This is a genomic window from Candidatus Uabimicrobium helgolandensis (assembly GCF_041508025.1).
GTDB lineage: Bacteria > Planctomycetota > Uabimicrobiia > Uabimicrobiales > Uabimicrobiaceae > Uabimicrobium > Uabimicrobium helgolandensis.
Genome location: NZ_CP165719.1, coordinates 3,455,119 through 3,512,789 on the forward strand (window position 1 = coordinate 3,455,119; position 57,671 = coordinate 3,512,789).

Genomic DNA, 57,671 nt, shown 5'->3' on the forward strand with positions numbered 1-57,671 from the left:
GCCTTAGAATAGAAATTTCATATTTTTTTGCTGTACAGTTCCATAGAAAGTATAATAGCTCCACATTAAGGTTTATCCATAAAGCCGAAGTGTAATTAATATAATGTTTCTATTTCATTTTAAGTCTAATTTCTAAGGAGATCTGGTGGATATACCTGAGAAAGAATCAACTCTAAAAAAACGTCGCTCTCTATCATTTCGTATAGCAAAATGGTGGATCCCTAAATTTTTCTATTACACTTCATTCTTCATATTTGGCACAGCGCGCAAAAAATATCATGGTAAGGAAAACTTTGATCAACTTGTTGATAATAGTCAATCTATTATCGTTGCTTGTTTTCATCAAGGGATATTGTTTCTACCGTACCTTTTACGACATGATCGCTATGGTAAAAGAATTGCAATGGTAAGTACCAGTCCAGAAGGAGACTATATCGCAGATGCAATGGCCATGTTTGGACAAAGTGCTGCGCGAGGTTCAAGTACACGTGGTGGAAAAAAAGCATTACAAGTAATGAAGGATATGCTCAATGAAGGACACAATCATGAAAAAGCTCATCACGGGCTCATAACTGTAGACGGTCCAAGAGGTCCAGCTCATAAAGTGAAGATGGGTGTTATTAAATTAGCACAAGATACTGGATTACCGATAGTGCCATTCAACTGGTCTGCGAAACCGCAAATAACTTTTGGTAACTGGGACCAAACTATACTACCATTTCCCTTCTCAAAAATTTCTGTTGCTTACGGAAAAGCTATCAAAGTAGAGAAAGATACCTCTGATGAGAAAATGGAAGAAATCCGCCTAGAATTAGAAAAACAACTTAAAAATTGTCTAGACATTGTAAAAGGCAATTCAACTATTAACTAATTTCCCAACTTAAAATCAAAACAATAACTAAGCACTTCTATAGAAGTGTACCTATTAATTACGGAAAACATACGAAAAAAATGGCAGTTTTTATTGCTGTGTTGTAGAATACAAACGAACGCACTTTTCGTTTTAAAAGTTGAAAGGACTGTTTTTACTATGAATAATTTTCATTTGGGAGATGTCGTACAAATTTCTTTTGGAAATACTAACGATATCGACGGAGACATTAATTTTTTTCAAAAACTGGGATTTAAATTACTAGGTAGAGACACAAAGCCATATCCTTGGGCGAACTTGTTTGACGGTGCTATACGTGTTGTTTTTAATCAAGATAAATTAGACTACTGCGGTCTAACTTATTTTGCAGAAGACATGTCTAAACGTGGAGAAACACTTCAACAGTTAAAAATAGAATTTCTCGACATTGACTTTAATATTGGTGATTTTTATCAAAAAGCAATTGCTGGACCAAGTAAAGAAATGCTAAGTATTATTGAAACAAAAATCAACGACGAAACGATGCCCAAAACAAACATCAATCAGGAAGTGGCGATGGGTCATATGGGGGAGTTTGCACTGCCAGTAAAAAATCTCGACGAATCAATAGCATTCTGGGAAAAACTAGGCTACAAAGTACAAGGAAAATATACTTCTCCTTACAATTGGGCTATTCTCAAAGATCGTAATTTTATGGTTGTTGGTTTACATGAAACTTCAGAATTTGACCAGCCTGCCATTACCTATTTTGATAAAGAGATGAGTACGAAGATTAAAAATCTCGAAGCGCTAGGGGTTAAAACTAAATCTTTCGGTGGCGAAGAAAACAAGATCGCTATTTCTCCTAGTGGTTACAGGGTTAATTTATTTACCGGGGATTTGAAGGGAAAGTAAATATATAAGTGCCAAAAGTATTTACCCATTGACATTTTGTTCTTTTAATTTCTAGCTTTGTTGCTCCTTAGTTACGCAGCTACAGCTGCGCGCCCTCGTCGCGCCTCGCTAGAAAATAAAAGCCCTGCACTCAACGGGTAACTACTTTTGTCAGGTCACTTAGGCTCGATACATAGTCGTTTACCCCGAAATATAAACTTTTCATTTAAATACGTTTTTCATATAATAGTTTTGATCGCAAATATAAAAAGCTAAAAACCGAAAAATTAAATTTTGCTATTATGCTTGAAATGTTATTCAATAGGCCAGCCATTAAATCTTTAGTTGAGAGAGTTATGCAACTTTACCTACACATTGGAATTCATAAAACAGGCAGTTCTGCTATTCAAAGATTTCTTTACCAAAATCGCAAACAACTTTTAAAAAACGGTTGGATTTATCCAAACCATGCAACACGTGGTAGTGCTCATCATCCATTAGCTGCTCTCTATTTGGAAAAAGAAAGGCGTCCTAAATTTCTTTCTGAGTATAAACATCAACTTGCAGGGTTAAAAAAATTTATAAAAGCACATCCCCAAGAAATAATGTTATTATCCAGTGAATATTTCGGAGCTATTGAAAACGTTGAAAGATTAAAAAACGATTTGTGTAGTACAGGATTTACATCTATAAAAATCATTGTCTATTTACGTAGGCAAGACGAAATTCTTGTATCGGGTTATAACCAAGTAGTAAAAGCCAAAAATGAGACGCGCAAATTCGATGTGCATTTTAACAAGATGAATTGGTTCACTCTGTTGCAAAAGTGGGAAAAAGCATTTTCTAAGGAAAATCTAATTGTTCGTGCTTATCAAAAAGAGCAATTAACACAAGGACTTACTAGTCACTTTACAGAAATACTTGGATTAAATGATGTAAAATGGGAAAAACCAGAACAACAAGTAAATCAAAGCTTAGATCTCGACTTATTAGAAGTAAAACGCCTAGCAAATATTGTGGAATATCCACTTAGTATCTCTACTTTAAACAAAATAAATAATATGCTCACCTCGTTTCCGCAACAAAAACTCTTATCTAAACAACAGAGCCAAGAAATAATAAATTATTTTTCAGAGTCGAATAAACAAGTAGCGCAAAGATATCTAAAACGCGAAAATTTATTTGACAAAGAATCGCCAAAAGATGAGAAGGAAATATTCCAAGGACTACAATTAGAAAAAGTTGTTACCGTCATGCTCGGCATACTTATAGATTCGAAACGAGCGAATCATCGTCACTTTGGAAAAAAAATACAAAAAAACAACACTCTTTTATTTCTTTGTTTTATTGCTATTTTTATCCAAACAATTGCTATTAGTTACTTGCTCTTTAAAATTTTGTAAATGGGTAAAGATGATAAAAATAAATCTCTCACGATTTTTTCTAATACACTTTAAACCAACATTAAAAATTCATGGTTGCTTTAATCAAAACCATTATGATAAAAATACCGAAATTAAAATAAAAACGGCAAAACAAACTATATTTTGCCATACATCGTCAAATACAAAAAATACATGTAATTTCAATGCTGAAATTCCATTACAACGACGATTTTCTTTCTTAAGAATAAAAGTAAGTCCACCGCACAAAAAATCTTTTTCTTTACGAAAAGTTTTTATCATTCATTTAGGAAAAAAATTATCATCAAGGTCTTTACAACCTCAGACCTCAAACAAAAAAAATATTCTTGTTGTTTGTCATGAAGTTTCTTTAACAGGTGCACCTCTTATAGGTAAAAAATTATCGTATGAACTCAATAAAAGCTTTAATGTTTTTTTGTGGGTTGGAAAAATACTAGACAACAGCATACTACCGCAATTCGAAAAACATTGTTGTCAAATTTTTGAAGGATTCCACAACTCGAAATATATTGCCAAAAAACTACCAAAGCTAGAATTTGCAATATTCAACAGTATTATAACGGCAGCCGTTGTTCGCGATATAAAGCCACATACGAAAACGATAATGCTAATACATGAATTTTCTTACTTTTGCTCGCAAATGATAACAAACACTCAAAATATTGCTGATATTACTGTTTTTCCAAGTGTAAAAGTTCAACAATCGTACACTAATTTTCCACTTAAAAAAATATTTACTCAACCACAAGGTTTTCTTGGCTTTAATAAAGATGGTGATTTCGATAGCACTTACTTAGATAAGTTAAACCAAGAAAACACAAAATTTGTATTATCTTGCGGAACAATATGTAGTAGAAAAGGTTACGATATTTTTTTGCAAACCGCGCAAAAATATCGCCAAAATTACCCACAAGAAAAAGTAATATTTATATGGATGGGAAGTAAAGATCAGCATAATCCCGAATATAATTTATGGCAAGAGGTTTACTCAAACTTAGTTCAATTAAAAAATATTTGCATGATTCCAGCGCAAAAAAACCCAGAAAATTTTTTCCACAAAGCTGATGTTTTTTACATGTGCTCAAGATTAGATCCTTGTCCCAATGTCGTTATTGAAGCAATGCATTGCAAAAAGCCCATTGTATTATTTGATGAAGGTTGTGGTTCTGTTGATTTTTTTCCAACTGATTCACAAGGAGCAAAAATTATACCTTATTTAGATGTGGAAATTGCGGCGAAAACAATACAATTTTTACTAAATAACCCTTCTCTTTGTAAGAGTATGGGAGATCGGAATCACGAATACGTTCGCGAGAATTTAAATTTCTCTGACTACGCTAAAAACTTAAAAGAAATTGCAGAGACTTAAGACAATTTATAGACTATTATGCCAATTTGCCTCTACAGACTCTATAGGAACAGCATCTTTTATATTTCGCAAAGTTTTATAATTTCGAGAAGCTACTATGAGTAAACGCCCAATGCGATGAGATTTATCATCTGGGCGGCGTTTATTAATTACTTGCTTTTTCCATTTTATAATTCGTGCATGTGGAAAACCCAACCATTTCAAAATTCCTTTTAAACAGTTTGGCCCAGAAGGAAACCAATTGAGATTATAAACTCCTGTCATTAAATAATCCTTACCTTCCCATGAACGAAATAACACTCCTTCTTCTGGTTCTGGATCAAGATCATTTTTTGTTGCTGTAGAAACGACCAAAAGCTCTTTTGTTTTATCTGCTGCTATTTTTAATCCTCTAACCGGATCTGGCAAATGATAAAATATTCCTGAAAACCAAGAAATATCAAACTGCTTTTTTTTAGGTAAATTTTTAGGTAAATCATAAAGATCCATTACTTTAAATTTTATATTAGAACTATCCATTTCACGGTGTTTAAGAACATATTTTGCTTGCCTAATCCAGTGCTCGCGAACATCGTAACCATAGCAGTATTTTGCTCCCAAGTCTTTTGCCCAAAAGCATAAGCCTCCAGAGTTACAAGCATGGTCAAGAAATGTTTTCCCGCCAAGACCATTGGGATATATATTATTAACCATTTTTTTAAATGTTTTCTCTCGATTAAGTGATAAAGATGGTGACAAAAATCTTCCACTGTCTTTAGTCTCAGCCATACCTGTATTCACTTCATTATTGAGCGAAATAGCCATATGCCACGGTCCAATTTCATTAATTTCTCGAATAAGTGTTTCTTTATTTTTTCTCTTTTTAAAAAACATACTTTTTTCTCCAGAAAATAATTTTATGTATTTTGCAATTGACAGATTTACTTTTTGCGGTGTAATTTGGGCATATCAAGACTTGGTATTTTGAGTGTCTCCCAAGTAAATCCACTTATTTCACATAGATAAGGAAATAGACGCTCAATAGCATGAGCAAGAGTTCCGTCAATCCCTAATGGTTCTTCAGGAAAATCTTGTGGTTGCAGTTTTAAATCAAACAAAGGCTCTAGCGCCTTTCTTCGCGCCCAAAACATTGCTCCAATAGGAAACTCAATATGTTGAGGTAACGTAAGGTGATGATCAATTTTTTTTAACAATTCTAATGCTAAATTTTTATTTGCTAGCGATGACCACCCAGGTAATCTTGGATCTTCGGGGAATAACAAACCTAGCTTTTCATTATCTGCAAATAACGACAGAGTGAATGCAAAAGCATCTTTACTCAACAAATGTTGAAACAAAAAATTACGCCATGCATCTGATGATTGAGTTGTTAAATCTTGTGATTTTTTGGTATGTACATGACCTATATAGTCATAATTTTTATATCTTTTTTCCATCAACAGGAAAGCAGAAATATTACGCCCTTGGTTAGGAACACACTCAATATCAACACTGCCTTTGCTATATTTTTCAAAAATACTTCCAATAGTAGTTATATTTTTTTCAGTGGTTGTCGATATAAATATATCTAAAGGATAGTCTAAATCATTTAAGTAGTTGCACAGTTCATTTGAGAATTCAGGATAGTACATATGTATATGTATAGCGATGGAATGCTCAGTTCGGCAAATTTTTTTTTTTGAAATATAGTTTACTTTATAAGGCAAAGTTATGTTTTTCATAATTTTATGTAAAGGATTATGATCTATGGAAATTTTTCGACTGCAAGAATCGAGAAGCAAAAAATAGTTTCCTCCATTACAAGGCTTGTAGTGTTGTTTCCACCAAAAATAATGATAACGAAATGCTCGTTTTTTTGAAATTTTAAAGTATTGAGCTATTTTTTTAATGATATTTCGATCTATGGAAATTTTTTGATCTAGGATTGGTTCTATATCAATATTCGTTATATCTGTGCGACACACAAATCTTTTACTTGAAATATCAAGGCTATCTACCCAAGATTTATCATTTACAATTACATAATCACAAAGACCTATGAACTCATACATCATAGATGTTTTCATTTGCGGGGTACGAAAAACGCCAGAAATAATACAGACTTGATAACAACGTTTAGCAAACTTCATTATCGATAAAAAATTATTATGATCAGTTATCATCCCTTTGATACAACCACTCATAAAAAAAATTTTAGCGACTTGCATTTGCCACCAGCACCATTTTTTGTAGTAAAATATAATAACAATATGTTTTTTGCGCACTTTTTCTAAAAGAATATTCATTTCAGAAGAAACTTCTTGCCCAATAAAAACCAGAATTATTTTACGCATAGAAAAACTCATTAAAAATCATGAAAAAAAGTAGTATGCTCAAAATAGCTAATATTATATTTGTATACATATACTTTTTTTCCAATCGCCCTATTTCCTTACGCTGCTGAGTAACATCTTCATGAAGAGAATAAATCATTTTGGCAGCGATTTCATCAAAAGGCGACATATTAGCGTGTTTTTCTACATTATTTCCCAAACTCATATCGCGCGATTCACCAATAACAACACCATATTCCTTAGCAATAAATTTATTTGTTGCGGCAAAAACGCTATCCATTTCGACCTCTAAGTCTTTAGGTAAAGTTAAATTGACTGTTTCATCGCTCTCTGTCTTTAGATATAATAGTCTATCCGAAAAACTACGGTCATTCTTTTGTTCAGCGTTAATATTTCGCAAAAATTCAAGCTCATTTATATTTGGTGTAGGATTAAATTTTTGAGACACTATGCGGAATTTTTTATACTCTTTGTTTATACCAAGGGCTTGTAAAAAATCCTTGACCAAGGAATGCGTTGTGTATTTTAAAATATGTAAATTTTTTTTCTTGAAAACTTTGCTTAATATTTGTAGTTTTTTTTCGTAATTTAATACATGTGTAAAATTGTGATAGTAGTTATCAATATCTACCGTCAATGATTTAGCTTTTATTGCTTGGGCATACGACGAAAGAAGCATTTCTTTCTGACTTCGTAGGTACAACACAATTTGAATTTTACAATTGTGAGAATCGCATAAATTGTATATTTGCTCAAAATGCTTGCGTTTCAAATTCCAAAAAGCTTCGGAAGAATATAAAAGAGTATATCGTTTTTTTGATTTTAGTTGTTTGCAAAATTCACGATAGGCTTCTTGGTATTTCTTATTATTCGGTTCACGAAAATACCGCGCAATAAAAACACCATTACCACTAGAGATTTTTCCTTGTATTGCATCAACAAAAAAATCCTTTTTTTCTCCAGGATAGATTATGCCCATCTTTTTCAAAATGCGATAATTCTGTGCACAAAACACCTGAATCGCAGATGTGCCTGTTTTTGGAGAACCGATATGCAAAAATAAAGTTTTCATGTAGTCACTTATTATTAAGGCAAAAAATATGGTCTATTTCAAACTGCAATCTCTAACTACAAAGTGGAAAATAAATTTTAATTCCGAACTCAACATTGAAGGTCTTTTTGTCGGTCAAAACTGGTCTCCAATACAAGAAGTAAAAATTTCTTGCGGGAAGCAAAGACAATTTTGCAAAAAAGAAAAATACCAAGTAGAAATTGACAATGAAAAAAAAACGGGGCTATACAAATTTTCAAAAAAAATTTTTCCACAAACAGTATTCTCTGTTGTCAAAATAAAAGTCTATGCTGCAAACGAAACTTATCAAAAAAAGCTATTTGTAATTCAACTAAGAAAAAGAAAAAACAATACTATTGAACCTCAAGGTTTAATATATAGCAATTTAGGTTGCTATGATAGTAAAAAGCAAAATCTCCTACTTTGTGTTCACGAAATATCTCTTTCCGGTGCTCCAATTATTGGCCTAAAACTCGCTCAACAATTGTTTGAAACTTACAACATTATTTTGTGGATAGGCAAAATTATCGATAAGGAAGTATTAATAAAGCAGTTTCAACAATGCTGTTTTAAAATATACCTAGGTCTCGAAAATCATCATAGTATAACAGAACTACAGCAGCAAACACCTGTGCAGTTTGCCATACTCAACAGTATCGTTAATGCACCTATTCTTCCAGCACTAAAAAATGAAAATATCAAAACCATTCTTCTTATTCATGAGTATGCATATTTTATACGCCAACATGTGCGTACATTTAGTTTTGAATTAGCTGATGCCATAGTAATGCCCGCCGCCAGTGTAAAAGAGTCCTACGAAGAGACGCAAACTTTTCCACAAGATAAAATATTTGTAAGACCTCAAGGCTTCATCGAAGCCAAAAATCGCGGTAGCTACTGCGTGCAGCAACTACAGTCTTTGCAAAAATTTTCAGGAAAAATAGTTTTATCTTGTGGAACGATTTCGGAGAGGAAAGGTTTTGATTTATTTCTACAAACAGCGCACAGATACCAACAACTATTCCCCAACAAACAGACTTTATTTGTATGGCTAGGACCAGAACCTCTGCCAAATTTTGTAAATTGGTATAATGTATACCAAGATTACATAACAATGAAAAATGTGTGTATTCTTCCACCACAAGAAAACGTAGAACCTTTTTTTCAGGAAGCAGATGTATTTTACATGTCCTCGCGCTTAGATCCTTGCCCTAATGTAGTAATAGAAGCAATGTACTACTCATTACCTGTTGTTCTTTTTGATAAAGGTTGCGGTTGCACTCAGTTTTTTCCTGAAGACACTGGTGCCAAAATAGTGCCATATCTCGATACGCAAACTGCTGCTCAACAGATAAATAACTTACTTATAGATGAAAATTTAAGAGATAAAATGGGAAGTTACAATAGTACTTACGTAGATAAAAAACTTAAATTTGAAGATTACGTTTCCGATATTTTAAAAATAGCGAAAAGTCTATAGAATCACTCTCGCCACTTTTGGTAAAATTTTTTGCGACTAGCACGACGAATTTTTTTTATGTTACGTACTTTATTATAGGAAATACTATGTAAATGAACAACTATCGCATCATAATTGCAAACTACACTATAACCGTGCCGACAGGCTTCTAAACATAAATCATTATCTTCGTAGTAAGCAGGCACATAACGCTTATCAAAGCCACCAATCTCTTTCCATAAGTTCCTTCGAATTACAAATGCTGCGCCCGTTACAAAATCAAGTTCTTTTACTTGATTGCAAAATTCAGTGTCACAAAAAACACTTCCTTCGCCAATACGTTTAAGTTTATTATTTTGTAAAAATCCGCCAATAATTTGAATTTGGCCATTTTCCAAAACTAATTTTGCGCCACAAACTCCGATATTATCATTTTTGTCTAAAACATTAATCATATCGTAAAGAGCCCTAGGCTGGATAAGAGCATCACTGTTTAAAAAAAAGATATATTTGCCACGCGCTTTTTTAGCAGCGTTATTGCAATTTAGTAAAAAACCAAGATTTTTATCATTGCGTATATAAACTATATTTTGCGCATATTTTTTTATTTCTTGTGTTTTGTCAGTTGAACAATCGTCAGCAACGATAACTTCATAAGATATATTTTTGCAATTGTCAAAAATATAACGTAAGCAATTATAGTTATGATGCCAACTATTATAAACAGGTACAATAATACTAACAATAGGCTGATGTTGTTTTTCAAAAACAATAGGTGTATAATCGTAAAACTGTGTTGTGCAAAGTGCTTCTGCTTCAGGCAGCTTAGTTCTATAATTTTTATCGCGTCCAATAAGTGCATAGTGAACAAAAGGATGATACTTATATGCTAGTACTTGCGGGTATTCTTTAATATAATACTCTTTGTCAAAATCTTGATTCGGATTTCGTTTGTGGTTGTCACCTATTTTCAAATAATGCTCAACCAACTTATCTTGCATAATTCCAGGATACATATTTCCATAATAACGATAATCAAATAAACCGCTTCTATCAATAATTTCTATCTCAAAACAACGTTTTTTATTAAATATTTTTTTTAACATAGTACTACAACTTATCTTTAATAACATTAGCAATTTTATAGTTTGTAATCCCAGTTTTTAATCAATACTCACCTAAAAATCAGGAGAATAAATGAAGGTATACCTACACATAGGCACATACAAAACAGGAACATCTGCCATTCAACGTTTTCTGCACTCAAATCGTCAAAAACTACTAGAATACAACATTGTTTATCCAGAGTTTAAGCAGCATAAATATGCGCACCACATGTTAGCTTGGTCGTATATGCCTCACAAAAAAGATTTGCAAAAAAGTACAATATCTTTTAAAGACATTGTTTCATATATGGAAAAATATCCACAGAAAACTCTCCTGCTTTCTTCAGAAATGTTTTACGCCATCGAAGATATACAAAAATTACAAAACGACTTACAAACACTAGAGATATTTCCTAAAATTATTGTTTATTTGCGTAGACAAGACTACTGGCTAGAATCTAGATATAACCAAATAACAAAAAGCCCTCGTAATAATAAAGCTGGCTTTGTTGATACTTTAAAAAACATAGAGTTAAATTGGTTTACAAGATTGCAAAAATGGGAACAAGCATTTGGTAGAGAAAATTTAATTGTCAAAGCTTATGAAAAACAGCAAATGCCACAAGGGTTAATAATAAATTTTTTACATATCTTAAACATAACCCAAATGGATGCCTTTCAAATGCCAACTAAAAAAATAAATACGAGCCTTGATTTAGATCTTTTAGAATTAAAAAGGTTATTAAATACAATGAACTATCCCGTAGAACTATCCACATTAAATGAAATTAATGAAAACCTACAACCTTTTTCACAAAAACTATTTTCTTTTGAAGAACGACAAAAAATCATAAAAAAGTATACTCATAGTAATTGTCAAATAGCAGAGAGATACCTCAATCGTAAAACACTCTTTTACGATGATTTTCCTAATAATAAAAATCAGTACAAACAGTATAATGGTTTACAATTAGAAAAAGCAATAGCTCTCTTTATCTCCATTACAAAAGCACAACAAAAGCAATTACAAATAAAACAGCAACTAACATTACAAAACAAAACAAAAAGATATAAAAAAAAGCTGCGAAGAGCAAAAAGACTCTCTGTTATTTTTGGCATACTACTTTTATTAAAATTTTTTTTAATATTATACTTACTATATTTAATAGCTTATCGTTATTAAACAAATACATTTTATTTACGAATGAATAGCTGTAGGATAAGCCAATGATGAGTAAATTGCGTCAAAAATGTGCGATTTTCTTTGTAGATCAAATAAATCTAGATATCCATCATTTTATTCACAAAGAACCGTTTTACACTGCTGTAATTAGTAAAAAACCATGTAATAGCGCTTTACTACCAAAAAGAACATTTTTTGCAGCTGACAAACCTAAACGCAAACAATATTTAAAAATATTTAAAGCCTTACTTCCTATATTTCACAAGCGAATAGAATATATATTTGTAAGTAGTTCTGCATTTTTTGGCCTAATAAGGTTTATCAAAAAAAAATTCCCACATATTCCAGTTGTTTTTTTAGATAGCTCTGGTGTTAAAAAAATTGAGTTTAGAAATATCATTGGTCTTGCAAATGTTGTAATCACAAACCGTCGCAACATGCTAAGCCAATTAAATATAGAAGGACATAAGTTTATTATTGCTGAAGATTTAGAAATATCTCTACTGCACTCATCTATTCATCAGATATTAAAAATAGCCGAAAAACACAAATTATCCCATATCAAAGACATTGCCAAATCACTCAATATCTCTCAAGAAAAAAGTTTTGATTACTATTATTATTGGTGGAATCAATATCGCAAACCAATAGTTGGATGTAATTATTTCTTGCTATTAGAACAGTACACTGCACCTGAGTCTACAACTATCAATACAAATAAAAACCCATTGATTTCCTTAATAGATAAAAAGCAACCATACAAAGTAAACTACATTCCATTAGCAAAAACCGAGCTCTCTTCATCGAAGATAGCTTTGCACATTCACATGTACCACCTAGATCTTTGTGAAGAAATTTGTAGTTACTTAAAAGAACCAAAACAAAATATAGATATTTTTATTACTGTTACAGATCATAATAACATTGAAAATGTACAGCAATGTTTTCTCAAGTACGGAAAAAAAGTAAATATACGTGTAGTTGAAAATAGAGGGAGAAATATAACAGCTTTCTTTTGCTATAACCAGCAACACTATCAAAAATACGATTTAATAGCACATGTTCACACAAAAAAATCTAGCCATTTCGACAAAGAAGCATCTAATTCTTGGCGTCATTTTTTGTTTGCTCATTTGATTGATGATAACATGATTGAGTCTATCACAACATTATTCGATCAAAATCCGCAACTAGGACTTCTATTTCCAGATGATCCATTTTTAACTGGGTGGTCTTGCGCTGCTAATAAAAAAATAGCTATACAACTAATGAGGAAAATCGATTCGAATTATAAAATTCCAAACTATATTGAATTTCCTGTTGGCACCATGTTCTGGACAAGATATACTGCGATTTATCCTCTCTTCGAATTAAAACTCAAGTGTATAGATTTTCCTAGTGAGCCAATAGGCACAGACGGAACACTAGCCCATACTATTGAACGCATCATTCCATTTGTATGCGAAAGCCAAGGTTTTTATTGGGAAACATTAAAAAGAATTGGTATCGAAAGAAAAGTTTGCCATTTTGTTCAAAACTAGGGAACGTAGATAAAAGCTACACTATTTCCTAACTCTTCGAATTACTTTATTAAAAAGTAATCAAAAATTTCAAATCTCGGCACGTCATATTTTCTCTTTTTTTATTGTTTCTCCAACACTTTCGATGTGTCTTCCCTTATTAAATCGCCAAAAGCCAAAAAAACATTTCGATATCGCGGTTTATGTGATATAAACTAAGGGTTACAATACTTTTGTTACTACGAAGTAAAGAGTCTATTAAACTTGGTCTTTCACTAAACAATAGAAATTTTTTTTAATAAATATAAAATTATGAAAACCTTAATTTTGCATATTGGCACACCAAAAACTGCGACAACAGCACTACAAATTTTTTTTAAACAAAACCGAGCAGCATTAAAAAAACTAGGTATTTTTTATCCACAAGAAAGCGATCAACAACTGCAACGCGCTCGTAAACATGGAATATCTTCAGGTAATGGTTATGAAATCGCAAAGTATTTACGATCAGGTTCCAATGAATATCAAAAATATTTTAGTTGTTTCCAAGAAACACTAAAAAATAATCAATGTCAAAAAGTACTATATTCAGGAGAAGGATTTTGGTCCTTAGACAAATCCTGGCAACAACTAAGTACAGAAGCAAGTTCAAAAGGCTATACATGCAAAGTAGTCGTTTATCTTCGCGATCTCAAAAACTATTTTATTGCAAGCTATATACAAAAAATTAAATCTCCCACTTCTTATGTTGGAAGTATTTTTGATTATTACGAAGCCTTTTATCCAAAGTTAAACTATCTTGATAAGCTAAATAATCTAGAATCGCAATTTGGGTCACAAAATCTTATAGTGAAAAAATACCCACCAGATAACAATAATATATACTGTGATTTTTTGCGTACACTGGAAATAGATAACCAACAACTATTCACTTTTCCAAATCAACATGTAAATGTTACCCCGAATCCGTATGAAATAGAGTTGCTAAAAAATACTAATTACGTAAACAGTTCTGGGCATTTCCAGCATCGTTTATCTCGTTTAAAACAACAATTAAATAAATATGATTTTTTTGATAACAAAAAAGTCGTACTTCCTACTAATTTAGCAAACAAAATAGATGAATCTTGGCAAGAGATGATTAGTGTTATTAATAAAAAATATCAAGTTGATTTGCAAAAAGAGGTTGTATCTAACGCTAACAATGTTTTAGAAATAAATAAAACACCAGAAATGTCACCATACGAAAAAATTCTTTGCCGTATAGTTTATTCCCTTCATCAAGATATAAAAAAGCAAGAAGATAGAGCGCAAAAAACAAGAAAAACAATCATTAATTTACAAAATCAAAATGCAAAATTAAGAAAAAATATTACCATTTCGTCTGTCATTCTTGCTCTAATTATTATTATCACTAATTTAATACTTCTTTACATATTGACAATTAAGTAGCAGTACTATTCTGCTTAAATAACCGTTGCAAAGCCTTACTGTTTTGGAGAACAATATTTTTGTCTCCCCAGGACTCGACTTTTCCCTTGTTAAAAACAATTAATTTATCTACATAGTCAAGAGCAGCTTCTTTATGAGAAATAATAAATATCGTTTTTGATTGGCAATGATCTCTTATATATTCGCGCGTTTGTTTTTCGCTAATTTTATCTAAAGACGTAGCTACTTCATCTAAAATTAAAATATCGCTTTCTTTTAGTAACGCTCTAGCAATAGTCAACCTTTGTTCCTCTCCACCCGAAAACTTTGTTTTTTGTTCATAAACAGTATCGAAATCATTTTCTAACAAAAACTCTAAGATCTGCGTATTGTACACAATATTTTCAATTTTTTCTTTTTCGACAGGCATTCCACAACATATATTATCCCATATAGATAGATTGAATAGATAAGATTTTTGAGTAACAGTACTTATTTTTTTGCGTAAACTATATGTATTATAGTCAGCCAAATTCTTGCCATCAATACGGACTTCTCCACTACAAGGCGTAAAAAACTTCAACAACATTTTTCCCATAGTGCTCTTACCTGAACCGTTATAACCAAAAACCCCGACCTTCTCTCCTTTGTTAACTTCAAAAGACACGTTTTTCAGCGCCAATTTATTTTTCCTATACGCAAAACAAACGTTTTCAAATACAATTTTATCTTTGAATTCAAAAGTAAGAGTACCATCATTTTTTTCAGAGCAAGAAACAGCCTCGTCTTGGAGAAAAAATACTTTTTGAGCAATAGTGGTGCAACGTACAAGTTTATTATATATTCCACTCAGCTTACGTATAGGATCAACCATAACCGCTACAGCGGCATAAAACACAAAAAAATCTCCTGGAGTCATTTGCTTTTCGAGAACCATGCGCGCTGAAATTAACAAGACTGTTAGTCCAGCTATAGATACCAGAATTTCTACCGCAGGTCCTGTACTAAAATCATACTTGGCAAGCTGCATCCGCTTTTTTAGTAAGGAGTTTTGTTTGCTGTACAGCTTCTCTGAAAAAAAACTTTCAAGATGAAAAATTTTTAATGTATGTATGCCGTGAAAGATATCCTGAAAAATACTTAAAAGAGCGCCATCTTCAAAAATATTTTCGCGCAATTTTTCGCGTATTTTGCGGCCAATAAAATATACTGTTAGTATGATAATAGGAATAGCTGCAAATATAATTAAACTCAACGACCAGCTGATAGTAAAACAAATGCATAACGAAGCAATAATTTTTAATGGTTCTCGTTGCAATTTACCAAAAATTAAACGAATGCCTATGGTAAGTGCTGAAGTTTGTCGATAAAGTAAATTAATAATATGTGCACTATTTTTTTTAGTAAAAAATTCCATATTTGCGTAAATAAGTTTATCAAAAGTGTTATTTATTATGTATATTAGTGTCATATTTGCAATATAACTACTCAAATAATCATGAATAAAACGAAGTATATTTTTTATCACAATCACAAACATCATAAAATAAATACTTACATACAATACATTATAACGGTCATTTAAAAAATTTTTTCCAAAAACTAAAATAACCTTTTCACCAACCCAGCCTAAATTCTTTAACTGAGCAACAACGGTACTATTACTCGCAAATAAACAATCACCAATAGGCTTAAAAACAGCAAGAGAAGCAAAATGCATTATAGAAATCGCAAAAGAAAAAAATATAGACATAATAACAAGCATTGTGTAGGGCTTTGTATACTTGAGTAAGCGCCAATACATCGCAACATAATTTTGCTCTTTTTCGTTTTTAGTTACCATTTTAGTAGTACAATTCTAAAAAAATTTAGTTTAGTCATGTTAAAAATAAGCACCTGCAATCTACCTATTCTAGCGAAAATAACACATTGTTGTACTTTTTTACAAAAAAATTAAATTACGAGAAATCTCTTCTACTTATGAAAATTCTAATACTACACATCAAAGACCTCCGTAATGACTTTTGTATATTTCGCGAAACAGCGAAATCTTTTTTAGGATTTGCACAAGTTACAGAAGCATTTTTAAAAGAAAGTGCTGTTTCGACACAAGGAATAAATATTCATGAATTCCATTTTCCTAAAAAAGATTTAAAAAAAACGTATGTTGTCAAAGAAATGCAGAGATTTTTACAGCAAGAAAATTTCGATATTGTTATAGCTCATCGCTATCGTGCAATCCAAATTCTTTCTCGCGCAAGTAAGCATTTAAATTTTATTAAGATAGGGGTCTTTCATGGATTAAATAACTTATCCTTTTCGAAAAAAAGGTTTTTAAACAAAAACACAAGCGATTTTCATTTTACTTGCGTCTCACAAGCAGTAAAAGACTACCTAGTTAAAAATAAAATTTCCGAGCAAAAATGCAGTGTTATTTATAATGCGATAAACATTTGTGGAGTGAAAAAAAAACAATACTCAAGAACCCAAGCACGCCGAGAATTACAACTTGATAGCAATGATTTTATTTACGCGATGGTTGGCCGTATGTCAACCCAAAAAGGCTATGAATACTTACTTCCGGCTTTTAGTAAAGTTTGCAATGACTACCCACAAGTTAAATTGTGTATTATCGGTAGCGGTAGAAAAAAAATTTACAAATACATTAAAAACTTTGCGCAAAAATACAAGTTGGAAAAAAACATAGTGCTCAAAGGATATATTCCAAATGCTTATAAATACATGGGGGCATTTGACACCCTTGTTTTACCTTCGACATCTGAAGGTTTTGGGATCGTTCTTCTAGAGGCAATGTGTGCGCAAATTCCGATCATTGCCTCTAGCGCTGGAGGAATTCCAGAAGTCTTACAATCACAAAATTATATTTTTGAAACAGAAAATGTTACAGAACTACACAAGGCCATGTCGAATATTTTTAGCAACAGTAACCAAAAAACTCGATACGAAAAACTCCAAAAGGATTTTTGTATTGAAAAACACTACGCTGCTTATCGCAATATAATCAAAATGTTAAGAAATGGTACAATAAAATAATTTTACAAAGGCAGGTAAAGATGGAACAAAAATCGACAACAATTAATGGTGTATATGAATTTAAGCTCAAGATGCACTACGACAGCCGTGGATGGTTGTCAGAAGTTTTTCGTCAAGAGTGGGATGTCCCTTGTCCTCCAATACAATGGAACACTGTTTTTTCAAAAAAAAATACCCTTCGAGGTGTCCATACTCATTTAGATCACTACGATTATTTGGTTGTACCATTTGGAAAAATGCTGCTTGGCTTAAAAGATTTACGCATCAACTCTCCTACGTTTGAAGTAAGTAATATAGTCACACTCTCACCACAAAATTTATCCGCATGGCTTATACCTCCGGGAGTGGCTCATGGATTTTTTTTCCCGCAAGACTCTATACACTTTTATGGTCTATCTGGTTACTGGAATTTAGAAATGGATTTTGCGTGTAAATGGAATGATCCAGACCTCGGTTTAGACTGGCCAACTTCTAATCCTACTCTTTCAAAGAGAGACCAACAGGCAAAAACATTACAACAGGTACGTGAACAATTACGACAACTCCAACCAAAGGAATACTAAGATGAACACTATTGGTTTAATTGGGTGTGGTCACTGGGGAAAATTTATTTTACGCGATTTAGTTTCTCTAAATTGCGAAGTTTGGGTTGTTGCCCGTAGCACTTCTTCGCAAAAAATTGCAAAACAACACCAAGCGCACCACATTGTAAATTCTATTGAAGAACTTCCTCCTGATCTTGAGGGATATGTTGTTGCTGTTCCTACTATAAATCACGCGGAAATTATCGAAAAACTTATTAAATTAAATAAACCTATTTTTGTTGAAAAACCAATGACCCCCGATCTTAAAACAGCGCAAAAAATTACAAATGCGGCGGAAAATCGAGTGTTTGTGATGGATAAATGGCGCTATCACCCAGCTATTGAAAAAATAGCACAGTGGATTAATCAAGAAACGCTCGGAAAAGTACAAACAATAAAAAGCGTACGTTGCCAATGGGGAACCTCACATACAGATGTCGATCCTGTATGGACTTTATTACCTCATGAGCTCTCTATTATACTTCATTTACTTGGGAAAATACCAGAGCCAATATGGGCTCATGCAGAAATAATAAACGATAACCATTTTGTGAGTTTACGAGGCTTATTAGGCAAATCACCAGCTTGCTTTGTTGAAGTATCAACACGCGTTCCACGTAAACAAAGAGGTTTAACTGTAAGCTGTGAAAATGGTTCAATGATGATGGAAGACCCTCTTAACGATCATATTTTAGTTTGTCGTAATGGCAGCAAAAACATAGAAAAAATAGCCATTTCAACGGAGTACCCTCTACTCCGAGAACTCAGAGCTTTTATTAATCATATAAATAATGGTTCAAGACTTCATAGTTGCGCCAAAGATGGCTTGCTTGTTGTAAAAGTCGTTACTCAAATGCGTAAAATGGCAAAGGAGAGAGTATGTCTTTAGTTACAGTGATGGTTTGTACTTACGATCACACTGATACAATTATCTATACAATAAAAAGTATACAAGCGCAAACATTCCAAGATTTTGAAATTTTTGTGGTCGGAGATGGTGCGCCACCACGTACTGATTCTATTATGAAAGAGTTATGCGATGCGGATTCGCGTATACGTTACTTTCCCAATCCTAAAGGTGAAGAACACGGCGAACTAAGTCGCGCAAAGGCCCTTGAGTACGCAAGTGGTCAGATTGTTTGTTATTGTGGAGATGATGACCTTTGGCTTGATAATCATTTGCAAACGATAATTCCACTATTAGAAACCAACGACTTTGTAAATACTCATGAAGTAAGCGTTAATCCCAGCGGTAAAATTACAATTTTTTCGGAATCATTTTCTGCCAAAAGCTCGCAGTTACGCATGCTAGAGAAAAATACATGGAATGTCTGTGGACCAACACCAGTCGCGCATACTATGAAAGCCTATAAAAAATTGCCACATGGATGGCGACCTCGTCCAAAAGGAACGCCAAGTGACTTATATATGTGGCAACAATGGCTAGCTCAATCTTGGTGCAAATTCCATACCGAATCAGCAGTGACAACCTTACATTTTCCTTCTCCTTTGCGGAAAGGATGGTCAATTAATGAGCGCGTCACTGAATTAGAAAAGTGGTGGCAACGTATCTCGCAACCAGATTTTAATACGTGGTTAGAACGCGAATGGCGGCATGACTGGCAAAAAAGAACAGAAAGGGCTAATTTTTATGCGACTCTAGGTAATTCACTTTTTAAAAATAAAGAATATAAACTCGCAGAGCAAGTATACCGTAAAGCATACGAAGCAGAAAAAAAAGCTTCATTTTGTTCACATTTAAGCAACGTTTTACGACTACAAGGAGAGTTAGTAGAATCTTTATTTCTAGCAAAAGAAGCCATTGAGCTTGAAAAAGACAATTACCTTTTTCACATGCGTTTGGGACTTGTGTTTATGCAAATGAGAGAACACAGCAAAGCTCTTCAAGTTTTTACAGATGCATTAGAGTTGCAAGAAGTAGCTCCTTTGTATTTTCACATAGGAAGATGTTACGAAAAACTCAATGATCTACCAAAAGCTAAAGAGTTTGTAAAAAAAGCTCTCACTTTAAAGCCACAATCGCAAAATTTTAAACAATACCTTAAAAAAATACAAATTGAAAATAACAAGTGGTTTACCATAAAGAGCTTTTTAAAAAAAATTGGCAACTATCTATCAGATAAACAGAGGGCTTGTATTATCAAAACTACTTATTTTTTTGCACCTACATCTAAAAAATTAAAACTCTTAGCATCGAAGTATAGCACGAATAAATTAGAACATGGTTATCTAAGTCATTACCATCGGCATTTTTGCCCTTTACGAAGAAAAAAGCTAAATATTCTGGAAATAGGTGTTCGTCGAGCGGCTTCTCTTAAAATGTGGCGCGATTATTTTTCTCGTAGTTTTATTTATGGCATTGATAAAGAAGAACAATCTCAGTACAAAGGTACAAGAATTAGAACTTTTCAAGGAAGTCAACAAGATACGGAATTCCTTGAAAAAGTTGTAAAAAAAACAGGGAAATTTGACATCATTATCGATGATGGTAGTCATGTTTCAGAACATATAGTGACTTCTTTTTGCTACCTATTTCCACATCTTTCTGATAATGGAATTTATGTGATAGAAGATTTAATGGCTTCTTATTGGCCCCATAGTGGTGGAAGTTGGAAGGACTTGCAAAATTTCCCATCGGCAATTAATTATTTAAAAAGCTTAGTTGATCGACTAAACCACGCGCACATAGCGCATTACCAAAGTGATTATTTTGATAAAAACATTATCTCTATTCATTTTTATCCAAAAATTGCGTTTATTTTCAAAGGAAAAAATTGCCCAATCCTTAGCCAAAAAGAGCTGGAGTGGCTAGAAGATGCAAAAAATAGCAATTGACCGTTTCAGCAGAGTATCTTCTACTCCAGAAACTGAGAAATTTTATTGGTTGCATAAAACAATGGCTCAATATTCATAGTTGTGCCGAAGATGGTTTGTTTGTTATAAAAACCATTGCTAAAATGCACAAAATAGGAAGGAGGAAATATGCCCTTGGTTACTCAAGAAATATATCTTCATATAGGCATAAAAAAAACAGGAACATCCGCTATACAGTTTTTTTTGTCTACAAATCGCCAAAGATTACTAAACTATCACAATATTGTATACCCAGAATTAGAGAAAGATAGACATGCACATCATGGGTTAGCTTTGCCATATGTGTCTGCTCATAAGAGAAAAGGTTCACCACCTAAAATATTCTTTAGAGATCTGATTTCATATTTTGAGAAATATCCCAAAAAAACTTTTTTGCTTTCTTCAGAAGCATTTGCTTCTAGTGAAGATATACAAAAATTAAAAGATAACTTGGAAGCACTGAACATCTTTCCTAAAATTATTGTGTATTTACGTAGACAAGATTATTGGTTAGAGTCTCGATATAATCAAGATATAAAAAGTGGCGATAAAAAAAACTTCACTGATTTCTGTAGCGAACAACAAGTCGACTGGTTTAGACTATTACAAAAGTGGGAACAAGTATTTGGCAGAGAAAATTTAATCATCAAAGTTTATGAAAATCAACAAATGCCACAAGGATTAATTGCAGATTTTTTGCAGATTTTAGGCATAACAGAAATAGATGGTTTTGAAGTACCATCCGCAAAAAGAAATATTAGCCTAGATTTAGATCTTTTAGAACTAAAGAGACTAGCAAATATGATGAATTACTCAATAGAGCTTTCTGTGTTAAACAAAATCAATGAAAAGTTACAATGTTTTTCACAAAACAGGTATTTATTTTCTTTAGAAGAGCGCCAAAAAATTATAAAAAAATATGCTGATAGTAATTCCCAAGTAGCAAAAAAATACCTTGGTCGTAAGAAGCTTTTTTACGAAGATGCATTAAAAAGTGAGAACCAGTACAAACATTACAGTGGTTTAGTATTAGAAAAAGTAGTGGTTATTTTTTTATTAATTATGCAAAAGCAATCATCACAAAAGCAATCATCACAAAAGCAATCGCAAAAGCAATCATCACAAAAGCAATCATCACAAAAACAGTATCAACAGCAAATACAAGAACAACAGCGAAAAGTCAAAAGATACAAAAAAAAATTACGACGCTCAAGAAGGCTCTCTATGGTTTTTGCTGGGTTATTTTTACTACAATCTTTAATTATTTTATACTTGCTTCTTTAACGGTAAACTCTAAATAACAAGTTCTAGATTCTTACTATAGAAAAATTGAAAATCGAAAAGGAGCAACCAGTGAAAAGAATTTCACACCTTTCCACGCATTCAAATTGCGTAAAATGGTTAAACGATCCTAGCCACGACAATTACCAAGAATGTTGGCAGCTTTTTTACAACAGGTACCACGAGGCGATATTACACTATATTTTGCGTAAGGCAAAATGGTCACTAAACCAAATAAACGAAGCCGAAGATATTGCCTCGAAGGTATATGAAAAGGGTTTTCGTTGGAGTTTTCATAATGCAAAAGGAGTGCGCTTTCGCATCTTGCTCAAGAGTTTAGTTCGCGATGTTTTTCGAGACTACTGGCGGCAAAAACAACTTCCTGTCGTTGAACTACACAGTGATCTTGTCAGTTACAATGAAACAGTTTCTTGTGATTTATCGTGGGATATCTTACAACAAACTATTTCTCTATCTCTGGAAAAATATCCTCTAAAACAGCGTAATGTTCTAAGGTGGATTTGGGAAAATGGAAAATGGCCACTTGCAATTGAGTTGGCAGATATAATTCAAGTAAAAAGCGTGGGAATAGACATGCGTAAAGCAGCAGCTCAACAGTGGAAAAAGCGCAATCGCTATATCTGGGAAGAATTCCAAAAATGTATATGTATGCAAATAGAAAAATTAGCATATGGAGAAGAACTTCAAGAGCAAGAGTTGATTTATTTTCAACATCTAAAATAAATTTCGTATTACAATAAAATTTTTTGTACTATTTCTAAAACCTCCTACGGATAACAAATTAAACGCCTTAGTTGCGTTTAAAAATATCGATTTTTCTGTAAGGAGTTTTATATGTTATTACAAAAAACGGAAACAAGTATGTCATCTAAAAAAAATCCTCTTCAAATAGAATTACATAACAAAGAAGAGAAATATTTTCTGAGCGACCAAGAGTTTATTTCTAAGTATAAGTTACTAGAAAAAATAGGTCAAGGTGGAATGGGTGTCGTATACAAAGCGCTCGATTTAGAATTAAATCGCGTCGTTGCTTTGAAGTTCATTTCAACTTCTCAACAAGATAAATTCCCACGCCACAGGTTCTACCGCGAAGTAAAATCTCTTGCCAAGTTAAACCATCCAAATATTGTGCGCATTTTGTCCGTAGAAGAACACCCGCAATTATATTTCTCCATGGAATATATCGCTGGAAAAACAATAGATCAGTGGCAACATCTTAACGACTACCATAAAATAGCAATGATTTTTTCTCAAATTGCGAAAGCAGTGCATGCTTTTCATCAGCAGCAAATCATTCATCGCGATATCAAGCCAGCAAACATTTTGATTTCTGATGACAAGCCTGTTATTGTCGACTTTGGCTTAGCGAAATGCGGGGACAACTACTCGGTTTCAGATCACATTGTTGGCACTATTGCATTTATGTCTCCTGAGCAAGTCAATAGTAAAAAGTTAGACTATCGTACTGATATCTATTCTCTTGGGAGTACTTTGTACTACATTTTAACTAAACGGTCTTTGTTTCAGGGTGAAAACATTTTAACGCAAATTTGTTTTGAAGAACCACTAGAATTAACAAAACTTGATAGTAACATCCCAAAAGAAATTGCAGCTATTTGTTCTAAGTGCATAGAAAAAAATCCGTCTGCGCGTTATAAAACGGCTCTAGAATTAGCAGAAGATCTAGAAAACTTTTATCATAATCGTCCAATAAAAGCATCCCCACCAACAGCATTTTTGAGAATGAAAAAATTGTTGATGCGCAATAAAGTTCTGTCACTCTTTCTGTGTAGTTTGTGTTTGTTTTTGACGTTTTACATCAATTCTATTCGTCAGCAACAAAAAAACTCTATTGTTGCTAAAGAGAAAATTCAAAATCAACTAGAAAAAGCGAATGTGCATTTAGCTGAAATTGCATTAGCCAAAGCAAAAAAAGCGCGGCAACAAGACGAGGTTGACGATAGTGCAGTGCTCGTTGGCAGTGCCTTAGATTTTGTAAAAGACTTCAATGGTGCAAATGCAAAACGCATATATGCACAAGCACATGCGCAAATAAAACATTCTTTACAAGCACAACGTATTCTTTGGCATAAGTACCAAAATGATTATCCTGATTTAACTTTAATTACTTACCAAAAAAATACAAATAAACTTATTGGTGTTAATGCAAAAAAAAAGACATTAGAGGTTTGGAATCTAACAACAGGAAATTTTTACAAAACTATAGGGAAAAATATCAATGTAGTAAAGATTGAGTTTAATCTAAATCATCTCATTGTTACCGATGATTCAGGAAGCATTCATATTTGGAATGAAAATTACCAATTACAACGTGTTATATCAACAGGTTTAAAAATCAAAGATTTGCTTATTCATCCCGATGGAAATTTGGCTATTCTTGCAGAAAAGAATATTCATTTCCTAAGTTTTTCTGGCCAGAAACTACGCAAAATGAAAGTATCAAATGCTGCCCACTTTGCTATTCATCCTAGCGGAAAATATCTGGTCACAGTAAACAACAAGGAAATAACTATTTGGAACAATGACGGCGAGAGAGTGTTCTTTCACTCGCACAAAGCAGATACACTTTATGGATTAAACTTTAGTCCAGATGGAAATGCAATTTCACTTTCCTCTTTTTTTGAATTACGAGTGTGGAGGTTTTCTCCTTCTAGTTTAGAAAAACAACTTACAGTTCCTGCCAGTACTGAAGAACTAACAAGCAGACTTTCATCTCAAAACCGCGCAATATTTATTTCCAATAAAAAAATCATCTTTTTAGATGGGCCACGTTTAAAAGTTTTGGACGTCACGACAGGCAAAACTACTTACACATTTCCTGAGATATTTCAAAATTTCTCTAACATTATTGCAACAGAAAATAAGATTATAATGTCGGCGAAAGGCATTTATTCTTGGAATAAAACTTCCCAAAAAAAACTTTCGCCAAATATTTTATCAAGCGTAGAATACTGTGTTTATAGCCCAAATGGTCAGACATTAGCAACATTAGATAATTCTGGAAATATCTTTATCTATCATTCGCAATCAGGGGCTCTAATCAAAAGCCTTCATGGGTGTTCTCGTATTTCAAAAGGCATTTCCTTCTTATCTAACACTGAGATTTCGTTCGTCTCAAACAATCTAGAATTATGTGTATACAACATAACGAAAAATACCTTAGATAAAACAAAAAACACAGATACTTCTGTCGAAATTCTTGCTACCGATTCGTATTTAAATATGGGTAAAAAAATACAGTTACTTTACAAAGATCACGATTTAGATAGTAAAGTCATATTGTTCGATAAAAACGGTGCATCGCAGAAAATTCCGCTAAAGGATACTTCAGGATACTATACTTTTTTGTTTGCAGATCAACACATAATTAAGGCACGTAAACGTCAAATCGATATATGGAATACAGATAATTTCCAAAAGACAACTATCCACTGTGACCAAAACATTGAACGTCTTTTTTTTCGATACAACAACATTGTTGCTACGACCGAGAAGTCTATTCAAGTTTGGAATATCAAAACCGCAAAACTAATCAACAAAATAAACTTTAAAGCCCAAAATATATTAATAGATAACAACACATTTTTATGGATTAAAACTTCAAAAAGTATAGTTGGTTGGAATTTTAAAACAATGGCAACAAAATTCCTTTGTCATGGCGTAGGTAAAGACAACTTACTTGCCAAACATCCTAAAAAACTACAATTTGTTTTTCAAAGCCTTCAAAAAAATCGCTTAGAAATTAGAGACTTGTCTTCTACTTACACGAAAAATTATGACAAAAACATTTCAAATATCTATCAAAATGAGAAATACCGTGCTATACATTACACTCCTACTTATTCATCTATTCAATATTCTGGAGAAAACGAAACAAAACAGGAAGCCAAAATTATAGAAGAGCTAGGCTTTGCCGAAGATATTAAATCTTCTGAGGTTATCCAAGAGGAACAAATTACCCTTAATGAAGATATGTACTTAGAAATGCGCGATAGTAACAGTGGGCAGAAACTGTGGGAGAGAAATGGAATTATAAAACTATTCCATTTAGGAACACAAAAATCTTTGGTTAGAAGTCTTGATGCCTTTTTGATTCTTGAAAATGCAACAGGGAAAATATTTAAAAAAATATCTCCGAAGATCCTGCAAGAAGAAGGTATTTTAGATACAAAGTGGGCAAATCATGGACCCGATGTTATGATTCCAACAGGATATGAGTACACAATTAGTAAAGATATGTCTCTTATTGCCAATCAAAAAGGCAATAAAATATATGTTCGTAGTTTTGTAGATTACAAAATAGTCTCCGAAATTTCCCCCAAACACCATGAAGTTTTTGGTAGTAGTCTACACATCGGGCCAAACAACAAACATCTTCTAGTTTTAACAAACGATGTTGAACTTTACGATATAATAACAGGTAAACGATTATTACATTTGCCAAATTTTCGCGTAATTTTATCTTCTTCTAGTAATACAAAAACCGCTCAACTCCTACACCATAGTTTTAGTGATGACGGAAATTTTTTAGCCTTATCCAATTCTGAAAATACACAAATATGGAACTTAAAAAACCAAAAACAATGCGTCTCTATTACTCAAAGTATTAATGACTTAACAATACATCCAAATAATAAATTACTCATAACTAGTGACTCAAAACGCATTTCGCTGTGGAATTTAACTACAGGGCGATTCTTGCAAAACATATTATATAAAAAAGAGATGAATGGCATTGATAGCCTATCATGTTCAACAGATCAACAAACATTATATTTTTCTTTTTATCACAATCAATATTTAGGAATTTTAGATATTTCCTATCTTAACGACTCGAATTTTTCCAATCCAACTCGTCGCGACATATCGCAACAAAAAATGGGCACTTATCTTCGAAAAAATCCGCGCCAAATAACAGAATATTTGTTCGGTAGAAAAGTAAATCGCGTTTTAGAAGTGGAAAATATTACCAATAAAAAAAATCTGTGGACGACGTCTATAGATTTGAATAAGTAATACAGAAACATTCAAGTAACTAAATGACCCTCTTGTCATTTAGTTACTTATCTAACTACTAGTTAGCGCTCTGTGCTTGTTGCATTTCGAGTGCTTTTTGTTTTTCAAGTTCTTTTTGCTTGCGTAATTCTACACACTGCATTGTTTTATCGATATAAAAATAAATATCGTCCATCGCCTGCTTTCCAAGCCTTGCCTTCTGAATCATTGGTGGCAAAACTCTTTCCCATCCTTGCTTCGATAACTCTTGAGGATAAGTCACTCTGTGACAATCAAGACAAGCGTTAGTTAAGTTATTACGCGCACGAATAATACTTTGTATTTCCGAGGTTTCGTTGACAATACCTTCATCTTGTAATTCTTTTGCTGTTGGTAGAATATAGTTGGCACATCCAACAAGTAATATAAGTGTAAGTATTAGAGTATATTTTTTCATTAAAAGATCCAGACTAAACCAAGATTGTAAAGAGTAGTTAAATCACCTTTGTCATCATCATTACGTAGCTGTATGTCGAATTTTAAAGCTAGGTTAACCTCGAAAAAGAAAGTTAAGCCAAAAGTCCATTCATCTCTTTTTCCAGCAGGATTTTTGTCAACACCGCTAGGAACATTAAATTGTGTGTCTAGGTAATCATAACGTGTAAACAGATAAAGGTCAGAGTTGCGTAGTTTACCTACCTTAAGAGCATCAGGAGTTACACGTAGAGCCATTTGTAAATAGCCTCCAAGAATTTCCTTAGCAACATTGTTACCTATTTCATTAGCACCATTTATCTTTTCATATGCAAACTCACCTCGAAATTCTAGCCTTCCAAGAGAGTACAAGAAATCAAGTGCGTAGATTTGGATATTAGCATCAATGTCCGGATTTTCTCCTTTGTTTCCATTATCTAAACCACCAGCATACATAGAAACGCCAGTAATTAATACTTGTGGAACCTCGGAAGATATTGATGGCGAGAATTGAATGCGCGAAGTAAATGCAGGCTCGTTATAACTTGGTCGCTCTTTAATGCGCCCGTCGCGAATTCCTTTTACATCATCAAAGAGAGATCCATCTAATCCACCAACAATGTAAGCTTCATATGAAAGGGATTGGGTTATATTTCCAAAAATCCCAATACCATCAGATGACCAAGTAGAAGGTAAGATAAAGGTAGCAAATGCTGGTCTTTCAACACCGTGAAATGTTGTTGGATTGTGGCGTGCGTTTAGATAACCAACAGGTGTTAGTATACGCCCAATTCGAAAGTTGAGAAATTGTGAAAGAGAAAAGTCTACCATTAGCTGTTCAATTACAACTTCTCCACCAGAATCGTCACTAACAAAAGCGTGCTCGATTTCGATTTCAGTATACATTGAAATCCAAGTATTGAAGTTGTAACCAAGGAAGAGAACAACGCGATGTATATCGGAAAAATCACCATCGGTACCTTCTTCAAAATTGGCATTAAGATCAACATAACCGCCGAAAAAAGTATTTTGTAACCAACTACTAGTATCGAAATATGTTGTTGTTTGGTCAGGAGTTTCGCTTATAAATTCTGAAACTTCCTGTTGAATAGTTTGTTTTAGTTTATCATCAAACTTTTGCGACTTATTTGATAACTTTTCAATTTCAATTTGATCTTGCTCACGTAAAGCTCTCAGCTTTGTTACCTCTTCTGACAACAACTCTAGTTTCTTTTCTAGTTGTTGCAACCGATCTTCTTCTGTCAAAACAAACGAAGAGCACATAAGCAAGAAAAATACCTGACAAATCAGGCATAGTCTTGTATAATACATGTGTAATCCTTATAGAGATTAAAATCTCTAGCAATAAAATTGATATTGGTGTATCAATTGATTTAACGCGTATTATCTTTGGCGAGATAATACAACAAAGTGTACTGTCTTTGGCGAGACAGTACATTTTTATTTAAGAACTACAACAGAAAAACTATTACCATTTTCAAACTTAGCAATATTTTTTCTACGGCATTCTTAATTTCAAATAGATTTTTAGACAACTTTTTTTTCAAATTACTTTAAAAGTATATCGCTTTCCAAAAAAACGCGATTGAGACTCAATCTCATCAAAAAAGCAATAAGATTGAACATTTGTTGCTTAGGTAAATATTTAAGAGTTTGATTGCTCAAAAGTCAAATAAAAAATTATATTGCTGCCACCTACGATTTGAATTAACATTACAAATTTAGATTTGGTAATATATTAGAACATTTAGGGCAAATTTAACTAGTGCATATTTTGTTTCATTAGGCGACCGTAATTATGACTGATAATAAACAAAAAGAAATGCTTCTCGCAAAAAAAGCACTAGAACTCAAAATAACAAACACAACAACAATAAGTTCTTGTTTAAAATTGCAGCAACAAATGCAACAAAATGGGCAAGGTGTAAGTTTAGTAGATTGTCTTTTACATAACAAAAAAATCAATAATCAACAGCTTAAAATCATTCAAGATGCTATTTTATGGCAAGAAAAAAACAAACCTGGCCAAATTACTTTTCTTCATTACCACATACTACAAGAACTAGGTTCAGGCGGAATGGGAATCGTCTACAAAGTTTATGATACTCGTAGTGGAAGAGTAGCAGCGCTAAAAATATTAAAAAATTCTGAAAGTACAAAAGAAATGGATCGCTTTTTACTCGAAGCGAGAACTCTAGCTCAACTAAATCACCCACACATTATAAATGTCTACGAAGTAGGCGATTATAAAAATTTGTATTATACAATGGAATACATAACAGGACATGATTTATCTCACTACACCAGACCTCAAAACCATCTCCTTCCAGACAATGTTGCTAAAATTTTTAGCGATGTTGCAAGTGCATTAGATAAAATTCATAACCAAGGAATTGTTCATCGCGATATCAAACCTGCAAATATTATATTAAATGAAAAGCATTCCCCTAAACTAATGGATTTCGGTTTGATCAAAAAACAAAAAATAGATCACCAATTCTCAAGTACAGGTCAAATCATAGGAACTCCTTATTATATGCCACCTGAACAGATAGATGGAGGAAAAGTCACACACCGTACAGACATCTACTCATTAGGAATTACCATGTACGAAATATTAACAGGTATTTTACCCTTTTACAGCCCTCAATATTCAACACTAGTTCAAAGAATTACTCATGAAGAACCAACCCCACCAAGAAATATTAATCCGCAAATCCCTATTGAGTTAGAAGCTATATGTTTAAAATGTTTACATAAGAATCCGTATAAAAGATATCCTAGCGCACATCATTTACAACAAGATCTACAAAAGTTTTTGCAAAACGAAACGGTAAGCGCTAAACATTACACAAGTATTGTTGCTGCTAAAAAATTCATTCACCGAAATAAATGGTTAATGCTTAGTATCTCCATCATTTTCTCTACTATAATTTTAGCTACTGTAACTTACGTTTCTATGTACAAAAAATACGCTGCAAAAATTTACACACAAAAGCAAAATTCATTACAGGCTCTAAAAGAAGCTTTTTCTGCTTTGTACACTGTTTACAACTATCATAACGCTTTAAAAGAAAACACCCAACTTATCCAAGGATTACACAAAACTTTTGAAGAAATCGAACGACTAGAAATAGTAGATAATTTAGAGAATCACCAAGAAATGTTAATGCTATATGGTTTAGTATGTAGCCAAAGCGATGATTTACAACAAAAAGGTATTCAAATTTATAGCAAAATTATTCGCCAAAAACCAAATTTTGCTAAAGCTTACACTAATCGCGGGCATATTTATCATTTACTAAAAAAAAATCAACTTGCTCTCCTTGATTTTAACAAAGCAATCAACTTAGAAAACGACAACAAAGCTTATACTAATCGCGGTTATCTTTACTTGGAACAAGGTAAATACATAAAAGCAGAGCAGGACTTCAACAAAGCCATCTTTTTAAACCCAGATAATGCAGAAGCTTATGGAAACAAAGCGATTTTATACCGTCGTCAAAAAAAATACAAAAAAGCTTTAGAACTATACAAAAAAGCAATTGAAATATCTCCTATGTCTGAAAATTTTTACTCTAACCGTGGCCTTTTGTACCAAGAAATCTCTCAGTTTGATTTAGCAATGAAAGACTACGAACGTGCAATTCGTTATAACCCTAAATACTACGGAGTCTATTGTAATCGTGGTAAACTATACAGTCATCTAAATAAATCAGAGCTTGCAAAAAAAGACTTCCTACATGCTTTAGAACTCAATCCCAATTTCTATCAAGTTCATAATAACCTTGCAATGCTGTACATACGAAATAACAACTACAAAAAAGCACATCTGCACATAAAAAAAGCTATTGAAATATTTCCTCGCTACTCTAACGCTTATGCAAACCTCGGAAATTTATATAAAAAACAAAGTAAAAATAAACAAGCCATCATTGCTTGGAAAAAAGCGATCCTCCTCAAGTCCCCACACCAAAAAGTATTAGAAACATACATATCGGAATTAGAAAATAAGTAGCAGTTCAAAATTTGCAACTTATTAAAAAATATTTGCTTTCTTCCTTAAATATCAGTATAATTCATAAACCGTAAGTTTTTCGTATATGAAAATCCTTTTTGGAGAAAATAATGGAAGAATATATCGAAAATCTTGAAAAACTTTTTTTAGACAAGCGAAAAAAAATCCTCGGTAAGAGTTTTTTTGCTGTAGAACGTTATAGTCAAAAAGAAAAGAAAATTTTAGAAGAACTTGTAGCTAAGAATTATCTTTGCGAACAAATTGAGAGTAACAAAAAATGGTACTTGCTCGGAAAAAATGGCCTTGCTCTTCTACAAAACAATCCTTACAGGTGGCAGGCACTACAACAACGAAAAATACTACAAATTCATGAATTTGAAAAAAATATCAACCCATTGTTACAGAAAATATTCATCCACTATGAAGAGAATGTGGATAGCAAATTTATTTTTGGGTATTTGCGTTTAACAAACGAACATAAAGAATTACTTGACGACATGATTACCGATAGGTATCTACAAGAAACAAAGACAAAACTATTCACCCTAACAAAAAAAGCACTCGAATTCTTACAAACTGACTTGGACCGCTGGCAAATATCAGTAACCAAAAAAGAACACATTAAACTAGAACGTCAACAAAATTTCTTACAAAAAATAGAAACCATTCAAGGAAAAAAAAGCATTTCAGTTCTCATGAAAAAAGATTCCCCTAGCGAATTTGAATGGAGCATAACTAAGGGTTTAGTTACAAAAGTAGGTACTGATAAGTACATACTTACAGAAAAAGGACAAAAATTTTTATTTGCTTTACGTCCACCACAAGAAGTAATAGATGACTTGCGACAAAATTTCAAGTTTTTAGAAAACAAAGTCGCAAAAACAAACGAAATTTTTGTGACTAACGATGAAGTAAATAAAAACTTAGCCATTATAAAAGAGGATTTACAAAGCAATTTCGATGGTCTCCTTTCAAACATGCAAAAATCCTTTGACGAACTTGATCAAATGGAAACTGCTGTAAAAGAAAGCATGATTGCCAAAAAATGGAAACAAGATATCAACAGCAAAATATTTCTTTTAAAAGAGCAATTCGAAACAGAGAAACAAAAACTTAAATTCAAATGGCTTGAAAAACAAAAAAAACACTTTGATTTACTTCAAGAAAAGCTTACAAAAAGTGAAAATATGATACAAGAAAGTCAAGATTTCTTAAAACAAGATTTACAAGATTTAAAACAAAATATCAATAGTGTTTACGAAATATTAAACGAGAAAAATTCGTACAATACCAAAAGTAAAAAAAACTTTATATCAATAGAGCCAGACCATAAAATATATAATGGTGTAATATGGGAAGACGAAGCACAATCAGAATCTATTTCCAACAAAGAAAAAAATAACAAACCTAAAGACCTAAAAGAAAATCCTGCTCCTCCTTGGGAAAGAAAAACATCTACCGAAAACAAAGGACCATATGTCGACTATGAAGAATACTATGATGATTCTGTTAACGATGACTTAGATTCAGGTAATTATCTTAAACACTGCGATGATATAGATGATAACTGCGATTCTAATGTCAATGAGCTTAACACTATCAAGGTTGACGAAGTTAACTCCCACACTGACCAGGTTGAGACTGGCACCGAGGAAGTTAACGAAACTGTCTCTGAGTCTGACACCGATCAAGAAATCGAGTCTGACACCGATCAAGAAATCGAGTCTGACACCGATCAAGAAATCGAGTCTGACACCGATCAAGAAATCGAGTCTGACACCGATCAAGAAATCGAGTCTGACACCGATCAAGAAATCGAGTCTGACACCGATCAAGAAATCGAGTCTGACACCGATCAAGAAATCGAGTCTGACACCGATCAAGAAATCGAGTCTGACACCGATCAAGAAATCGAGTCTGACACCGATCAAGAAATCGAGTCTGACACCAATCAAGAAATCGAGCAAGAAATCGAGTCTGACACCGATCAAGAAATCGAGTCTGACACCGATCAAGAAATCGAGTCTGACACCGAGCAAGAAATCGAGTCTGACACCGAGCAAGAAATCGAGTCTGACACCGATCAAGAAATCGAGTCTGACACCGATCAAGAAATCGAGTCTGACACCGATCAAGAAATCGAGTCTGACACCGATCAAGAAATCGAGTCTGAGTCTGGCACCAATGAGGAAACCCAGTCTGACACCAATCAAGAAATCGAGTCTGGCACCAATGAGGAAACCCAGTCTGACACCGACGAAGTTGAGTCTGTTCAGGAAATCAAGTCTGAAACCGATCAAGAAATTCAAGAAATCGAGTCTGACACTCATCAGGAAATCGAGTCTGACACCGATAAAGTTGAGTCTGTTCAGGAAATCAAGTCTGAAACCGATCAAGAAATTCAAGAAATCGAGTCTGACACTCATCAGGAAATCGAGTCTGACACCCACGAAGTTGAGTCTGACACCAGTGTAGAGATTCAAGAAATTGAATCTAAGTCTGATACCGATGAGCTTGACCAAATTGACGAAGCTCACTCTGACCATGATGATAGATTACCGCTACAAATTCTTGAATCGATAAAAAATTATTATCAACTAACTTATTTTCAACATCGTGGTCACTTAAAACTAGGTTTTTTAATGGATTACTTGTCGGAAGAATTTTCTGTAGGGCGTGAGTACATAAAATCAGTAATCAAAGATTTTGCAAAGCAAGAAATTTTAGTGCTTTCCCCGTTGACAAAAACAAAGAATATCGATCTAGAAAATGTAATTTGCGATGGAGCTAAGTTTTATTATGCGCTACAAATTCCATAAGACCTATACTACAAATATCAACATTGTCAGTATTCTCCATCCAATCGCAATCTATTTTCATTAAACAACATCAAAAAATCGTGAAAAGAGGTTATTTCGATACCACTACTAAACATTACATCAACACCGACTTAAATGCTTTCAATATTATTTAGAGAGATTGTTTGTTGAACAAAACAATACCTATTTGATAAAACACGTTCCTATTTAAATGCAAAAGTCTAATAAAAAGTCTAAGATAATCACCGAGCAATATTGATCGATTACCATTAGAGAATGGTACTCTACAAGACATATTTGTTTAAAAAGGAAGATACCGAGAACAAAAATTCAACCTGTCGTTCTCTGTCAGAGACGGCTAGTTTAAGAAAAGCTTTCCAGGGGTTTCTAGGCCTGACAATGTCTATCAACAAGTAAACATTGGGCGGTTCTGGCGGAAAGCGTTCCCAAAATCTTGTGCGAACAATAACAAAACTTGCGGCCAGATATCCTAAAAAATGTGCAAACTTATAGCGACCAATAACACTATAAACGCTGAATTTACTTCAATAATCTCAACACCGTTTAATTTAATGAATAAAAGTAACCATTTATCTCTTAGGATAAAGGCCCACGGATTTTCTTGCCATAAATTTTATAAAATTCCGAAGTAAAATAGTTCGTCAAGAGGTTTATTTTTTGACAAATCTCTAAAAAAACCATAAGATGGTTAATCATCTACGCCCTTACAATGCACATAACTCATAATATGGTTTGAAAATGAAATACAAAGGTTTAGTACTAGATAAATTCCAAGAAGAAGCGATATCATTAATAGATTCTAATATTTCAGTCATTGTTTCTGCACCAACCGGTGCAGGAAAGACAGTCATTGCGGAATATGCTATTGAAAAATCTCTAGAGAAAGAACAATCTGTTATATATACAGCGCCTATCAAAGCTCTTTCAAATCAAAAATTTCGCGATTTTAAATTGCGTTATCCAAACCAGGTTGGAATTATGACTGGTGATTTGTCATTGAATACTTCGGCTCCTATACTCATTATGACAACTGAGATTTTCCGTAATGCTTTACTGGAAGACCCGCAAAGGTATAATAATGTCAACTATTTAATTTTTGACGAAGTCCACTATTTACAAGACGAAGATCGCGGAACTGTTTGGGAAGAAAGCATCATTTTCGCTCCTGATCATATCGAAATTTTAGCTTTATCAGCAACAATACCCAATGTGGATGAATTTGTCGATTGGATTGAGTCGGTAAGAAAGAAACCAATACAAGTTGTTCGCGAAAGTAAAAGACCCGTTCCTCTACGAGAGTACTGCCATGTATTTGACAGCGGAATATTAAATCTAAAAGATGCACGTAAAAAACTACCTAAAAAAGCAAAGAGTTATTCAAAAAATTTTGTTCCTCTAAGTAAAAATGAAGCCGCCCAATCTATTCTCTCAGATGTTGTAGCTAGAAATCACATTCCATGTCTATATTTCGTTTTCTCTCGTAAAGAAGCCCAAATAACAGCGCTCAAGTGCAAAAATAAGCTATCCTTACTTTCAAAAGATGAAAAAAATCGCGCCAAAAAACGTATAGATGAATTAGCAGAATTATATGGAATTGTTAATTTTTCTTCGAAAGAACTCTATTCTTTACTAATAAATGGCATAGGTTACCATCATGCCGGAATGCTTCCCGCTCTTAAAGAAATAATTGAGTTGATGTTCACAGAAGGCTACTTGAAACTTCTTTTTGCTACAGAAACATTCGCTCTTGGTGTAAACATGCCAGCGAAAAGCGTAGTTTTTTCTAAAATAAAAAAATTCGATGGTACATCAGTAAGGCCTCTCAAACCACTAGAATACCAACAGATGTCTGGACGTGCTGGACGCCGAGGTATGGATGAAGTTGGACATGTTTACATTGATTTAACACAAGATCCTATGTCTGTTGGTGAACTAAACAAAGTGGTTAGCGATCAACTTGCTCCTATCCAAAGTAGATTTAATTTATCGTATTCTACTATTTTAAGTCTTTATGGACATTTGGGAGAAGATATTCTCACTGCTTCAGATAAAAGCTTCGCTGTTTTCCAAAAAGCTAGAGCAATCAAGCAGCATGAAAAAAAGAAAAAACGCTTACTACTAAAAACTCAGAGAAATTTATTAAAGCAAAAGCTCGCTTTTTTACAAGGACTTGGCTACGTTCAAAAAGATGGCCTAACATCAAAAGGGCGATTCGCTTCACAGGTATGCGGGCATGAAGTCGAATTAACAGAACTTTTTTTTGATGGTTTTTTAGAAGGTGCAAACGAAAAAACATTGTTTTGTATCGTTGTAGCATTAACTTTTGAAGGAAGAAAAGGTGGACGCTACAATAAAATTCCTAAAGAAATAAGAAAACTATCAAAACGCATAGAAAAACGTATACTTACCATTTGCAAACTAGAAAACATGTACGGAATTCGCGACTGTATAAAAATGCCTGACTTTAGACTTTCTTCTGCAGCTCTTGCTTGGTCATCTGGCAAGTCATTTTCCAGTATACAAAGTCAATTTCGAGTGGATGCGGGAGACATCATTCGAAACTTTCGTTTAGCTATTCAGATTTTACGGCAATTAAAAAAAATCTGTGTGGGTTACGATTCTTTTGTTAACTTAGTTGATAATTGTATTTTGGCAGTTAATCGCGATGAAGTCAATGCACTACGCCAACTACAGGTATTTAGCGATTTAACTCAACAACGGTAAAGAGAAAAATATGGCAAAAGTCATTGTAAAAGGTTCTGTGGGTGATACAGATATTATTGAGATTTCGGAAGAGGTTACCGAAAAATACGTTTCAGAAGTACGCAATAAATTCTTAGTGCGTTTAAGGTCTAACGTTAAAAACATAATACTACTGTGTAAAAACATAAAACGCGTAGATAGCAGTGGCGCTTCTCTACTAGCAGAGATTTCTTCTGAAGTAAAAAAGAATGGTGGAAAATTATTTCTAGTAAATTGTCCGTCCTCAGTAAAAATACTTATTAATTTTATGGGCATGGACCATTTATGTGAGTTCCACACAAGTGAAGAAGACGTCTGTTCTATTTTAAATATATCCCATCAGGATTTTTTATTTTCGGCAACAGGCCGTGCATTAAAAAGGCAAATTATTCTAGAAGATAGTCTACGTAACAAAAAAATAAACCTACAGTACAACCAGACAATGACAGTAGCATCAATGATAGAATTTTTAAAAAAACAATTTATTCACCTACGTAATATTAATGTTTGTCTAGAAATAAATAGTCAACCTTTACCTAGTGAAACTACTGTCATTGACATTTTTAACAAGTACAACTATTCGCAAAAAAACATTATATATATCATCAAAGAATCTCCATCAAATGATGACTTTCCATTAGAAAACCCTACGGAGAAACTCACCGACAATGTCTATGGTGATTTTGGTACAGATCTTATAAATTCTTTAGGCGAGGCTCAACAGTACGGTCTTACAGGCGAAGGGACTGTTGTCGATGAACCAATAACGGAAGAACAAGGCTTACAAGAACAAGTAGAAATTAAAGATGATCTTTTATGCACCCAAGAAATAGCAATTGAAGTATCTGGAACGTTGTCGCAAATTCTAGAACAGGCTCTTGTTCGTATTCGAAAAATAGAGAAAACACTTGAATTTGTTTTAGAATTATCAAACAGTTTTTCAAAAAACAAAAACCTAAAAGAGTCTCTAAAAAGATTAATGGAGACAATTTATAATTTTGAAGATTACGGTTATGGTGTTGTTTTACTCTACAACAGAAAAACAGGTAAATTGGAAACTAAATGTATTATAAATAACGAAGAAGATTCATTTCAAAAAACGATGATATCTAAAAGACTTATTCAAGAAACAGAAGAAAAAAGATCTCTAATTATTGCTACTCACGAAACAAGCAATCGCATTCATATTTCGATGCCTATACTTTCAGGAAAACAGTTATTAGGCATTATTTATTTGATCGGTATTCCAAATAAAAAATACATCAAAGAAAAACTATTGATGTTATCAACAATCACGAATTATGGTGCTTTAGCAATTGAAAATACTATCTTAATTGAGGAATTAGAGTCATCAATGTCTACTAGGAATTCGCAATGATCGCCATTTCAACAGTTGGATGTAATAATGAAGCCGCCGACTATGCCTTACATCTTTATCGCAAAGGCTTATTTAAAAATTTTGAGTACATGGCTGATGAAAACATTATTTTAAAAGACTTAATGAGTGTTATTACAATTTGTATGCAACCAGAGCTTGCAAAAAGCTGCTCTGGGCACTCGATGTGTGCAAATTCACAACATGATCGTGAAAGTTATTTGAATTACCTCGTCACTAACATAAAAAAAGCGGTTCATTACAAGTGCAGTAATATAATTGTATGGCCTGGTTATGTACCTAGCCTAAATGGTTTTGAAAAACACAATAGAGTTTTACACCATAACGAAACATATGATATCGCAGAAAATCAAAGAACATCACACATTCAAAATTTGTGTCGTTCCTTATTTTACCTATGCAAAAATTTTCCTGATATAAATTTCTGTATTCCAACAGGGCGTACTTTTTACGAAATTCCCATTTTCATTCATGAAGTAAAGTGGATTATAGAAGATGTAAAATGCCCAAATCTCAAATACTGGCATAATACAGCCCATAGCTACTTACTAGAAAAGATGAAATTAGAACAGCAAGACAATTGGCTAGAAAGTTTAGGAAATTATACTAGTGGAGTTCATTTAGAAGATGTCGCTGGATTCGATACTCTTTGTCCTCCAGGAACAGGAGAAATTAAATTTCAATATGTAAAATCACACCTACCAAAGAATGCCATTAGAATACTTCGTATAGCAGAACAATTTGGGGAATTTGGTATAGAAACAGCTTTAGATATACTCCGCTAAAGCTTCGAACGTGTAGACATTTAGAAGAATAACTCAAATAACATGGTAAGCACGGTAAATTTTCTACTCTTTTAAAGAGGCAAAATCGGCAAGTGATACATCGGAAAATGGCCTTTATTTTCGAATCGAATGCTATTAAGTCGACATACCTTATTAAAAAAATTTCCAAAAAATCCAACTTTTTTTACAAAGGAACGTATATAAAGATATATTAAATAAAAAAGGAGAAAAATATGTCTGAAAAAGATATTTTCATCAATAGTATTTTAACAATACCTTGGAAAGAGATAGAAATATCTCACTCTCGTTGTGGAGGACCTGGGGGACAAAATGTCAATAAATTAAATACAAAAGTACAACTCAAGTGGCTAATGAGTACAAATATCGAACTAGATGAAGATCTACGTACTCGTCTACTAGAAAAGTGCGCTTCTTACACAACAAAATCTGGTGATATACAAGTAGTTGGTACTCAATACCGCAGCCAAAAACGCAATTTAGAATATTGTATTGAACATCTTAGAAATACATTGTTAGAAGCATTCAAAGTGCAAAAAAAGAGAAAGAAAAAAAGAATATCTCGCGCCGCAAAAGACAAAATTTTACGCAATAAAAAATTTAAGTCTCAAAAGAAAAAAATGCGACAAAAAGTAATTGATTAGGAGAAAAAAAATGTTTTTCTTATATGATAAAAAAAGAAGGCGAAGAGGGCGTCCCCCTTTTCGCCTTTTTTTATGTTCTCTGCGATGTACAAATCTAAAAAACACTTCTAAGAATGAAATACAACCACCACCGTTAAAATCACCAAAGCAACAAAGCAAATAATGGCAAAGAATTCCTACTTATTTTGAGTTATTTTAAGGAACAGTTTTCAAAATTAAAATGACATTTATGAGAAGCGAAAAAACTATTTACCTTCCTCAAACTTTTTACGAATAGCTTCTACACGCTTACGATTTACTCCTAGGTCGGAATGTCCTACTCGTGATGCTGATCGAACATGAATAATTTTTTGGACATCATCAATTAAAAACTCACAGTCATCCACAAACCTGAAAAAAAACGTAGTAGCTTTTGTGTGTAAATATTTATCTGTCTCTTTAACAATTTCCATTCGCGGAACTGTTGCGATAACTGACTTCAGTTTGTCTTTTGCTACGAGATAGTCACCAGTATATTTCAGTGGGCTTATTTTTTTATCCGATTGTTGTGTTTGACTAGATACGCAGTTCGGACTATCAGGGCAAGGCTGAAGTTTTCCATCTACTATACCAATATTTTCAGGCATTGACATACAACTCACCCCAACTATTACAACATAAATAAGCATCAATACTAGTAATACCCAAGTTGATTTTTTTTTAAGTATCTTCATTACTTAACGAGAACTCTAACTAAAATCCTCGTTCCTCCTTTAAAAAGCGAGTGCAGCACACTCAAAACGCGTCCAAAATAAAATTCCTGCTTCATTTTAGTGACCTAACAAAAGTAGTTAGACTTTTAAACGTATTAAAATGTCTAACTACTTTTGTCACATCATTTTAAATAAAGCAGGAATTTTATCTAGGGCATGCCGACATACCCTAGACATAAGATAGTTTTAGACTATAAGAAAATAACGAATGTTATTCTTTTAAACGCTGGTTTTTTGTACACTTTCAATCGAAATTGTTTCAACTCTACAATTTCTACAAATAGGCAAATACTGCGCTTGTTCATCGAAACGGCTTTGGCTTTGTGTAATTTTCTCTGTAAACTGCGCTGGTTTTTCACAGCGGTGACATCGCGATTGTAGTATGTTTATCTTGTCTGCTACACACGCAAAATAGCCTGTTGTTTGAAAAGGAATATCTCTCCAATCCAAATTCAAACCAGCTAGATACACATGTTTTCCCTCAATTATCTCGTTAAATATTTCTTTTTCTGTGTTTTTATTATTTTCGCAATGATAGAAAGCAAATTGAATTTCGTCTATAAGTAGGTATTTTGTGTAGCATTTTATCTGACTAAATGAATTAATTAAAGCGCCTTCGATTTCTACGCCGCCATGAGTTTTCCATGTAGATAGTTTAGGACTTTCCATTTTTTCTAGAGTAAATCGGTAGTAAGATGGAGCATCTTCTGCAAATTCTGCGCTTTCCATCAACTCTGCCATTTTATTTCGTAGAGATGTACTTTTACCGCTGTACATAGGTCCTATATACATCTCAATATTAGCAGCGTACTTCTTCATATTCTAATAGTCCTTCTATTTTAATATCTTCAACATCCGAGCCATCTTCCCAACTATAACGTTGTACATTGGTTTGTTTCTCTAACTCAGATATAATTTTTTCATACGCTTCTGATAAACGTACGAGGTAATCTCTATTAATACCCTTTTCGCAATCACGTCCTCTTTTTTGAATACGATTTATTGCTGTATCCACTGAAACATCAAGAAAGATTACTTGTTGTGGTACGAGTAACTGTCGCTCCATACATTCGCGGTGTTGCATATAAGAACCAAAACCAAGTTCATCAATATGACCATAACCGTAAAGTACATCAGCAAAAGCTCGGTCACCGTAAATACTACGATCAAAAACGGTAGTAACTCCAGTGCTCCATTCTTCTTGAACAGCCTCAATATGCATTTTGAAACGATGAGCCATTAAAAAATAATCGGGTAGGTCGGATTATTTCTTTCCCCCCTCAGAACCGTGCGTGCGGCTTTCACCATACACGGCTCAAGCAGATTATACGCTTATAACTTTAGATATATGTATCTGTTGTTAATTTTTCGAGAGCTTAAGCTTTGCAACAAATTCTAAAATCTGTGTGCTCAAGCATTGCAACTGAATCAATAGTAAAGCGCCAATTACAACCACCAAAATATTTAGCAAATACCCATTCTTTGCTTTTCTTAGGATGGTAAGAAAGCGCCCATTTTTGCTGCTTTTTAAGTTGATAGGTGCGTAACTCTTTAAAAATTCTATTACTTTGTTGATGGCGAAAATAACTACACCACTCTTTTATGGCTGAATTCATTTTCTCAATAACAATAGCAATATCTTTTCCACGCGCCCATCTCCATAATTTCTGCAGATGATTCATATGTTTTTTTACTTCAAAATTACTAGGTTCAATAACAATATTATTGTTTCTATTGCAAATGAAAAAACCAGAAAATTCAATACCTTGCTCCAACTTAGAGTATTGTTGTGATTCAATAACAATACCGCTTTTATCTAAAAGTGGGTATAGTGTTCTACAAGCCATTTTTAGCTGTTCTTTAGAGCAAGCAAGTACAATTAACTTATCCTTGTAAAATATAAACTTAATTTCTTTGTGTGTGTTATGTAGTTTACTGTAAAAAGTATAGGCAAAATTTTTCAACATTTTATGGCTATTTTGCTTTTTCAATACTTCGCACAGATTTTTTTTGTATGGAAAATGAGAAAAAAAGTTAATTACATATTTTTGAAATAAGTGCTTATTTGCACTCAGTTCAAAGACAACAGCATGATTTTTGTACTGTGATTTAATTGTATTCAAAGATTTGTGCAAAGAAGTATCGTAAAAATCGTCATACGTTTTTTGCATCATATCTAAAAGTAAGTATTTATGATTTTTTAATAGTAATTTTTTTGTGTTGTTGCAGAACTTTTGCGAGGCATTAAAATCCTTACGGTATTTTACTAAAGCAAGCACTAAATTGCTTTGACTACGCATTAGTAATTTCTGTAAGTTTTTTTGTTTGCGGTTGTTTCCCGATTGCGCTGCTCGAAAAATTCTACTTTGCAAATTTTTTACTACCTTGCGATATTTGTTTAAGACAGCTCTATGATTTAAGTTTGTGCTATCGCATTTTTTTATGCACATCGAACTCTCCTCATGATTTATAATTTGCCCAAAATAGACTTTCGAGTAATCCACCGTTTATGAAAGTCAGCATATATTTTTCATTACAAAAAATCATTGGCTTTTTCCATACTCTTTTGCTCTATCAATATTGACAAAAAAAAAATACTATTAATATGAATGTTTTTATTCAAATCGATAGTAATTATATTTTGGCAACAATTTCTAGAGTTTACCACGTTCCTATGTTATGAGAAACGATTAACGTAGATGTATCCTTTACTCCGGCTTTATCTAGGTATAGCACAAATCTATGCAAAAAGATTTTTTCTAAAGCAACTCTCTTTTACAACTACCGTGAGAGGGGTTGGTAACGAAGCTTACGGATATTCATTTTAGTTCATCATATTAATCTTCTCTGGACTTTTATTTGTTTGGTAGTAAACACTTTAAAAGTTTTAGTACTGCTTGGGACTTTGTAAGCCCTAGTACTTAGAGATAGTTTTATACCTAACTATTTGCGGTTGCAAAACTCATATAACATAGACTTCGTGTCCCACTTGCATCTCCAACGCCCATCTTTTCGGACTTTCGTAGAACCGACCGAGGTAAGGATTTTCACCTACAGGTTCACGAAAAATTTTCGCTTTAGGAATTTTTTGTTGCAGTTGGTTACTTAAAGTTGTTTTCCCTGCGCCAATAATTCCTTCTATAATTATCATATTTTACCACCTTTTTCAATTTTTATTAATTTAAGTAAGTACCCCTGTAAGGGAAAAAGATTCTACTATATTGTATCGCGTCAATCAAGAATTTTTCAAATGCGGTCTTTGTACGTAGAATTAAGTGAGCAAAAAGGAAGGTCGACTACGTAAGTTGTAATTGTTGGCATAAGTTTTTAAAAAAAAATATAAACCAGAAATAAAAACCATCGCAGACGACTTCCATTTTGTAAACCTTTTATATCAATAATTGTATATTTTCATTCTACTTTAATTCTTTATTTGTAGTAACAGTAAACGGCAACTTGTGTATAACCCTTATTTTTAATGGTTTTTGCCTATTGTGACTCTTCAGCACTTGTTTTTTTTGCTTTATCCGGGAAAAATAGACTGAATATAATTAAACAGGCAACAGATGCAAAAATAGCAGGAAGAACAGCATCAGTGGGTTTATAAATTTCGTTATAAAAACTCGACTGAAGAAATGCCTCTTCTTTACCCATAACATAAAAAATATTAGTCAATTCACTCCACAATATAGTAACAGAAATCCCTGCAATAATTGACGCAATAGCCCCTTTACTACTTGCTTTTTTCCAAAACAGCGCAGCAACTAACACTGGCGTAATTGCAGCTCCATAAATAGTGTAGGCGTACAATGCTTTAGTAAAAAAAGTTTCGGATTGCGCAAAAGCGGTAGAAACCCAATACGCTATTAACCCTAATGCTACAATAAGTAAACGGCTAAGAAGTACAATTTTCTTTTCATTAGCATCTTTATTTACATGCGTTTGGTAAACATCGCGCATAATTGTTGTTGCTGGTACCAACAAATAAGAATCGGCAGTAGACACTATTATGCCGATAATCGTAGTTAACATTAAAGCTCCGAGAAGAGTGGCAAGATGTCCGTGTTCAAGGAAACTGTGTGCTATCGTAATCAAGATATACTTTCCCTTGGTTTCTTCCGTAACAAGACTTGAAGCTACCCAAGCGCAAGCAATGATAAGAATCTCAACAACAGCAACGACAAAAATAAGTACAATAGTTGCTTTTTTTGCCCCTTTAGCGTCTTTGCTTGCAAAAAATCGCTGGTACATATTTGCATCGCCAAGTATCAACAAGAAAGGAGGAAGAAGAAAATTCACTAATTCGATATTCGAATAAACACCCCAAAACTTCATATGATTGGTTTTATTCATGCTAGCAAAAGCCGTTTCCATTCCACTTGCACCTCCAGCCATAAACCACAAGACAGGAAAAGCAATCATCAATGAAATTGTCATAATAATACCATTGCCCACATCTGTATAGGCAACGCTAACTAAGCCAGCAAGCATTGTATAAATAACAATAAAAGTTGCGGCTATTTTAATCGCTAAACTCATTGACATTTCAAAAGAAGATCCTTTTAGGATAGTGTGAAGAACCGCCCCTCCAGCATTATATTGGTAACTCACAATAACCATGTAAGCACATACTAAAGCAAAAACCCCTAACAACCGTGCTGTTTCACCATAACGGTCAGCTAAAATTTCGGGAACAGTAAACTTTTCATAACTACGGACTTTACCAGCTATTTGTGTCAAGAGTATGATTCCACAAACACTACCTATTGGCAAAATTAAAGCGGCAAGTCCTGTTTCATAAGCTTTACCAGCGTTTCCTAGAATAGAACCCGTTCCTACCCAAGTTGCAAGCATTGTTCCTACTAAAACCCATGGAGAAAGAGATCTACCTGCAACAGAAAAATCTGTTTGATTTTTTATTTTTGAGGCTTTGTATATTCCTAAACCTGTAAGTATTAGAAAATATAGCGCCATAATAGAAATTGCAAAAGCCATTCTTGTTTCCTTGAAGTGAAAAATAGAGTGATTGAACCTATGAGTCGAATTTATTTTGTAATTTTTTCAAACAATCATAGTTAGTAAGATCGTACTGCATAGGAGTCACAGTAATATATCCTTCGCCAATTAAAGTAACATCATCTTGGTATTTTTGGTTGCGTTTAGGAACTTTAGCAAATGGCTGAGGTTCAAAACCACTAAAGTGCAACCAGTAATACTCCTTCTTTAAAGGAGTACTTCGTTTTTCATAGTAATCAGCAAAATTGAGCATGCTTTGTCGTGCGACTTTAATGCCTTTTATTTTTTTTACAGAAGGTATATTTATGTTGTATAAAAGGGGGTCCGTACATTCCGCTAAAAGAGTTTCCATAAACTTAGGCATTTGATCCTTGAGCGGTAACATATCTTTGTCTTTAAATGAATCTAATGAGAATGCTAAAGATGGTTTATTATGCAATATACCTTCGAAAGCAGCGGCAATTGTTCCTGAGTAGTACATAGCAGGTCCTACGTTATAACCATGGTTTATTCCGGTAACGACAACATCAACATCCTTACATATCTCAATAAGGCCAAGACGCGTACAATCCACAGGAAAACCATCAACCGCTAACCCATAAAATTCACCATTTTTATACCTTGGCGTTACCATTAAAGGCTCGTACAAGGTAATAGCGTGGCTTTTTCCACTTTGATGCTTCAAAGGGGCAATAAGAACAACTTCGTGACCAAGAGTTACAAGTAGGTCGCGAAGAACAGAAATACCAATAGCATCAATACCATCATCATTACTAAGTAATATTTTCATAAATATTTTTTTTTTGAAAGAACTTTATTTTAGAAGTGTTTAGGACGCGATCAAAATAAAACGGCTCACTAAAATTCGCTAGCTTAAGTATTATAGATTTAACATAACCTTAGTTCTACTAGAACTATAATAACATTATAGTTCTAACGAGTAAGTAAGTCGGATGATTTGTTTTGGTCACATCCCTTAAACGAAAAATACAAAACGAAGAGAAATGAGGTTGCGATGTGTTTTGCATCATTGTAGAATACCCACAACAATCAAGTTGTTCTACAACAAATGAGTAGGTCGCCTATTAAAATTTCCCATTTACTCTTTTATTTTTTAGCGTTGTTTCTCCTCGGTTACACAGCTTTAACTATGTATCTTTGTTGCGCCATGCTAAAAAATAAAATTTAGATATTAGGGCGCTCACATTTAGATTTCTATATAATATTAGTTGTTTTAGAGAGTAATAAGGCACTTGATTTTACAATTTAAAAGTAACAAAACTAATCTCTAAATAGCTAAATTATTACAAAGAGAAATATCAACACGTCCTAATTTGGAAACTATTTTGGGCGTATTGTATTTAGGCTTTATACAATGTAAGTTATCCTAGGGAGTAGTAAGCACCTTGAAATTGTACTCTACAATTGAAGTAACAAAACTAGTCTCTAAAAGTTGTTAAATTATAAAAAAGATAAATGTTGACACCCTGGTTAAGGCGCGTTTTATTATAGGTAAAACCCTTGTTATTGTCAATTTAAAATAGAAAGAGAATATTATGTTAAACGATCAACTACAAGAAGCCCTTAATAGGCATATGAACTCAGAATTCTTTTCTTCATATATGTATCTATCTATGGCTGCTTACTTTGATTCTATTCACTATAAAGGTTTTGCACACTGGGCCCAAGAGCAAGCAAATGAAGAACTTGGTCATGCAATGAAAATGTATCAGTATATTTTAGACAAAGGTGGAAAAATTGTCCTTTTGCCAATAGAAGGACCTCCCACTACTTGGGATTCTTGCTTAGGCGCTTTTGAAGAAGTGTACAAACACGAACAAAAAGTCACGCAACAAATCAACAGCCTCTACGAAATTTGCCAGGAAAACAAAGACTATGCTACACAAACATTTCTACATTGGTTTATTACCGAACAAGTAGAGGAAGAGTCAATGTCCTCTGAAATTGTCGAAAGAATAAAATTAGCTGGAAATTCAAACAGCGCTGTTCTACTCATTGATAGTGAACTGGGTAGTCGTAAGAGCGAATAGTTTCATTTGGTGCAGTGCTAATGCACTGCACCAAAATTTTTTTATTTGGAATACATAATATGGTTATGGAACTTATACAGCAAAAAGTTTCGTTAGGACAAAGAGTTAAATTTGTTTTAAAAACAGGAAGTGAAGTCGAAGGCATTGTACACGAAATAACCGCAGAGTACGTTTCAGTTATTCATCAAGATGAAGTAATTGTTGTACTCAAAGATCTAATAGGCGGTTGGGAAACCCAAAAAAACAACTCTACCAAAGAAGAAGATCAAGAGTTTTCAGGTTTAGCTGAAGATACTGTTATTGAAAAAGTAGAGTTTGATTGGGAAGAAAATAAAACAAAAGACCAAACAGATAGTGCAATGGTTTACTCGTCTCCACAAAGAGATTTAGAACAAAAAATAGACACAAAGCACAAAGTAATATATATGTTAATGGGTAGCGCAATTACCCTAGTAACTATCTTTATTGTCAAATTTTTCAACTTGGTGTAAATAAATGAGTGATCTCACAAAATATTTAAAGAGTACTTCGAAAAAGATAAGCACTTGTTCTCAGCCACTAGTATACAACCTAGAACACCTTTGTATTATTGAAATATGTGGAAAAGATGTAATTTCTTTTTTACAACGAATGACAACAAACAATATAGAATCTATACACGAAAAAGGTTTCGTTGCAACGATCTTTACAAACGATAAAGGTCGTATCATTGACAGTGTTTATCTCTTAAAATTCGAAAAAAAATTACTTATGATATGCCATAAGATTTATAGAGAAAAATTGATAGCCTGGATTGATAAATATACAATACTAGACGATGTTACTGTTCAAAAAACAGATGATTATTTTTTATGGCAAGTTTGGAATTACCAAATAGCAAAAGGCTCCCAAATCAAATCTTTTAATATTTCGATGGGAAATGTTTCTGTAAACTGGTTCATCGGCATGAAATCGCAACAAAAAAGTATTGTCGAAAACTTATCTAACGCAAATGCCAATATTTGTGAAAATAACGCATATGAATACTACCGTATACAAGAAAATATTCCTACTGCTCCTAACGAAATTCACGACCTAATAAATCCTCATGAAATAAACTTCCTCGATCGTTTAGATTTTGAAAAAGGGTGTTATGTAGGTCAAGAGGTTATTGCTCGTCTAGATACTTACGACAAAGTTCAAAAATATTTACGTCGTTTTTCTTGCGATCACAAAAATGTAAAAGAAGGTTCTTCTATCTACTCCATCGAAGGCAAGAGTATTGGCAACGTAACTTCTATATCTAATTTAGAGGAAAAAACAATAGGTTTGTTATTCATTCGTAAAAAGTTTATCGAAAATAAACAGCTTATGCTTGAAAACGGTGAAAAAATTACTATCGAGTAATGGCTATTTCAGGCTAAAAAAATAACAGAATTAGTCTTTTAAAGCACTGAACTATAAACCATTAAGAGTAGCAATACAAACATAAGGAGCGCAAGATTCATACAAAAGAATCCAAAAGATTTTTTGTATCGATAACACAAAAAATTTGCGAAAAGGAAGTAAATTTTTTTTTACAAAGCAGCAGCAACGACTGCTTTTTTGTGTATGGTCCTTCAGGAATCGGCAAAACAACCTTAGTTCGTATATTGGCAGGGCTTTCGCAACCATTAACTGGCCAAATTATCATTAATAATAACGTTTGGTTTGATAGTGAGCAAAAAATTAATTTAGCCCCACAACAAAGATCGATTAGTTATGTTTCGCAAGAATATACACTATTTCCCCATATGACAGTCCTAGAAAATATTTTATTTTCAATAAGAAACTCTTCAGCAAAAGCAAAAGAAATCGCTCGTTTACTGTCTGTATTCAAACTTGCCAGATACAAGAACACCAAGCCGCATTTGCTTTCAGGAGGGCAACAACAAAGAGTTGCAATAATTCGTGCACTTGTTAAAGATAGCGCTTTGTTATTATTTGATGAACCTTTTTCAGGACAAGACAGCGCACTAAAAAAAGTACTACGTCAAGAAATCAAAAAAATTCATAAAAAAAATAATACGATTACTATTTTTATCAGTCATGATATGAGTGAAGGGCTTTTACTTTCCAATTATATTCTATTTATGAACGCCAGTAGTTTTTTTGTTGTTAAAAATGACTATCAACAACAAAGTGGTTTATTACCTATAATTGCGGAGGTAACACGCTCTGATAAGAATGGAGCTGTAGAACTAAGTAGTGGTGAATATACTTTTACTTTCACCACATCTGAAATACTTAATATTGGAGACCGTGTTTTAGTACCACTAAAACCACTGTATTCGCATCTAAAAAAAATAAAATAATATTAGAGCATACCAATATTTAGGTTTTTGTATAATATGGTCATTCCAGGAAGTAGGCACTTTGAAAGTGCTCTACAATTGAAAAGTAACAAAGCTAATCTTTGGAAGAGCCAAATTATAAAAAATAAATATCAACACACCTAGGCCTCAAAAGAACAAAAACGCACAGCAACTTGACGAATGTACCGCTAGTACGATGTCATTTTGCTTAGAATTCAAAGGTCTTAGAAGAACTATATCCTAAAATTTTGATGGTATTTTGTTCAATATTAATTTATTATATTTAAAATAAGCAATTCTATAAAAGCAAGTAAGTGACAAATGCAGTCAGAAAATAGAGCGCATCGACATTTAGGTTTCATCTAGTATGAGTTATTTTAGAAGTAGAGAGGTACTTGAAAGCGCAAAGTTATGCTCCGCCAAAAAGCACGAACGAATATCTAAAATAACTAAATTACAAAAAAATTAAATATCAACGCACCCTAATACTAATTAATAATTGATATGCGAGGAGAATGGCATGATCAACATTCGAGTGAGCAACGAGCAAGGAGAAGTATTAAAAGAACTTCAACTTGGAGAAGGCACACATAATATTGGTAGAACGCCTGATAATACAATAGAACTTCGAGACATGAAAGTTTCTCGAGATCACGCCAAACTGATGGTACAAGATGGTGTATGCACTATTGTAGATACAAATAGTACGACAGGTGTTTTTGTTAATGAAGAGAAAATTCTTTCTGAGACAGAACTACGCACAGGAGATGTTGTGCACATAGGAGATATGGTTTTAGACGTATCTTTTGAAGAATTCTCAGGAACAAAGTTAGAAGGAAATCAAATTGGTTGTTTACGTTTGGTTTCTGGAGGAGTAAATAGTCTTCATGCTTTGAGCAAAACAGAAACTATTATGGGTAGAATACCCGAATGTGACATCCAAGTGATGGATCAAATGGCCTCAAGGCAACACTCCAAAGTAATTTTGCAAGGAGGCAGCTATTTTATTGAAGACTGCAATAGTTCCAATGGTACATTCTTAAATGATATTCAAATCACAAAACAACCGTTACAAAACGGTGATGTTGTTAAGATTTGTAACCACGCTTACAAATTTGAAATTAAAGACAAAAGCGAAGTACAAATGCAAGTATCATCACCAAAACCAACTCCTCCACCTGCTCCTTCTCCTCATGGAATGATTTCGACAACAAGACCAACAAGAGCAACTCCTCCAACAATGCACGGATATGAGGTCTCCGAAAATAAGAAAAAAGGTTCTTTTACAAAAGTAGCTGCTATACTAGTCATTTTTGGATTAGTAGGAGTAGGAGGCTATACATACAAAGACAAAATCATGGACATGGTAAACAGCAAAGGTAAAGATAATAGTATTGACAAAACTCCATCAATTTCTCTCTCTGAAGAAATAGCCGCTGCTGAACTAGAATTAAATGACAAAAAGTCGGAGTTGCAAAACCTAATATCTACGATCCAAGACAGTAGTAACCAATTACAAGATATCGAAGATCAAATTAATAACCAGCACACCGGAAATAATGATTCTTCAGGAAAAGAAGAAGTAGAACAATTAAAAGCCGATATTGCACAAACAAAACAAGAAGGAAAGAAAGCTGTTAGCGATCGTAATTCGTGGAAAAAGAAAGCTAAGAAAGTTTACGCTCAGTACAAAAAAATGCCAAAAAGTACTCGACCTAATCCACCACGCGAAGAGGTAAAACCACCACGCGAAGAGGTAAAACCACCACGCGAAGAAGTAAAACCACCGCGCGAAGAAGTAAAGCCACCGCGCGAAGAAGTAAAGCCACCGCGCGAAGAAGTAAAACCACCGCGCGAAGAAGTAAAACCACAAGGGAATGTAGCGCTAACAGCAGCTCAAATTGCAGAAATCAAAAAAATCAACGCTATTAAAAATAAACCAGTTGACTACAAAAAAATCGTTACTGCAAACAGATGCGGTGAATGTCATAAGCAAGAAAAGAAAGTATGGCAACAAACACCACACCACGAAACATTCAAAAAAATGAGCAAAAAACCACGAGCAAAAAGTATTTTCAAAAAGCTCAAGATCAAGGGAAGCATCAAACGAAGTGGTCGCTGCTCAAAATGCCACTTTTTACAGCAGCATGATGGGCGCAAAGTAAAAGCGGTTGCTGGTGTTTCATGCGAATCTTGTCACGGAGCAGGAAAAGACTGGGTGCTTGTTCATAATGATCGATCAGTGCCAATAGATAAACGTCGTGTAAGCGCTATGAGCAAAGGAATGAACAACCCTAGTGATATTTATTTGATTGCTCAGAACTGTTACGGTTGTCATAGTGTCCCTGACGAAGACTTAGTCAACATTGGTGGTCACAAGGCAGGTAGCTCTTTTGAACTTGTAAGTTGGTCTCAAGGAATGGTTCGCCATAACTTCGTACGTGCTGACAACAAAGCAAATCAAAAATCATCTCCTGCAAGACTACGAGTTATGTTTGTGACAGGTCTAATGCTAGACCTAGAATACTCATTGCGCGGCTTAATGAAAGTAACAAAGCCTGGTAAGTACTATGACACTATGCAACAAAAAGTGAATAAAACTTACAAAGTTCTCAATGCCGCAAATAACAAATCTGGTGGCATCAAAGAAATTAAGGAATTACTCACACTTTTCAAAAAGCTGAATATGAAAAATCGTAAACATTTAGAAGCTGGCGCAAATCTAGTAACTTTAAAAGCACGAGAATTCACAAAAAATCACAATGGAAGCAAATTATCTTCTTTAGATGCTTTTATTCCTAAAAACTATAAATAAGAGGCTTCGCACTCAGGGCATGTTTTATTTTGTATTGCTATCTAGCGCTGCAAACTTTAACAACGTGCCCACAAAATTAATCTTTTAAGGAAGCAAATAGATGAAAAAAATACTTTTCATGATGATTTTTCTGTCATTTATCTTTGCTGATGATCAACAGAAATTAGACACACTAAAAAAACAAGTGCAAGAAGTAAAAGATCAAATAGCTGAAAAAAAAGCAAAGCTACAATTACTAAAAAAAACTATCGAAGATAAAAAAATGCAGCGTGATTCTCAACCAAATGAATCAAATAATGAAGACTATAGCGAAGAGAAACAACAACTAAAAAACCAACTTCGTTCTTTAAAAGGTAAAGTTGCCTCTATAAAAAAAGATAGCATGAAATACCAAAGTCTTTATAGAAAATTCGCTGCAAAAATAAAACAAAAAAATTCTCAACCAAAGAAAAACACTCAACCAAAGAAAAACACTCGGCCGGTCAAGAATACTCAGCCAGCCAAGAATACTCAGCCGGCTAAAAATACTCAGCCGGTCAAGAACACTCAACCGAAAAATACTCAACCGGTTAAGAATACTCAACCAAAGAAAAATACACAACCAGTTAAGAATACACAACCAAAGAAAAATACTCAACCAAAGAAAAATACTCAACCACATAAAAACCCAGGTAATGTAGCATTAACAGCAGCTCAAATTGCAGAAATCAAAAAAATCAACGCTATTAAAAATAAACCAGTTGACTACAAAAAAATCGTTACTGCAAACAGATGCGGTGAATGTCATAAGCAAGAAAAGAAAGTATGGCAACAAACACCACACCACGAAACATTCAAAAAAATGAGCAAAAAACCGCGAGCAAAAAGTATTTTCAAAAAGCTCAAGATCAAGGGAAGCATCAAACGAAGTGGTCGCTGCTCAAAATGCCACTTTTTACAACAGCATGATGGACGCAAAGTAAAAGCGGTTGCTGGTGTTTCATGCGAATCTTGCCACGGAGCAGGAAAAGACTGGGTGCTTGTTCATAATGATCGATCAGTACCAATAGATAAACGCCGTGTAAGCGCTATGAGCAAAGGAATGAACAACCCTAGTGATATTTATTTAATTGCTCAGAATTGTTACGGCTGTCATAGTGTTCCCGACGAAGACTTAGTTAATATTGGTGGTCACAAGGCAGGTAGCTCTTTTGAGCTTGTAAGCTGGTCTCAAGGAATGGTTCGCCATAACTTCGTACGTGCTGACAACAAAGCAAACCAAAAATCATCTCCTGCAAGACTACGAGTTATGTTTGTTACAGGTTTAATGTTGGACCTAGAATACTCATTGCGTGGCTTAATGAAAGTAACAAAACCTGGTAAGTACTATGACACTATGCAACAAAAAGTAAATAAAACTTACAAAGTTCTCAATGCTGCAAATAGTAAATCTGGCGGTATCAAAGAAATTAGTGAATTACTCACACTTTTCAAAAAGCTAAATATGAAAAATCGTAAACATTTAGAAGCTGGTGCAAATCTAGTAACTCTAAAAGCACGAGAATTCACAAAAAACCACGATGGAAATAAATTATCTTCTTTGGATGCTTTTATTCCTAAAAATTACAAATAAAGTATCTCGGAAAAAATAATCCATCTAAAAATTTGATAATATTTTAAGTGAGTTGCAAAAAGATCTTGAGCACGTTTCAAGTCAGTGTAGAATCTGAGTGGTAGAGCAAGGGCATCCTGAGAGGCGCATGGCTGTAGCTATGTAACCGAAAGCTCGACGCCGCTATGGTACACAAAGGCAAGTTGTGTGCTTTTAAAAACTTTTTGCAACTTGCTTAAGTTTAAAAATTTCAAATACCCGAACTTCTAGTTAGAAGCTCGGGTATTTTTTTTGAATATTTTCAAAAACTCAGTGTATCAGTATTTAGATTTTAATTAATCCTATAATTTCGTATGTTTCCCATCGCAAAACGGACCATTTTCTGTATATTTACAATTGCATAATGCAGCACGACGCTGTTCTGTTATTTCAAATTTTACAGGAGTAAAACTTGTTCCTTTATGAGATCCATCACAATATGGTTGATTTTGAGATTTTCCGCAACTACACCAATAATATATTCCGGGCTCTACCACTGTAACGGTGGGCTTCTTACTAGCAATTACTGGTTTTTCCATATCTTTCTCCAAATAAAATATATTTGCTTTGTCATTTACTTGAGGCAAACTATATTTTACGAAGATAACGAGAAAAATGCTTATGAAAAAATTTTCCTAACATAAAATAGAACATCTTGTTAAGACATGTTTCAAAGTGAATATTTGCTTTATACCAATTTATATCTTGACCATACAAATATTTGGAAACTATAATTTATAAGGTGCGTCAACACGCCCTAATGATAACCTAACCGAATATATTTGAAAGGATTTCTTATGAAATGCATCTCGACATTTATGATTTTGGTAATGTTAATATTCAATATCCATGCTGATGAGCAAAAAAAGATTAATGACATTCTCCAAACAATAACATCAATACAAGTAGATCATCTAGATCTCGAAGCATTAAAACAACTAGAGAGCAATTTACAGTCAATAGTAAAGAGTACTAATACTTTACAAAAGAAAGTTTCACAACAGAAAAGTAAATTACAAGAAGAAGAAAAGCTTATCAAAATATTAAGCGACGCTAGCCAAAAAAAGCCTGTATTCATAGTGCTTACAGCAATTGCAAATTTAGAGCAACATCTAAAAAGCAGTAATAACTATTTCCAAAAAGCTCAAGAAAATAAAATTACCCAAAAGCATATTGGTAAAGTAAAAGAGTATCAACAAACTTGGCAAAAACTCCTCGACAAACTCACACAACTACAAAAACATGTTCTTGAAATTGAAAATGCCAATGAAGATTTAAAAAAACAAACACTGCTCAAAGACACAGAGCTACAAAAAAGAATAAGTAGCATTTTACAATCTACAACTAAGTACAACGAGTACTTACAAGTAAATGATTTGTCTTCGTATAAATCACATATAATAGCTTCTTTAGAAAAAGATCTACAAGCACGTTTGGCTCGCTCAGTTTATACTTCAAAAGTAAAGTTTGTACGCGAAGCTCATCTACTATGGAAAAATAGTCAGATGCAAGATAAAAGTTCTGTAGAACTTACAGCAATCAAAAATTTCGAAGTCACATACAAAAAATACGAAAAAGATTTACAATCCGGTAGCGAAAATAATTTCTTTTCCTCAGTGATTTCTCCTCTTATGAGCGAAGCACATGAGCGCAAGAGAGCTATCATTAAGGAAAATGAATTATTTACTTCTGTAGAAGAAGATTACAAAAAAGCAACGGAAATAACTAAAGATGTGCAAACAAAACTAGAAGCCGCTAAAAATGTGCGAAAAAAAATAACAGAATATGAACAACTAGTTCAAGGTAATGAAATTAGTAGCTATCATCGTAAGAATACAACTCCGTATGCTCGCGAATTAGATAAAATAATTACATCTATTTCTCAAGAAATAGAGATGTTTAATTCTTTGCAAAAAAATTACACAAATTACCAAGAACAAAAATACGAAAATATAATTACTGAACGTAATAAAATTGATGATACATTAAAAAAAGTAGTTGCCTACGCAAACTTATTACAAACAGAAAGAATCAAAGGCTACTATAGTGCAGAAGTAAAGAAAATAGCGGAAGCTCTGCAAAAACGACAAGAAAAAGTTGTTGCTGAACAAAGTGCAGTATCCCCTTTTCGTATTGCTCATAAAAATTGGCAAGAGAAAAATAGCAACTGGGATAATGCGCAAAATGAAAAAGAGTTTATTGAAAAAGTAATAAACTCGGCAAATAACTACAGCAAAACCTTAGAAGAAGGTAAAATTTCGACATATTATAAAGATGAGATTCAATCAGTAAATAAAGAGCTTACTGCTCGACTAGCCAAAATAAATAAAGAGACAACGGCTTTTGCAAAAGTAGCAGAAAGTCAAATGACTTATAAGCAGTCAAAATTTGATAATCTAGACAAGGAATCAGCGGCAATTGATACTACTCTATCCATTACCAATGAATATGCAAAATTAAGCGAAAAAAAAGCTATATCGAACTACAACAGTGCACAAGTAGAAGAAATCAAAAACTCTTTACAAAATCGCCAAAAAATACTCAATAACGAAAAAGTTGCTTTCGACGCAATTCAAAAATCATATAGTGTTTGGAAAGATGGAGAGAAAAACACTACCAATGAAATAAATAACATCACAAAAGCTCTAACAACAATTGATAAATA

The 57,671-nt window shown here is 33.4% G+C and carries 42 protein-coding genes and 1 pseudogene (1 of these 43 running past the window's edge); 27 read left to right on the forward strand and 16 right to left on the reverse strand.

Translation table 11 applies throughout. The features are described 5' to 3' along the window. Positions 1–145 precede the first annotated feature (145 nt). From UABHE_RS12655 to UABHE_RS12670, 4 genes are all read left to right on the forward strand, one after another. Positions 146–871 (forward strand): lysophospholipid acyltransferase family protein, encoded by a 726-nt coding sequence (locus tag UABHE_RS12655; RefSeq protein WP_372370685.1) that lies wholly within the window; start codon positions 146–148, stop codon positions 869–871. Positions 872–1,030: 159 nt separating this feature from the next. Continuing rightward, on the forward strand, positions 1,031–1,765 hold the full coding sequence (locus UABHE_RS12660) for a VOC family protein (RefSeq protein ID WP_372370686.1): 735 nt from the start codon (positions 1,031–1,033) through the stop codon (positions 1,763–1,765). A gap of 335 nt (positions 1,766–2,100) precedes the next feature. Next, positions 2,101–3,147: a hypothetical protein gene (locus UABHE_RS12665; protein WP_372370687.1), complete on the forward strand. Its 1,047-nt coding sequence runs from the start codon at positions 2,101–2,103 to the stop codon at positions 3,145–3,147. A 10-nt stretch (positions 3,148–3,157) separates the two neighbouring features. Continuing rightward, entirely contained in the window at positions 3,158–4,537 is a 1,380-nt protein-coding gene (locus tag UABHE_RS12670) for a glycosyltransferase family 4 protein (protein WP_372370688.1), read from the forward strand. Positions 4,538–4,543: 6 nt separating this feature from the next. Here the strand turns inward: UABHE_RS12670 and UABHE_RS12675 are convergent, their stop codons facing one another. From UABHE_RS12675 to UABHE_RS12685, 3 genes are read right to left on the reverse strand one after another with little or no spacing between them, the layout of a single operon-like run. Next, on the reverse strand, positions 4,544–5,410 hold the full coding sequence (locus UABHE_RS12675) for a class I SAM-dependent methyltransferase (protein ID WP_372370689.1): 867 nt from the start codon (positions 5,408–5,410) through the stop codon (positions 4,544–4,546). Positions 5,411–5,457: 47 nt separating this feature from the next. Further along, positions 5,458–6,870, reverse strand: coding sequence for a rhamnan synthesis F family protein (locus UABHE_RS12680; protein ID WP_372370690.1), 1,413 nt, complete (start codon positions 6,868–6,870; stop codon positions 5,458–5,460). Next, the gene (locus UABHE_RS12685) at positions 6,863–7,942 is read right to left on the reverse strand and encodes a hypothetical protein (protein ID WP_372370692.1); all 1,080 of its coding nucleotides are present in this window, start codon (positions 7,940–7,942) and stop codon (positions 6,863–6,865) included. Before UABHE_RS12685 ends, UABHE_RS12680 begins: the two co-directional genes overlap by 8 nt. Positions 7,943–7,970: 28 nt before the next feature. Between UABHE_RS12685 and UABHE_RS12690 the strand changes: the two genes are divergently transcribed. After that, a complete protein-coding gene (locus UABHE_RS12690; protein WP_372370693.1) occupies positions 7,971–9,422 on the forward strand; it encodes a glycosyltransferase family 4 protein in 1,452 nt (483 codons plus the stop codon). 2 nt (positions 9,423–9,424) lie between these two features. On the opposite strand, the gene UABHE_RS12695 is transcribed toward UABHE_RS12690, so the two are convergent. Further along, complete coding sequence (locus UABHE_RS12695) at positions 9,425–10,507, reverse strand: glycosyltransferase family 2 protein (RefSeq protein WP_372370694.1); 1,083 nt, start codon at positions 10,505–10,507, stop codon at positions 9,425–9,427. 91 nt (positions 10,508–10,598) lie between these two features. Here UABHE_RS12695 and UABHE_RS12700 point away from each other — a divergent pair, with 91 nt between their 5' ends. From UABHE_RS12700 to UABHE_RS12710, 3 genes are all read left to right on the forward strand, one after another. Further along, positions 10,599–11,690, forward strand: a complete 1,092-nt coding sequence (locus UABHE_RS12700; RefSeq protein ID WP_372370696.1) for a hypothetical protein — start codon at positions 10,599–10,601, stop codon at positions 11,688–11,690. Between the two features lie 44 nt (positions 11,691–11,734). Then, the gene (locus UABHE_RS12705; RefSeq protein WP_372370697.1) at positions 11,735–13,231 is read left to right on the forward strand and encodes a rhamnan synthesis F family protein; all 1,497 of its coding nucleotides are present in this window, start codon (positions 11,735–11,737) and stop codon (positions 13,229–13,231) included. Positions 13,232–13,522: 291 nt separating this feature from the next. Then, on the forward strand, positions 13,523–14,662 hold the full coding sequence (locus UABHE_RS12710; RefSeq protein ID WP_372370698.1) for a hypothetical protein: 1,140 nt from the start codon (positions 13,523–13,525) through the stop codon (positions 14,660–14,662). On the opposite strand, the gene UABHE_RS12715 is transcribed toward UABHE_RS12710, so the two are convergent. Further along, positions 14,655–16,484, reverse strand: coding sequence for an ABC transporter ATP-binding protein (locus UABHE_RS12715; RefSeq protein ID WP_372370699.1), 1,830 nt, complete (start codon positions 16,482–16,484; stop codon positions 14,655–14,657). The two genes, UABHE_RS12710 and UABHE_RS12715, sit on opposite strands and share 8 nt — an antisense overlap. Before the next feature lie 137 nt (positions 16,485–16,621). On the opposite strand from UABHE_RS12715, the gene UABHE_RS12720 reads away from it, so the two are divergent. From UABHE_RS12720 to UABHE_RS12750, 7 genes are all read left to right on the forward strand, one after another. Next, positions 16,622–17,695, forward strand: a complete 1,074-nt coding sequence (locus UABHE_RS12720; protein ID WP_372370701.1) for a glycosyltransferase family 4 protein — start codon at positions 16,622–16,624, stop codon at positions 17,693–17,695. Between the two features lie 20 nt (positions 17,696–17,715). Further along, entirely contained in the window at positions 17,716–18,258 is a 543-nt protein-coding gene (locus UABHE_RS12725; protein ID WP_372370702.1) for a dTDP-4-dehydrorhamnose 3,5-epimerase family protein, read from the forward strand. A gap of 1 nt (position 18,259) precedes the next feature. Continuing rightward, entirely contained in the window at positions 18,260–19,168 is a 909-nt protein-coding gene (locus tag UABHE_RS12730) for a Gfo/Idh/MocA family protein (RefSeq protein ID WP_372370703.1), read from the forward strand. Then, positions 19,159–21,135: a glycosyltransferase gene (locus tag UABHE_RS12735; protein ID WP_372370704.1), complete on the forward strand. Its 1,977-nt coding sequence runs from the start codon at positions 19,159–19,161 to the stop codon at positions 21,133–21,135. Before UABHE_RS12730 ends, UABHE_RS12735 begins: the two co-directional genes overlap by 10 nt. Positions 21,136–21,282: 147 nt before the next feature. Continuing rightward, the gene (locus UABHE_RS12740; protein WP_372370705.1) at positions 21,283–22,437 is read left to right on the forward strand and encodes a hypothetical protein; all 1,155 of its coding nucleotides are present in this window, start codon (positions 21,283–21,285) and stop codon (positions 22,435–22,437) included. A 69-nt stretch (positions 22,438–22,506) separates the two neighbouring features. Further along, positions 22,507–23,178, forward strand: coding sequence for a hypothetical protein (locus UABHE_RS12745; protein ID WP_372370708.1), 672 nt, complete (start codon positions 22,507–22,509; stop codon positions 23,176–23,178). A 111-nt stretch (positions 23,179–23,289) separates the two neighbouring features. Further along, a complete protein-coding gene (locus tag UABHE_RS12750; protein WP_372370710.1) occupies positions 23,290–27,492 on the forward strand; it encodes a protein kinase in 4,203 nt (1,400 codons plus the stop codon). A gap of 58 nt (positions 27,493–27,550) precedes the next feature. Here the strand turns inward: UABHE_RS12750 and UABHE_RS12755 are convergent, their stop codons facing one another. Both UABHE_RS12755 and UABHE_RS12760 read right to left on the reverse strand, forming a co-directional pair. Then, positions 27,551–27,928: a hypothetical protein gene (locus UABHE_RS12755; RefSeq protein WP_372370711.1), complete on the reverse strand. Its 378-nt coding sequence runs from the start codon at positions 27,926–27,928 to the stop codon at positions 27,551–27,553. Continuing rightward, complete coding sequence (locus UABHE_RS12760) at positions 27,928–29,277, reverse strand: hypothetical protein (protein ID WP_372370712.1); 1,350 nt, start codon at positions 29,275–29,277, stop codon at positions 27,928–27,930. The genes UABHE_RS12755 and UABHE_RS12760 overlap by 1 nt, the downstream gene beginning before the upstream one ends. Positions 29,278–29,764: 487 nt before the next feature. Here UABHE_RS12760 and UABHE_RS12765 point away from each other — a divergent pair, with 487 nt between their 5' ends. Next, complete coding sequence (locus UABHE_RS12765) at positions 29,765–31,984, forward strand: protein kinase (RefSeq protein ID WP_372370713.1); 2,220 nt, start codon at positions 29,765–29,767, stop codon at positions 31,982–31,984. Between the two features lie 1,656 nt (positions 31,985–33,640). On the opposite strand, the pseudogene UABHE_RS12770 reads toward UABHE_RS12765, so the two are convergent. Further along, positions 33,641–34,081: pseudogene (locus UABHE_RS12770) on the reverse strand (hypothetical protein); the annotation flags it as partial. Positions 34,082–35,562: 1,481 nt separating this feature from the next. Here UABHE_RS12770 and UABHE_RS12775 point away from each other — a divergent pair. The 4 genes from UABHE_RS12775 to arfB all read left to right on the forward strand — a co-directional run bounded on the left by UABHE_RS12775 (position 35,563) and on the right by arfB (position 40,409). After that, complete coding sequence (locus UABHE_RS12775) at positions 35,563–37,548, forward strand: DEAD/DEAH box helicase (protein WP_372370714.1); 1,986 nt, start codon at positions 35,563–35,565, stop codon at positions 37,546–37,548. 10 nt (positions 37,549–37,558) lie between these two features. Then, positions 37,559–38,944, forward strand: coding sequence for an STAS domain-containing protein (locus UABHE_RS12780; RefSeq protein WP_372370716.1), 1,386 nt, complete (start codon positions 37,559–37,561; stop codon positions 38,942–38,944). Continuing rightward, on the forward strand, positions 38,941–39,747 hold the full coding sequence (locus UABHE_RS12785) for a hypothetical protein (RefSeq protein WP_372370717.1): 807 nt from the start codon (positions 38,941–38,943) through the stop codon (positions 39,745–39,747). The genes UABHE_RS12780 and UABHE_RS12785 overlap by 4 nt, the downstream gene beginning before the upstream one ends. Before the next feature lie 233 nt (positions 39,748–39,980). After that, entirely contained in the window at positions 39,981–40,409 is a 429-nt protein-coding gene (arfB, locus tag UABHE_RS12790) for an alternative ribosome rescue aminoacyl-tRNA hydrolase ArfB (protein ID WP_372370718.1), read from the forward strand. A 245-nt stretch (positions 40,410–40,654) separates the two neighbouring features. Here the strand turns inward: arfB and UABHE_RS12795 are convergent, their stop codons facing one another. From UABHE_RS12795 to surE, 7 genes are all read right to left on the reverse strand, one after another. Then, the gene (locus UABHE_RS12795; RefSeq protein ID WP_372370719.1) at positions 40,655–41,041 is read right to left on the reverse strand and encodes a DUF1499 domain-containing protein; all 387 of its coding nucleotides are present in this window, start codon (positions 41,039–41,041) and stop codon (positions 40,655–40,657) included. A 339-nt stretch (positions 41,042–41,380) separates the two neighbouring features. Then, positions 41,381–41,980 carry a hypothetical protein gene (locus UABHE_RS12800; protein WP_372370720.1) on the reverse strand — a complete coding sequence of 200 codons (600 nt, stop codon included), beginning with the start codon at positions 41,978–41,980 and terminating at the stop codon, positions 41,381–41,383. Continuing rightward, entirely contained in the window at positions 41,961–42,401 is a 441-nt protein-coding gene (locus UABHE_RS12805) for a deoxynucleoside kinase (protein WP_372370721.1), read from the reverse strand. Before UABHE_RS12805 ends, UABHE_RS12800 begins: the two co-directional genes overlap by 20 nt. A gap of 136 nt (positions 42,402–42,537) precedes the next feature. Then, a complete protein-coding gene (locus UABHE_RS12810; RefSeq protein WP_372370722.1) occupies positions 42,538–43,611 on the reverse strand; it encodes a reverse transcriptase N-terminal domain-containing protein in 1,074 nt (357 codons plus the stop codon). Positions 43,612–44,123: 512 nt separating this feature from the next. Further along, a complete protein-coding gene (locus tag UABHE_RS12815) occupies positions 44,124–44,312 on the reverse strand; it encodes a deoxynucleoside kinase (RefSeq protein ID WP_372370723.1) in 189 nt (62 codons plus the stop codon). Positions 44,313–44,650: 338 nt separating this feature from the next. Continuing rightward, positions 44,651–46,156: a sodium:solute symporter gene (locus tag UABHE_RS12820; protein ID WP_372370724.1), complete on the reverse strand. Its 1,506-nt coding sequence runs from the start codon at positions 46,154–46,156 to the stop codon at positions 44,651–44,653. Between the two features lie 37 nt (positions 46,157–46,193). Beyond that, complete coding sequence (surE, locus tag UABHE_RS12825; protein ID WP_372370725.1) at positions 46,194–46,967, reverse strand: 5'/3'-nucleotidase SurE; 774 nt, start codon at positions 46,965–46,967, stop codon at positions 46,194–46,196. 766 nt (positions 46,968–47,733) lie between these two features. On the opposite strand from surE, the gene UABHE_RS12830 reads away from it, so the two are divergent. The 6 genes from UABHE_RS12830 to UABHE_RS12855 all read left to right on the forward strand — a co-directional run bounded on the left by UABHE_RS12830 (position 47,734) and on the right by UABHE_RS12855 (position 54,988). After that, positions 47,734–48,228 carry a ferritin gene (locus tag UABHE_RS12830; protein WP_372370726.1) on the forward strand — a complete coding sequence of 165 codons (495 nt, stop codon included), beginning with the start codon at positions 47,734–47,736 and terminating at the stop codon, positions 48,226–48,228. 59 nt (positions 48,229–48,287) lie between these two features. Continuing rightward, a complete protein-coding gene (locus UABHE_RS12835; protein WP_372370727.1) occupies positions 48,288–48,719 on the forward strand; it encodes a hypothetical protein in 432 nt (143 codons plus the stop codon). Between the two features lie 4 nt (positions 48,720–48,723). Then, positions 48,724–49,614 carry a folate-binding protein YgfZ gene (locus tag UABHE_RS12840; protein ID WP_372370728.1) on the forward strand — a complete coding sequence of 297 codons (891 nt, stop codon included), beginning with the start codon at positions 48,724–48,726 and terminating at the stop codon, positions 49,612–49,614. 143 nt (positions 49,615–49,757) lie between these two features. Beyond that, positions 49,758–50,561: an ABC transporter ATP-binding protein gene (locus tag UABHE_RS12845; protein ID WP_372371608.1), complete on the forward strand. Its 804-nt coding sequence runs from the start codon at positions 49,758–49,760 to the stop codon at positions 50,559–50,561. 520 nt (positions 50,562–51,081) lie between these two features. Then, on the forward strand, positions 51,082–53,376 hold the full coding sequence (locus UABHE_RS12850; protein WP_372370730.1) for an FHA domain-containing protein: 2,295 nt from the start codon (positions 51,082–51,084) through the stop codon (positions 53,374–53,376). A 100-nt stretch (positions 53,377–53,476) separates the two neighbouring features. Continuing rightward, a complete protein-coding gene (locus UABHE_RS12855; RefSeq protein WP_372370731.1) occupies positions 53,477–54,988 on the forward strand; it encodes a multiheme c-type cytochrome in 1,512 nt (503 codons plus the stop codon). Positions 54,989–55,308: 320 nt separating this feature from the next. Here UABHE_RS12855 and UABHE_RS12860 read toward each other — a convergent pair whose 3' ends face one another. Beyond that, the gene (locus UABHE_RS12860; RefSeq protein ID WP_372370732.1) at positions 55,309–55,545 is read right to left on the reverse strand and encodes a CDGSH iron-sulfur domain-containing protein; all 237 of its coding nucleotides are present in this window, start codon (positions 55,543–55,545) and stop codon (positions 55,309–55,311) included. Positions 55,546–55,803: 258 nt separating this feature from the next. Here UABHE_RS12860 and UABHE_RS12865 point away from each other — a divergent pair, with 258 nt between their 5' ends. Next, positions 55,804–57,671, forward strand: partial view of a hypothetical protein gene (locus UABHE_RS12865; protein WP_372370733.1) — the 5' portion only. Its footprint extends 976 nt past the window's final position; 1,868 of the gene's 2,844 nt are visible here — the first part of the coding sequence; its start codon is at positions 55,804–55,806; its stop codon lies off the right edge, out of view.

What these genes read in the sequence shown, in the direction of transcription:
- UABHE_RS12660 (WP_372370686.1), top strand. Translation starts at nt 1,031, where the DNA reads ATGAATAATTTTCATTTGGGAGATGTCGTACAAATTTCTTTTGGAAAT.
- UABHE_RS12665 (WP_372370687.1), top strand. Translation starts at nt 2,101, where the DNA reads ATGCAACTTTACCTACACATTGGAATTCATAAAACAGGCAGTTCTGCT.
- UABHE_RS12670 (WP_372370688.1), top strand. Translation starts at nt 3,158, where the DNA reads ATGATAAAAATAAATCTCTCACGATTTTTTCTAATACACTTTAAACCA.
- UABHE_RS12675 (WP_372370689.1), bottom strand. Translation starts at nt 5,410, where the DNA reads ATGTTTTTTAAAAAGAGAAAAAATAAAGAAACACTTATTCGAGAAATT.
- UABHE_RS12680 (WP_372370690.1), bottom strand. Translation starts at nt 6,870, where the DNA reads ATGCGTAAAATAATTCTGGTTTTTATTGGGCAAGAAGTTTCTTCTGAA.
- UABHE_RS12685 (WP_372370692.1), bottom strand. Translation starts at nt 7,942, where the DNA reads ATGAAAACTTTATTTTTGCATATCGGTTCTCCAAAAACAGGCACATCT.
- UABHE_RS12690 (WP_372370693.1), top strand. Translation starts at nt 7,971, where the DNA reads ATGGTCTATTTCAAACTGCAATCTCTAACTACAAAGTGGAAAATAAAT.
- UABHE_RS12695 (WP_372370694.1), bottom strand. Translation starts at nt 10,507, where the DNA reads ATGTTAAAAAAAATATTTAATAAAAAACGTTGTTTTGAGATAGAAATT.
- UABHE_RS12700 (WP_372370696.1), top strand. Translation starts at nt 10,599, where the DNA reads ATGAAGGTATACCTACACATAGGCACATACAAAACAGGAACATCTGCC.
- UABHE_RS12705 (WP_372370697.1), top strand. Translation starts at nt 11,735, where the DNA reads ATGATGAGTAAATTGCGTCAAAAATGTGCGATTTTCTTTGTAGATCAA.
- UABHE_RS12710 (WP_372370698.1), top strand. Translation starts at nt 13,523, where the DNA reads ATGAAAACCTTAATTTTGCATATTGGCACACCAAAAACTGCGACAACA.
- UABHE_RS12715 (WP_372370699.1), bottom strand. Translation starts at nt 16,484, where the DNA reads ATGGTAACTAAAAACGAAAAAGAGCAAAATTATGTTGCGATGTATTGG.
- UABHE_RS12720 (WP_372370701.1), top strand. Translation starts at nt 16,622, where the DNA reads ATGAAAATTCTAATACTACACATCAAAGACCTCCGTAATGACTTTTGT.
- UABHE_RS12725 (WP_372370702.1), top strand. Translation starts at nt 17,716, where the DNA reads ATGGAACAAAAATCGACAACAATTAATGGTGTATATGAATTTAAGCTC.
- UABHE_RS12730 (WP_372370703.1), top strand. Translation starts at nt 18,260, where the DNA reads ATGAACACTATTGGTTTAATTGGGTGTGGTCACTGGGGAAAATTTATT.
- UABHE_RS12735 (WP_372370704.1), top strand. Translation starts at nt 19,159, where the DNA reads ATGTCTTTAGTTACAGTGATGGTTTGTACTTACGATCACACTGATACA.
- UABHE_RS12740 (WP_372370705.1), top strand. Translation starts at nt 21,283, where the DNA reads ATGCCCTTGGTTACTCAAGAAATATATCTTCATATAGGCATAAAAAAA.
- UABHE_RS12750 (WP_372370710.1), top strand. Translation starts at nt 23,290, where the DNA reads ATGTTATTACAAAAAACGGAAACAAGTATGTCATCTAAAAAAAATCCT.
- UABHE_RS12755 (WP_372370711.1), bottom strand. Translation starts at nt 27,928, where the DNA reads ATGAAAAAATATACTCTAATACTTACACTTATATTACTTGTTGGATGT.
- UABHE_RS12760 (WP_372370712.1), bottom strand. Translation starts at nt 29,277, where the DNA reads ATGTATTATACAAGACTATGCCTGATTTGTCAGGTATTTTTCTTGCTT.
- UABHE_RS12765 (WP_372370713.1), top strand. Translation starts at nt 29,765, where the DNA reads ATGACTGATAATAAACAAAAAGAAATGCTTCTCGCAAAAAAAGCACTA.
- UABHE_RS12775 (WP_372370714.1), top strand. Translation starts at nt 35,563, where the DNA reads ATGAAATACAAAGGTTTAGTACTAGATAAATTCCAAGAAGAAGCGATA.
- UABHE_RS12780 (WP_372370716.1), top strand. Translation starts at nt 37,559, where the DNA reads ATGGCAAAAGTCATTGTAAAAGGTTCTGTGGGTGATACAGATATTATT.
- UABHE_RS12785 (WP_372370717.1), top strand. Translation starts at nt 38,941, where the DNA reads ATGATCGCCATTTCAACAGTTGGATGTAATAATGAAGCCGCCGACTAT.
- arfB (WP_372370718.1), top strand. Translation starts at nt 39,981, where the DNA reads ATGTCTGAAAAAGATATTTTCATCAATAGTATTTTAACAATACCTTGG.
- UABHE_RS12795 (WP_372370719.1), bottom strand. Translation starts at nt 41,041, where the DNA reads ATGTCAATGCCTGAAAATATTGGTATAGTAGATGGAAAACTTCAGCCT.
- UABHE_RS12800 (WP_372370720.1), bottom strand. Translation starts at nt 41,980, where the DNA reads ATGAAGAAGTACGCTGCTAATATTGAGATGTATATAGGACCTATGTAC.
- UABHE_RS12805 (WP_372370721.1), bottom strand. Translation starts at nt 42,401, where the DNA reads ATGGCTCATCGTTTCAAAATGCATATTGAGGCTGTTCAAGAAGAATGG.
- UABHE_RS12810 (WP_372370722.1), bottom strand. Translation starts at nt 43,611, where the DNA reads ATGTGCATAAAAAAATGCGATAGCACAAACTTAAATCATAGAGCTGTC.
- UABHE_RS12815 (WP_372370723.1), bottom strand. Translation starts at nt 44,312, where the DNA reads ATGATAATTATAGAAGGAATTATTGGCGCAGGGAAAACAACTTTAAGT.
- UABHE_RS12820 (WP_372370724.1), bottom strand. Translation starts at nt 46,156, where the DNA reads ATGGCTTTTGCAATTTCTATTATGGCGCTATATTTTCTAATACTTACA.
- surE (WP_372370725.1), bottom strand. Translation starts at nt 46,967, where the DNA reads ATGAAAATATTACTTAGTAATGATGATGGTATTGATGCTATTGGTATT.
- UABHE_RS12830 (WP_372370726.1), top strand. Translation starts at nt 47,734, where the DNA reads ATGTTAAACGATCAACTACAAGAAGCCCTTAATAGGCATATGAACTCA.
- UABHE_RS12835 (WP_372370727.1), top strand. Translation starts at nt 48,288, where the DNA reads ATGGTTATGGAACTTATACAGCAAAAAGTTTCGTTAGGACAAAGAGTT.
- UABHE_RS12840 (WP_372370728.1), top strand. Translation starts at nt 48,724, where the DNA reads ATGAGTGATCTCACAAAATATTTAAAGAGTACTTCGAAAAAGATAAGC.
- UABHE_RS12850 (WP_372370730.1), top strand. Translation starts at nt 51,082, where the DNA reads ATGATCAACATTCGAGTGAGCAACGAGCAAGGAGAAGTATTAAAAGAA.
- UABHE_RS12855 (WP_372370731.1), top strand. Translation starts at nt 53,477, where the DNA reads ATGAAAAAAATACTTTTCATGATGATTTTTCTGTCATTTATCTTTGCT.
- UABHE_RS12860 (WP_372370732.1), bottom strand. Translation starts at nt 55,545, where the DNA reads ATGGAAAAACCAGTAATTGCTAGTAAGAAGCCCACCGTTACAGTGGTA.